The sequence below is a fragment of the Nonomuraea sp. NPDC023979 genome (assembly GCF_040639085.1).
GTDB classification, from domain to species: domain Bacteria; phylum Actinomycetota; class Actinomycetes; order Streptosporangiales; family Streptosporangiaceae; genus Nonomuraea; species Nonomuraea ceibae.
In genome coordinates, this window is the sequence record NZ_JBEZZG010000006.1 from 168,353 (window position 1) to 225,105 (window position 56,753).

46 protein-coding genes and 1 tRNA gene (1 of these 47 cut by a window edge) are annotated in these 56,753 nt (G+C 72.4%); 32 read left to right on the forward strand and 15 right to left on the reverse strand.

Going from position 1 to position 56,753, the window contains the following annotated elements; all coding sequences use genetic code 11:
• The 3 genes from AB0G11_RS14365 to AB0G11_RS14375 form a co-directional block, all read left to right on the forward strand.
• A protein-coding gene (locus AB0G11_RS14365; protein ID WP_219500263.1) for an extracellular solute-binding protein crosses the window boundary here: on the forward strand, positions 1-925 show its 3' portion. 527 nt of this gene lie to the left of the window's left edge; 925 of the gene's 1,452 nt are visible here — the last part of the coding sequence; the start codon falls outside the window, past its left edge; its stop codon occupies positions 923-925.
• Positions 926-936: 11 nt separating this feature from the next.
• A complete protein-coding gene (locus AB0G11_RS14370) occupies positions 937-4,032 on the forward strand; it encodes a DUF5722 domain-containing protein (protein ID WP_357586190.1) in 3,096 nt (1,031 codons plus the stop codon).
• An 80-nt stretch (positions 4,033-4,112) separates the two neighbouring features.
• On the forward strand, positions 4,113-4,601 hold the full coding sequence (locus AB0G11_RS14375; protein ID WP_219500268.1) for a hypothetical protein: 489 nt from the start codon (positions 4,113-4,115) through the stop codon (positions 4,599-4,601).
• Here the strand turns inward: AB0G11_RS14375 and AB0G11_RS14380 are convergent.
• Positions 4,579-5,010 (reverse strand): MarR family transcriptional regulator, encoded by a 432-nt coding sequence (locus AB0G11_RS14380; protein WP_308125606.1) that lies wholly within the window; start codon positions 5,008-5,010, stop codon positions 4,579-4,581. The genes AB0G11_RS14375 and AB0G11_RS14380 overlap by 23 nt on opposite strands.
• A 33-nt stretch (positions 5,011-5,043) precedes the next feature.
• On the opposite strand from AB0G11_RS14380, the gene AB0G11_RS14385 reads away from it, so the two are divergent.
• The 4 genes from AB0G11_RS14385 (at position 5,044) to AB0G11_RS14400 (ending at position 9,012) form a co-directional block, all read left to right on the forward strand.
• Positions 5,044-6,012 (forward strand): hypothetical protein, encoded by a 969-nt coding sequence (locus tag AB0G11_RS14385; RefSeq protein ID WP_357586192.1) that lies wholly within the window; start codon positions 5,044-5,046, stop codon positions 6,010-6,012.
• 9 nt (positions 6,013-6,021) lie between these two features.
• Positions 6,022-6,876: a helix-turn-helix transcriptional regulator gene (locus AB0G11_RS14390; RefSeq protein ID WP_219500274.1), complete on the forward strand. Its 855-nt coding sequence runs from the start codon at positions 6,022-6,024 to the stop codon at positions 6,874-6,876.
• 67 nt (positions 6,877-6,943) lie between these two features.
• Positions 6,944-7,690, forward strand: a complete 747-nt coding sequence (locus tag AB0G11_RS14395) for a glucose 1-dehydrogenase (protein WP_219500276.1) — start codon at positions 6,944-6,946, stop codon at positions 7,688-7,690.
• Positions 7,691-7,701: 11 nt separating this feature from the next.
• A complete protein-coding gene (locus AB0G11_RS14400) occupies positions 7,702-9,012 on the forward strand; it encodes a hypothetical protein (protein ID WP_219500277.1) in 1,311 nt (436 codons plus the stop codon).
• On the opposite strand, the gene AB0G11_RS14405 is transcribed toward AB0G11_RS14400, so the two are convergent.
• Complete coding sequence (locus AB0G11_RS14405) at positions 9,003-9,596, reverse strand: class I SAM-dependent methyltransferase (RefSeq protein ID WP_219500278.1); 594 nt, start codon at positions 9,594-9,596, stop codon at positions 9,003-9,005. The genes AB0G11_RS14400 and AB0G11_RS14405 overlap by 10 nt on opposite strands.
• A gap of 46 nt (positions 9,597-9,642) precedes the next feature.
• Between AB0G11_RS14405 and AB0G11_RS14410 the strand changes: the two genes are divergently transcribed.
• Genes AB0G11_RS14410 through AB0G11_RS14420 form a run of 3 tightly spaced genes read left to right on the forward strand, consistent with a single transcriptional unit; the run spans position 9,643 to position 14,322 of the window.
• On the forward strand, positions 9,643-10,119 hold the full coding sequence (locus AB0G11_RS14410) for a MerR family transcriptional regulator (protein ID WP_357586194.1): 477 nt from the start codon (positions 9,643-9,645) through the stop codon (positions 10,117-10,119).
• 38 nt (positions 10,120-10,157) lie between these two features.
• Positions 10,158-11,951, forward strand: a complete 1,794-nt coding sequence (locus tag AB0G11_RS14415; RefSeq protein ID WP_357586196.1) for a glycoside hydrolase family 15 protein — start codon at positions 10,158-10,160, stop codon at positions 11,949-11,951.
• Positions 11,952-11,961: 10 nt separating this feature from the next.
• A complete protein-coding gene (locus tag AB0G11_RS14420; protein ID WP_357586198.1) occupies positions 11,962-14,322 on the forward strand; it encodes a DUF6493 family protein in 2,361 nt (786 codons plus the stop codon).
• Between the two features lie 242 nt (positions 14,323-14,564).
• Here the strand turns inward: AB0G11_RS14420 and AB0G11_RS14425 are convergent, their stop codons facing one another.
• Both AB0G11_RS14425 and AB0G11_RS14430 read right to left on the reverse strand, forming a co-directional pair.
• Positions 14,565-15,749 carry a hypothetical protein gene (locus AB0G11_RS14425; RefSeq protein ID WP_219500282.1) on the reverse strand — a complete coding sequence of 395 codons (1,185 nt, stop codon included), beginning with the start codon at positions 15,747-15,749 and terminating at the stop codon, positions 14,565-14,567.
• 113 nt (positions 15,750-15,862) lie between these two features.
• Positions 15,863-17,497 carry a phospholipid carrier-dependent glycosyltransferase gene (locus AB0G11_RS14430; protein ID WP_357586200.1) on the reverse strand — a complete coding sequence of 545 codons (1,635 nt, stop codon included), beginning with the start codon at positions 17,495-17,497 and terminating at the stop codon, positions 15,863-15,865.
• Positions 17,498-17,575: 78 nt separating this feature from the next.
• Between AB0G11_RS14430 and rsmI the strand changes: the two genes are divergently transcribed.
• Positions 17,576-18,424 carry a 16S rRNA (cytidine(1402)-2'-O)-methyltransferase gene (rsmI, locus tag AB0G11_RS14435; protein ID WP_219500287.1) on the forward strand — a complete coding sequence of 283 codons (849 nt, stop codon included), beginning with the start codon at positions 17,576-17,578 and terminating at the stop codon, positions 18,422-18,424.
• 10 nt (positions 18,425-18,434) lie between these two features.
• A complete protein-coding gene (locus AB0G11_RS14440) occupies positions 18,435-20,009 on the forward strand; it encodes a phospholipid carrier-dependent glycosyltransferase (RefSeq protein WP_357586202.1) in 1,575 nt (524 codons plus the stop codon).
• Here AB0G11_RS14440 and AB0G11_RS14445 read toward each other — a convergent pair.
• On the reverse strand, positions 19,945-21,402 hold the full coding sequence (locus tag AB0G11_RS14445; protein ID WP_308125608.1) for a hypothetical protein: 1,458 nt from the start codon (positions 21,400-21,402) through the stop codon (positions 19,945-19,947). The genes AB0G11_RS14440 and AB0G11_RS14445 overlap by 65 nt on opposite strands.
• A 186-nt stretch (positions 21,403-21,588) precedes the next feature.
• On the opposite strand from AB0G11_RS14445, the gene AB0G11_RS14450 reads away from it, so the two are divergent.
• The gene (locus AB0G11_RS14450) at positions 21,589-22,818 is read left to right on the forward strand and encodes a glycosyltransferase (RefSeq protein ID WP_219500291.1); all 1,230 of its coding nucleotides are present in this window, start codon (positions 21,589-21,591) and stop codon (positions 22,816-22,818) included.
• A gap of 44 nt (positions 22,819-22,862) precedes the next feature.
• Positions 22,863-24,644, forward strand: a complete 1,782-nt coding sequence (gene metG, locus AB0G11_RS14455; RefSeq protein WP_357586204.1) for a methionine--tRNA ligase — start codon at positions 22,863-22,865, stop codon at positions 24,642-24,644.
• Here the strand turns inward: metG and AB0G11_RS14460 are convergent.
• Complete coding sequence (locus AB0G11_RS14460; RefSeq protein WP_357586206.1) at positions 24,604-25,806, reverse strand: FAD-dependent monooxygenase; 1,203 nt, start codon at positions 25,804-25,806, stop codon at positions 24,604-24,606. The two genes, metG and AB0G11_RS14460, sit on opposite strands and share 41 nt — an antisense overlap.
• Before the next feature lie 55 nt (positions 25,807-25,861).
• On the reverse strand, positions 25,862-28,951 hold the full coding sequence (locus AB0G11_RS14465; RefSeq protein ID WP_357586208.1) for a BTAD domain-containing putative transcriptional regulator: 3,090 nt from the start codon (positions 28,949-28,951) through the stop codon (positions 25,862-25,864).
• Here AB0G11_RS14465 and AB0G11_RS14470 point away from each other — a divergent pair.
• Together AB0G11_RS14470 and AB0G11_RS14475 are read left to right on the forward strand one after the other, a co-directional pair.
• Entirely contained in the window at positions 28,950-29,825 is an 876-nt protein-coding gene (locus AB0G11_RS14470; RefSeq protein ID WP_219500298.1) for a TatD family hydrolase, read from the forward strand. The two genes, AB0G11_RS14465 and AB0G11_RS14470, sit on opposite strands and share 2 nt — an antisense overlap.
• A gap of 80 nt (positions 29,826-29,905) precedes the next feature.
• Complete coding sequence (locus AB0G11_RS14475) at positions 29,906-30,847, forward strand: resuscitation-promoting factor (protein WP_219500301.1); 942 nt, start codon at positions 29,906-29,908, stop codon at positions 30,845-30,847.
• Here the strand turns inward: AB0G11_RS14475 and AB0G11_RS14480 are convergent.
• Together AB0G11_RS14480 and AB0G11_RS14485 are read right to left on the reverse strand one after the other, a co-directional pair.
• Entirely contained in the window at positions 30,833-32,014 is a 1,182-nt protein-coding gene (locus AB0G11_RS14480) for an FG-GAP repeat protein (protein ID WP_219500304.1), read from the reverse strand. The two genes, AB0G11_RS14475 and AB0G11_RS14480, sit on opposite strands and share 15 nt — an antisense overlap.
• Positions 32,011-33,576 carry a serine/threonine-protein kinase gene (locus AB0G11_RS14485; protein WP_219500306.1) on the reverse strand — a complete coding sequence of 522 codons (1,566 nt, stop codon included), beginning with the start codon at positions 33,574-33,576 and terminating at the stop codon, positions 32,011-32,013. Before AB0G11_RS14485 ends, AB0G11_RS14480 begins: the two co-directional genes overlap by 4 nt.
• Positions 33,577-33,666: 90 nt before the next feature.
• Here AB0G11_RS14485 and rsmA point away from each other — a divergent pair, with 90 nt between their 5' ends.
• Positions 33,667-34,506, forward strand: coding sequence for a 16S rRNA (adenine(1518)-N(6)/adenine(1519)-N(6))-dimethyltransferase RsmA (rsmA, locus tag AB0G11_RS14490; RefSeq protein ID WP_219500392.1), 840 nt, complete (start codon positions 33,667-33,669; stop codon positions 34,504-34,506).
• A gap of 122 nt (positions 34,507-34,628) precedes the next feature.
• Positions 34,629-35,204 carry an NlpC/P60 family protein gene (locus AB0G11_RS14495; protein ID WP_357586210.1) on the forward strand — a complete coding sequence of 192 codons (576 nt, stop codon included), beginning with the start codon at positions 34,629-34,631 and terminating at the stop codon, positions 35,202-35,204.
• On the opposite strand, the gene AB0G11_RS14500 is transcribed toward AB0G11_RS14495, so the two are convergent.
• Positions 35,177-36,067 carry an arginase family protein gene (locus tag AB0G11_RS14500; protein ID WP_357586212.1) on the reverse strand — a complete coding sequence of 297 codons (891 nt, stop codon included), beginning with the start codon at positions 36,065-36,067 and terminating at the stop codon, positions 35,177-35,179. The two genes, AB0G11_RS14495 and AB0G11_RS14500, sit on opposite strands and share 28 nt — an antisense overlap.
• 214 nt (positions 36,068-36,281) lie before the next feature.
• Between AB0G11_RS14500 and AB0G11_RS14505 the strand changes: the two genes are divergently transcribed.
• Both AB0G11_RS14505 and AB0G11_RS14510 read left to right on the forward strand, forming a co-directional pair.
• Entirely contained in the window at positions 36,282-37,184 is a 903-nt protein-coding gene (locus AB0G11_RS14505) for a 4-(cytidine 5'-diphospho)-2-C-methyl-D-erythritol kinase (protein WP_219500313.1), read from the forward strand.
• Between the two features lie 619 nt (positions 37,185-37,803).
• Complete coding sequence (locus AB0G11_RS14510; RefSeq protein WP_357586214.1) at positions 37,804-39,630, forward strand: ABC-F family ATP-binding cassette domain-containing protein; 1,827 nt, start codon at positions 37,804-37,806, stop codon at positions 39,628-39,630.
• A 202-nt stretch (positions 39,631-39,832) separates the two neighbouring features.
• Here the strand turns inward: AB0G11_RS14510 and AB0G11_RS14515 are convergent, their stop codons facing one another.
• Positions 39,833-40,333: a MarR family transcriptional regulator gene (locus AB0G11_RS14515; RefSeq protein ID WP_219500316.1), complete on the reverse strand. Its 501-nt coding sequence runs from the start codon at positions 40,331-40,333 to the stop codon at positions 39,833-39,835.
• A gap of 55 nt (positions 40,334-40,388) precedes the next feature.
• Here AB0G11_RS14515 and AB0G11_RS14520 point away from each other — a divergent pair, with 55 nt between their 5' ends.
• Genes AB0G11_RS14520 through AB0G11_RS14530 form a run of 3 tightly spaced genes read left to right on the forward strand, consistent with a single transcriptional unit; the run spans position 40,389 to position 43,063 of the window.
• The gene (locus tag AB0G11_RS14520) at positions 40,389-41,156 is read left to right on the forward strand and encodes a trans-aconitate 2-methyltransferase (RefSeq protein WP_357586216.1); all 768 of its coding nucleotides are present in this window, start codon (positions 40,389-40,391) and stop codon (positions 41,154-41,156) included.
• A complete protein-coding gene (locus AB0G11_RS14525) occupies positions 41,153-41,500 on the forward strand; it encodes a glyoxalase (RefSeq protein WP_219500318.1) in 348 nt (115 codons plus the stop codon). The genes AB0G11_RS14520 and AB0G11_RS14525 overlap by 4 nt, the downstream gene beginning before the upstream one ends.
• 54 nt (positions 41,501-41,554) lie before the next feature.
• Entirely contained in the window at positions 41,555-43,063 is a 1,509-nt protein-coding gene (locus AB0G11_RS14530; protein WP_357586218.1) for a CYTH and CHAD domain-containing protein, read from the forward strand.
• On the opposite strand, the gene AB0G11_RS14535 is transcribed toward AB0G11_RS14530, so the two are convergent.
• The 4 genes from AB0G11_RS14535 to AB0G11_RS14550 all read right to left on the reverse strand — a co-directional run bounded on the left by AB0G11_RS14535 (position 43,038) and on the right by AB0G11_RS14550 (position 47,921).
• Positions 43,038-43,871: an NUDIX hydrolase gene (locus tag AB0G11_RS14535; protein WP_357586220.1), complete on the reverse strand. Its 834-nt coding sequence runs from the start codon at positions 43,869-43,871 to the stop codon at positions 43,038-43,040. The two genes, AB0G11_RS14530 and AB0G11_RS14535, sit on opposite strands and share 26 nt — an antisense overlap.
• Complete coding sequence (locus tag AB0G11_RS14540; protein WP_219500324.1) at positions 43,861-45,921, reverse strand: RNA degradosome polyphosphate kinase; 2,061 nt, start codon at positions 45,919-45,921, stop codon at positions 43,861-43,863. Before AB0G11_RS14540 ends, AB0G11_RS14535 begins: the two co-directional genes overlap by 11 nt.
• 80 nt (positions 45,922-46,001) lie before the next feature.
• Positions 46,002-46,931 carry a TetR/AcrR family transcriptional regulator gene (locus AB0G11_RS14545; RefSeq protein ID WP_219500326.1) on the reverse strand — a complete coding sequence of 310 codons (930 nt, stop codon included), beginning with the start codon at positions 46,929-46,931 and terminating at the stop codon, positions 46,002-46,004.
• A 48-nt stretch (positions 46,932-46,979) separates the two neighbouring features.
• Positions 46,980-47,921, reverse strand: coding sequence for an acyl-CoA desaturase (locus AB0G11_RS14550; protein WP_219500327.1), 942 nt, complete (start codon positions 47,919-47,921; stop codon positions 46,980-46,982).
• Between the two features lie 268 nt (positions 47,922-48,189).
• Between AB0G11_RS14550 and AB0G11_RS14555 the strand changes: the two genes are divergently transcribed.
• The 9 genes from AB0G11_RS14555 (at position 48,190) to cysN (ending at position 56,679) form a co-directional block, all read left to right on the forward strand.
• A tRNA-Gln gene (locus tag AB0G11_RS14555) sits at positions 48,190-48,261 on the forward strand.
• A 120-nt stretch (positions 48,262-48,381) separates the two neighbouring features.
• The gene (gene glmU, locus AB0G11_RS14560; RefSeq protein WP_219500338.1) at positions 48,382-49,842 is read left to right on the forward strand and encodes a bifunctional UDP-N-acetylglucosamine diphosphorylase/glucosamine-1-phosphate N-acetyltransferase GlmU; all 1,461 of its coding nucleotides are present in this window, start codon (positions 48,382-48,384) and stop codon (positions 49,840-49,842) included.
• Positions 49,829-50,806, forward strand: a complete 978-nt coding sequence (locus tag AB0G11_RS14565) for a ribose-phosphate diphosphokinase (RefSeq protein WP_219500340.1) — start codon at positions 49,829-49,831, stop codon at positions 50,804-50,806. Before glmU ends, AB0G11_RS14565 begins: the two co-directional genes overlap by 14 nt.
• A gap of 99 nt (positions 50,807-50,905) precedes the next feature.
• Positions 50,906-51,520 carry a 50S ribosomal protein L25/general stress protein Ctc gene (locus AB0G11_RS14570; protein ID WP_357586222.1) on the forward strand — a complete coding sequence of 205 codons (615 nt, stop codon included), beginning with the start codon at positions 50,906-50,908 and terminating at the stop codon, positions 51,518-51,520.
• 60 nt (positions 51,521-51,580) lie between these two features.
• On the forward strand, positions 51,581-52,165 hold the full coding sequence (gene pth, locus AB0G11_RS14575; protein WP_219500348.1) for an aminoacyl-tRNA hydrolase: 585 nt from the start codon (positions 51,581-51,583) through the stop codon (positions 52,163-52,165).
• 193 nt (positions 52,166-52,358) lie between these two features.
• The gene (locus tag AB0G11_RS14580) at positions 52,359-53,711 is read left to right on the forward strand and encodes a sugar transferase (protein ID WP_357586319.1); all 1,353 of its coding nucleotides are present in this window, start codon (positions 52,359-52,361) and stop codon (positions 53,709-53,711) included.
• On the forward strand, positions 53,711-54,475 hold the full coding sequence (locus AB0G11_RS14585) for a 3'(2'),5'-bisphosphate nucleotidase CysQ (protein ID WP_219500349.1): 765 nt from the start codon (positions 53,711-53,713) through the stop codon (positions 54,473-54,475). Before AB0G11_RS14580 ends, AB0G11_RS14585 begins: the two co-directional genes overlap by 1 nt.
• Positions 54,476-54,497: 22 nt before the next feature.
• Entirely contained in the window at positions 54,498-55,412 is a 915-nt protein-coding gene (gene cysD / locus AB0G11_RS14590) for a sulfate adenylyltransferase subunit CysD (protein WP_219500357.1), read from the forward strand.
• A gap of 4 nt (positions 55,413-55,416) precedes the next feature.
• Complete coding sequence (cysN, locus tag AB0G11_RS14595; RefSeq protein WP_219500360.1) at positions 55,417-56,679, forward strand: sulfate adenylyltransferase subunit CysN; 1,263 nt, start codon at positions 55,417-55,419, stop codon at positions 56,677-56,679.
• The last annotated feature ends 74 nt before the right edge of the window (positions 56,680-56,753 follow it).

Below are 56,753 nucleotides of genomic sequence, written 5' to 3' on the forward strand. Positions count from 1 at the left end.
CGCCAAGGCCGGCCTCGACGGGCCGCCGGCCACCTGGGAGGACTTCAGGAGCGCCTGCAAGAAGCTGAAGGACGCCGGCTACGACCCGGTCGCGCTCGACAAGGGCGGCATGGCCGTGGGCTGGACCTGGGAGTCGATCAGCACCCAGCTCGTCGACAAGTACCACGACGAGTGGAACTTCTTCGACGCCACCGGCAAGCCCGGCAAGGCCACCGTCGCGCCCCTGGTGACGGAGAAGTCGCTCAGCAAGGCGATCAAGGAGGGCACGCTCAGCACGAAGACGCCCGAGGTCGCCGAGGCGCTCAAGCTCTACAAGGAGTTCTTCGACTGCGGCACGCCCAACTGGACGGGCGTGGCCGACGGCGGCGCGACAGTCGGCTACCGCGACTTCGTGGCCGGCAAGGCGGCCATGTCGTGGGGCACCGACTTCGCCGTCGAGGCGCTGAAGGCGGACGCGAAGTTCCCGCTGGCCACGATGCCGTTCCCGACCATCACCAAGGCCACCACGCCGCTGTCGAGCGACGCCCCGGCCCGCTACGGCGCCTCGATCGGCGGCACCAGCTACATGATCCCGTCGACGGTCAAGGGCGAGAAGTACGCGGCGGCGGTCAAGTTCCTGCAGTACATGAGCTCCCCGGCGATCAAGCCGTGGCTGGACGCGACCGGCGGCCTGCCCGCGATCGAGGGCGTCGAGCCGTCGCCCGAGACCGCCGGGCTGCTGGAGGGCGAGTGGGGCAAGACGTTCCGGGTCACCGGGCTGCCCGGCGGGCCCGAGGGGACCTCGTTCCGCGACGTGTTCGACGGCTACCTGCTCGGCGAGCGGTCGCTGGAGGAGGAGCTGGACGACCTGGCGAAGTGGTGGGACCGCGGCGTCGAGGCCGGCATCAAGAAGAACGCCTGGGGCGACGAGGACTGGGCGAAATAGGAGGAGATGGGATGCTGCGCTTATTGACGGCCTTCGCGCTGGCCGTGCCGATGCTGTTCGCCGGCCTGCCCGCGCGGGCGGCGGCTGCCGGGGTGACCGGGGTGACCGGGGTGGAGGTCGGCGAGAGCACGGTCACCGTCACCGGCACCGCCTCCGGGCCCGCCCGGCTGTACGCGCTGGACACCTGGCAGGACGGCCACGAGGGTGAGGAGCCGGTGGCGAGCGTCGAGGCGGGCGAGTTCCGCGTCGAGGTGCCCCGGATGGAGGGGGAGCAGGACCGGCTGCACGACAAGTTCGTCGCGGTGGGGGCGGACGGGCCGCTGGGCGAGGTGCGTTACGCCGACAAGCTGACGTTCCGGCCCACCAGCCAGACCCCTTATCCCGAAATTTCGTCCAAAAAGGGTCTGCAGGTGCAGATGACCGACGACGCCGAGGAGATCGGCGTCCAGCACGCGGGCATCAACCTGGCCCTCGACTCGGTCATGATGTCCGGCCCCGGCGCGCCGGGCAACACCATCGAGTTCGTCTCGCAGGGCAGGTCCTACTACTTCGACCGGGGCGCCGTCGCCGGGGTGGACTCCCAGGTCAAACCGCTGTCGGACAACGGCGTCCTGGTCAACCTGATCGTGCTGGTCTACAACAGCACCGCGCCGAACTCGGCCGCCCGCACGCTCATCCACCCCGACGCCGAGCTCGGCAAGGGCACCGTCTACGCGTTCAACACCAAGACGGCCGAGGGCGAGGCGCACTTCACCGCCGCGATGGAGTTCTTCGCCCAGCGCTACAGCCGGGCCGACGGCCAGTACGGCAGGGCGTGGGGCTGGATCGTCGGCAACGAGATCGACGCCCAGCAGTTCTGGTACAACATGGGCCCGCAGGACCGTGACGTCTTCCTCGACCAGTACACCCGTGCGATGCGGCTGACCTGGCAGGCCGTGCGCAAGTCCGACGCCGCCGCCCGCGTCTACACCTCGCTCACGCACTTCTGGACCGGCGCGGCCAACGACGACCCGAAGTACACCTATAAGGGCCGCGACGTGGTCGACGGGCTCAACGCGCTGACCAAGAGGCAGGGCGACTTCGACTGGCACATCGCCTACCACCCGTATCCGGAGAACCTGTTCAATCCGGCGTTCTGGCAGGACAAGACCGCCACGGACAGCTTCGACACGATGCGGATCACGTTCAAGAACATCGAGCTGCTGCCGCGCTACCTCGCCCAGGAGCACCTCACGTACGGCGGTGAGAGACGGCGGGTGATCCTGTCGGAGCAGGGCCTGAACTCGCAGGACTACACCGCGAAGGAGCTGAGGCTCCAGGCCGCGGCCTATGCCTACGCCTACTACAAGGTCGCCTTCGCCGACGGGATCGACTCGTTCATCCTGCACCGGCACGTCGACCACAAGCAGGAGGGCGGGCTGCGGCTCGGCCTGTGGACGTGGGACGAGGAGCACGCCTCGCCGTCCAACGCGGGCGAGCGCAAGCCGGTGCACGAGGTGTTCGCCGCCATCGACACCGCGCGGTCGCTGGAGGTGGCCGAGTTCGCCAAGGAGATCATCGGGATCTCCGACTGGAAGGACGTCATTCCCGGGTTCGACCTGGCCGAGCTGGCGGTCCGCAAGCCGCCGGTGACGGTCGGCGCGCAGCTCGACGCCAAGCCGGTGGCCGAGCGGGTGATCTCCGGCTTCGAGACCGGCACGGACGGCTGGCGGCCCTCGGACAACGCCGCCGCGGTGGAGCGGGTGGCCGCCGACGGCGGGCACGCGCTGCGCGTCCGCTTCGACCGCGACCTGCCCGGCTGGTCCCAGTACGCGAAGTCGTACAAGGGCGCCGACGTGCTGTTCGGCAAGCCGCTCGACGCCTCGCGCACCGCGCGGCTCTCGGTGTCGATCCGGGTGCCGGACAGCGCCGACGACGGCTTCAAGCCGGGCAACGCGTTCTCCGCCAAGATCCGCGTGTACGGGCGCGACGGCGCCGTGGCAGAAGGCGTGGGCGCGATCGACCCCGCGCGCGGCTGGAACAGGCTCACGCTCGACCTGTCCCGCTGGGCCCCGCGTGACGCGATCTCCCGCGTCAAGGTGTGGGTACGCGGCTCAGTGGGCTCCGACTGGGCCGGCTCGTACGAGATCGACAGGCTCAGCCTGGCCGCCGCCGCGCTGCCCGCCCCGGACCGGCGCAACGTCGAGATCACCGCCGCCACGGCCGAGCGCGGCCTGGTCGGCTCCACGGTCACCTTCACCGTGACCAACCGCGACGTGCTGCCGATGGCCGGCCAGGTCAGGCTCACGGCCTGCGACGGCGTCACCGTCGACCCGGCGGCGCTGCGCGTCACCGGCCTGCGCGCCGGCGCGAGCCGCACGTTCGACACCAAGCTGACCGCGTACGGGCCCGCCGACGGCGAGTATCCGGTCGTGTGCGCGTCCTACCTGCGGCAGGAGCACCGGGTGACGTTCCGGCTGCCGCCGGAGGCCGGCTACGTGCCGCCCGCGCCCGACGCCTTCGCCAACCAGGAGCTGGCCGACGGCTTCGACACGGCCGGCGACTACCAGGTGCACCGGGTGGAGCCGGAGAACAAGGAGCTGCCGCGGGTGAGCTACGCGGACGGCGCGCTGTCGGCGGGCAACGCGACGGCGGGCTGGTTCGGGCTGCTGTCGTCGGGCGTGTCGCCGCGCAACCCGGCGTTCAGCACGGCCATCACCATCCGGAAGTTCCAGGGCGACTCCACCGACATGGACACCGTCTACACGGGCCTCGTCAAGGACGGCAAAACGGACGTGGTGGCCTTCTACGTGAACACGCAGAAGTCCGCCGGCTTCGAGGTGCGCGGGCCGCAGGTGCCCGGCGGACTGGCGGTGTTCGGCATCAAGCAGGGCGTGACGATCCCGGACGGCGGCCGGTTCGCGCTGTCGCTGGTGGGTGACCGGGCCGCCATGTACGCCGACACCGGATCGGGCTGGGAGCTGGTCACCGTGGCGACGCTGGAGCACCTGCCCGAGCTGTCGGACCCGGACGTGCGGGCCGGCTACCGCTACGGCTTCGGCGTCCGCGGCGACGCCGGCGCCTCCCCGCTGCTGCTCGACGCCGTGGAGGGCCGCAGCATCTCCTGATCCCTTGTTCCTCCCTTTTGGATAGTGCTACTATCTAGCCAACAACTGGATAGTGTCACTATCCAAAAGGAGGATCGATCATGTTCATCGTCATCGGCGTCCTGGTCGGGGCGCTCCTGCTGTTCAGGCTGCTGGGTGCGCTCGGCGTCCGCCGCTTCGCCACCTGGAAGGTCAGCGCGGCGCACGGGCTCGCGGTCATGCTCGTCCTCACCGCCAGCGCCCACTTCGTCCCGGCGGGCGTCACGTTCATGCCCAACCACGCGTCGATGGTCGCCATGATGCCGCCGTTCGTCCCGTTCCCGAGCTTCATGGTGTACGCGACGGGCGTGCTGGAGCTGGCGGGCGCGGCCGGGCTCGTCCTCGGCGCCACCCGGCGGGCCGCGGGGCTCTGCCTGGCCCTGTTCTTCCTGCTGGTGCTGCCGGCCAACGTCTACGCCGCCGTCGCCGACGTGCCGGACGCCTCGCCCCTGTGGCTGCGCGTGCCGGAGCAGGTGCTCTACATCGCGGTCGCGCTGTGGGCGGCCGACGCCCATCGGCTCCCGGTGGTCAGCCGGCTGCGATCAGCTTGATCAACTGCTCGCGGAACCAGTCGTAGTCGTCCAGGGCGCCCATCAGGTGCTCGGAGGCGCGTTCCTCGTGGCGGGCGGCGGCCAGTGCGCCGGCGCCCGCTTCGGTGATCCGGACGAGCATGCGGCGGCGGTCGCGGTCGTCGGGGTGGCGCTCGACATGGCCGGCCTGGCGCAGGTGCTCGACGGTGCGGCTCATCGTCTGGTCGGTCACCCGGCACAGCGCCGCGATCTCCCGCTGGGAGAGCGGGCCTGCCGCCAGGTGGTGCAGGGCGATCAGCCCGGCGTGGGTCAGGCCGTGCGCCTCCAGGAACGCGTGGAAGCGCCCCTCCACGACGCGGGCCGCCACCGACAGCAGGCGCCCGGTCGGCCAGGCGGCGATGTCGCCGCGGATCGCCTCTCCCTCGTCCACCGGCACATTGTCCCGTAGTTCATAATGTTCAGCATGCTGAGCAATCGGGTCGTGCTCTGGGGAGTCGTGGCCAGCGCCGTGCTGACGGGCCTGATCTGGGTGGCGGGGCAGCGCCTCCAGGTCGAGCTGCTGCCCGACCAGGGCGCGGCCTGGTACTACTGGAAGCTGCCCGAGCCGACCGTCTGGACCCGCCTGTCGGCCTGGCTCGGCTACGCCGGACACCAGCTCGCGCTCTGGGGCGTCATCTACTACGCGCAGACCCGCGTCCGCCGCTACACCTCCGGCCTCCACCGGGTCAACGTGGTGGCGCTCGCGGTCAACTTCGGCTTCATCGTGCTGCACCAGCTCCAGACCCAGGTGTTCTACGACGGCCTCGCCCAGGACGTGTCGATCTTCAGCTCGCAGGGCTCGGTGGTGCTGCTGCTCGTCGTGGTCCTGCTCATGGAGAACCGCCGCCGCGGCCTGTTCGCCGGCCGGCCCGCGCCCATCTCCGCCGGGGTCGTCGACTTCGCCCGCCGCTACCACGGCTACCTGTTCAGCTGGGCCGCCGTCTACACGTTCTGGTACCACCCGATGGAGACCACCAGCGGGCACCTGATCGGGTTCTTCTACATGTTCCTGCTGCTGCTCCAGGGCAGCCTCTTCCTGACCCGGGCCCACACGAACCGCTGGTGGACGCTCACCCTGGAGCTGCTGGTCGCCGCGCACGGCACGCTGGTCGCCGTCATGAGCACCGGGCCCGGCGGGCTGTGGCCGATGTTCCTGTTCGGCTTCCTCGGCGTGTTCGTCCTCACCCAGATGCACGGGCTCGGCCTCGGCGTCCCGGCCCGCTGGGCGCTCGCCGCCGGCTACGTGGCCGCCGTCGTGGCCGTCTACGCGGTGCGGGGCTGGGGCAGCCTCGACGAGGTGGTGCGCATCCCGGCCATCGAATACCTGCTCGTCGCGTTGCTCGCCGCCCTGCTCTGGGGCGGGATGCGGCTGGTCGCCGCCGTGCGCGGTTAGGGTTGAGAAATGTCCCCTTTGCACTCCGCCGGTGAGCAGCGGCGGCGCGAGGAGCTGCGCGACTTCCTCAGGTCGCGGCGGGCCCGGCTGACCCCCGAGGAGGTCGGAATGCCCGGCGGCGGCCGGCGCCGGACCCCCGGACTGCGACGCGAGGAGGTCGCGGTGCTCGCCGGCGTCGGCGTGTCCTGGTACACGTGGTTGGAACAGGGGCGCGACATCCAGGTGTCCGGGGACGTGCTCGACGCCGTCAGCCGGGCGCTGCGGCTGGGCGCCATGGAACGCGAGCACCTCTACCTGCTGGCCGGGCTCAACCCGCCGCCCCGCGAGGCCGGCGACGACGGTCAGCCGCTGCGCGAGGAGCTGCTGCGGGTGCTGGAGGCGTGGTCGCCCCGGCCCGCGTACGTGCTCGACCGGCACTGGAACTTCGCCGCCGTCAACGACGCCGCGCGGGCCGTGTTCGGTTACGCGGACGAGGACCGCAACTGCCTGATCGCCTTCTTCACCAGCCCCCGCCACCGGGCGGCGTTCCGCGACTGGGCCGCCGGTGCGCCGGGCGTGGTGCGGCAGTTCCGGTGGGACATGGCCCGCTACCCGGACGATCCGGAGTTCGGCCGGCTGGCCGCCCACCTGTCGGAGTCCAGCCCCGAGTTCGCCGCGCTGTGGGCCGAGCACGAGGTCGGCGAGACCGCGCAGGGCGTCAAGGTGATCACCCACCCGGAGGTCGGCGAGCTGGTCTTCGAGTTCACCGGCGTCCCGGTGCCCGGCCGGCCCGACCACCGGCTGCTCCTGCACAACCCGCAGCCCGGCACCGGCACCGAGGAGAAGCTGACCCTGCTCGTCCGCCAGGTGCGGCTGGCCGGTTGACTGGTGGTGCCAGACCTAGGCTGAGCCGCGTCTGGATGGGTCCGCCGGGCCGCCCGACAATCGAGCCATGACACGATTTGACGGCAAGGTCGCGCTGGTCACGGGCGCGACGAGCGGCATGGGACTGGCGACGGCGAAGCGGCTCCTGGACGAGGGGGCGAGCGTGGTCGTCACCGGCCGCGACGACGACAGGCTGGCACAGGCGGTCAAGGAGCTCGACGGCGGCGACCGGGTGCTCGCGGTACGCGGCGACGTGGCGAGCGCGGGAGACCGTGACGAGCTGATGCGCCGGATCGCCGAGCGGTTCGGGCGGCTGGACGTGGTGGTGGCCAACGCGGGCGTCGGCATCTTCGCCCCCAGCGCCGACCTCACCGAGGCGGACTTCGACACCTCCGTGGACGTCAACTTCAAGGGCGTGTTCTTCACCGTGCAGAAGGCGTTGCCGCTGATGGGCGCGGGCGCCTCCGTGGTGATCAACGCTTCCTGGACCCTCCATCGCGGGCTGGCGATCGCGTCCGTCTACTCGGCCACCAAGGCCGCCGTGCACAACCTGGCCCGCACCCTCGCGGCCGACCTCGGCGGGCGCGGCATCCGCGTCAACTCGGTCAGCCCCGGATACATCGACACGCCCATGTTCCGGGGCGCCATGGACGACGACGCCGCCGCGGCGGCCACGGCCCAGGTGGCGCTCGGGCGGCTGGGGCGCTCGGAGGACGTGGCGGCGGCCGTGGCGTTCCTGGCCTCCGACGACGCCTCGTACATCACCGGCCAGGACCTCGTCGTGGACGGCGGGCTTGTCGGGGTCGCGGGGTAAGTTCTGGGGGCATGACTCGAAGATCACGATTATGGTGGTCGGCCGCGCTGACGGCGACGGCGGCGGGGGTCGCCTACCTGCTGTCGCTGACCGGGGAGACCTTGGCGTTCGGGTACTTCTCCAGCGGGTTCTGCCCCGGCGCCGACCTGCGCTGGGAGGTCCCGGACAGGGTGTGGCCGCTGGTGGAACGGGTGCCGCTGCTCTGGTACAACGCGGCGCCGCTGATCGTGGCGGCCTTCGGGGCGCACTGGCTGACGACCCGGCTGGGGCGGCCCCGGATCGGGCGGGTGCTGGCCCGGGTGACCGCGGTGGTGACCCTGCTCCTGTACGGCCACGGCCTGATCGCGTTCGGTGTGGACATGGCGATCGACCGGCAGTGCCTGGAGATGTGGGGCGGCGTCGAGGGAGCGCGCTTCTTCCTCCGGAACGACGTCGCGCCCACGATCGCCGCCCTCTGCGTGCTGGTCGCCGCGCGCGGTCCCAGGCTCCGGACGCGCCGGATGGTGCGTTCGCGGTGGTTCCGGCGGGGTGTGGCGGGAGCGACGGCCCTGGGGGCGCTGGCGTTCCTCCCCGCCGCCGACCTGACCCCGGGGCCCATCACGACCGGCGGCTGCGAGTCCGGCACGGGCGCCTACCTCTGCGAGCTGCGCCAGAACGGCAGGTTCACCAAGGTGGGCGACCACCTCGCCCTCGCCTATGGGCGGCAGCGGTGCGCGGCCTTCCGCGGCGAGCCCACGGAGGCGTACGCCATCGCCCCGATCTGCCCGCCGGCGGCCGACGTGCTGCGGCGTGCCCAGGCCGCCGACCAGGCCGCCTGGGAGGCGGAGGAGGCCGCCGAACAGGCCGTGTGCGACCGCGCCAGGCACCGGCCGAGGATCAGGCCGGTACGCGTGGCCCACGACCGCATGCTGACCGACTACGGCGTGATGGAGGCCGTCGAGACCGAGGACGCGCTGGACGACGACCTGCTGAACAGGGCCCAGGACGACGGGCTCGTGGCCGCCCGGCGCGGCCACCTGCTGATCACCACCCACTCCGACTACACCAACTGCCTGACCGGTGAGGCGTACGACCGCCGGCCGCCGGTCGAGACCAAGGGCTGGGACCGGGTCGTGGAGCTGGGCTATGAGAGCCCGACCGGGGTGCTGGAGCTGGTGGAGGCCATGTCCGGGGAGGGGCTGCCGAACCTGGCCGTCCGGGGCGCGGGCCGCTACCGGGTCCGGGTGCACTACCGCGAGCCCGACTGGGAGGCGTGGACCCCGCAGCACGTCCTCGTCATGGTCTATCCCGGCAGGAGCGAGCGTGTGATCGACTATCGGTGAGCGACGAAGACCGTGAGGCCGGACAGCTCCTCCCGGTCCACCCGGTGGAACACGTCGCCGAGCGCGGCCCGTACCCGCTCCAGGCCGGCGTCGGACATGCGCAGGCCGCGCGCCACCCGGGACGGCGCGGAGCCGCCGTGCCAGGCGATCAGCGCCCGGCCGCCCGGCCGGGTGACGCGGTGCAGCTCGCGCACGGCCGGGGCGAGCTCCGGCCAGATCGCCACGGTGTTGACCGAGACGACCCGGTCGAACGCCCGGTCGGGGAAGCCGGTGTCGGAGGCGGTGCCGAGCCGCAGGTCGGCGGCGGGCGCGCGGCGGGCGGCGAGCAGGCGCATGTCGGGTGACGGGTCGACGCCGCACACCCGCGCGCCCGTCGCGCAGAGCAGGCGGGCCAGGCCGCCCGCGCCGTAGCCGATCTCCAGGACCCGCTGCCCGGGCCCGGCGGCGACCAGGGGCAGGATCTCCTTCTGGTGCCGATTCGTCCAGAGCATGAACCGGCCCGCCATCCGGCCCACCCACCCCACCGGGTGTGTGAAGGGCGAGTCGTAGGAACGGCCGTCGATCCAGGATGTCGTGGTTGGCATGAATTCAGCCAAGCGGTTCAAGCCGGGTTGAAGTCAAATGGGAGACATGGACCTGATCCCGATCGGTGAGGCGGCCCGGCGGCTCGGCCTGAACGCCTCCGCGCTGCGCTACTACGACGAACGCGGGCTGGTGCGGCCGGTGGGCCGCAGGCAGGGCAGGCGCGTCTACGGCGTCGAGGAGCTGCGCCGGCTGGCCTTCCTACGGACGGCGCAGCTTCTCGGCATCCCGCTCGACACGGCGGGCGCGGTGCTGGACGCGCCGGGAGCGCGCTGGCGGGAGGAGGTCACCGGCACGCTGGCCGCGCTGGACGCGCTCGTCTCCCGCGCCCGGACCGCCCAGGAGGTGCTGCGGCACGCCCTCGACTGCCCCACCGAGCATCCGGTGCGTGAGTGCGGCTTCCTGATGGGCGAGCTCGACCGGCTGCTCGACGGCGTGTCCCCGCAGCAGCTCGCCGCCGAGCACGGCCTGCGGGGCGCGGGCGGCCCGCCCGGTTTAGCCGCCGAGCCCTCCGGGCAGCCCTGACCTGCCGACTCGGGAGCCGCGGCGGGGATGAGGGGACGATGAGCGACTGTCCGCCGATCGGCGCGTACGCCTTCCTGTCCGACTGCCACACCGGCGCCCTCGTCGGCCCGGACGGCGCCGTCGAATGGATGTGCGCGCCGCGCTTCGACGCGCCCAGCCTGTTCGCCAGGCTGCTCGACCGGCGCGGCGGCGGCGCGTGGGAGCTGACCGTCGACGGCGCCTCGGTGCGCGAGCGCCGCTACCTGGACGAGACGCTGGTGCTGCGGACCCGCTGGGAGGGCCCCGACGGCGTCGTGGCCGTGCACGACTTCCTCGCCACCACCGGCGACGGCGGCCTCGAACCCGTCCACCGGCTGGTCCGGCTCGCCACCTGCGAGCGCGGCCGGGCGCTCGTCCGCTCCCGCGTGCTGGCCAGGCCCGGCTACGCCACCCGCGACGCCCGCTGGACCCGGCGCGACGACACGCTCGTGGAGGACGACGGGGCGGTCCTCACCGGCCCGCCGGAGGCGTCGCTGCGCGAGGGCGAGTCCGTGGCGTTCACGCTCGCCTACACCGGCGAGCGCGCCCCCGCCGACGCCCACGCGCTCCTCGACGAGACCGTACGGTCGTGGCGGTCCTGGTCGGCCCGGTCCGGCTACTCCGGCGTCGGCGCGGCCGAGGTGCGGCAGAGCGCGGTGGTGCTGCGCGGCCTGCTGTACGACGAGACCGGGGCGCTGCTGGCCGCCCCCACCACGTCGCTGCCCGAATGGCCGGGCGGCCCGCGCAACTGGGACTACCGCTACGCCTGGCAGCGCGACTGCGCGCTCACCGTCCTCGCGCTGCTGCGCCTGGACCACCGCGAGGAGGCGGGCCGCTACCTGCGGTTCGTGCTCGACCGGTGCGCGAGCTGCCACGACCGGCTGCCGCCCATGTTCGCCGTCGACGGGGGCGAGGTCGCCCGGGAGACGACGCTCGGCCACCTCGACGGCTACGCCGGGTCGCGGCCCGTCCGCGTCGGGAACGACGGCTTCCACCAGCACCAGCTCGACGGCTACGGCCACGTGCTCGACGCCGCCCTCGCCTACCACGACGTCACCGGCGACCTCACCGGCGACGAGCTGGACAGCCTGTGGCGGCTCGTCGACCAGTGCGCGGCCCGCTGGCGCGAACCCGGCGACGGCCCCTGGGAGGTGCGCCACAACCCGCGCCACTGGACCTACACCACCCTGTACGCCTGGGTGTGCTTCGACCGCGCCGTCAGGCTGGCCGAGGCCACGGGCTCGACCGGCGCCCCGATCGACGCGTGGCGGCGCGAGCGCGACGCCGCCCGCGACGAGATCCTCACGCGCGGCTTCGACCGGGAGATCGGCGCGTTCACGCAGTCGTACGGCTCGCCCGACGCCGACGCGTCGCTGCTGCGGGTGCCGCTCGTCGGCTTCCTCGACTGCCGCGACCCGCGCGTGCTCGGCACCCTCGACCACATCCAGGCCCGGCTCGGCGAAGGGGGCGCCCTGGTCCACCGCTACGACCCGGACGCCACCGGCGACGGCGTCGACGGGCCGGAGGGGGCGTTCCTGATGTGCTCGTTCGAGATGGTGTCGGCGCTCGTGCTGGCGGGCCGTACCGCCGAGGCGCGCGACCGCTTCGAGACGCTGTGCGCCCGCGCCCGCCCGCTCGGCCTGTTCGCCGAGGAGATGGCCGCCGACGGCGCCATGCTCGGCAACTATCCGCAGGCGTTCACCCACCTGGCCCTCATCGAGGCCGCCCTGAACCTCGACGCCGCCGGCTACACCGACGCCCTGCACGACTGGGCCTCCCAGGCGCGCGACAAGGTTGTCGGTCGCCGCGCCTAGTGTGCCCGGCATGACCGAGGCGTGGGCGGCAGTACGGTCGGCGATCGACGCCGAGGACGCGGCCGCCGTGGCGGCCCTCGTGGCCGGGCTGGGGCGTGACGGGCGGCGCGAGGTGGCGCGTGAGCTGCCCGGCCGCCTGCCGGTGGTCGTGGTCCGGCCGTGGCGGTGGCTCGTGGCCATGCGGGTGGCCGGGTGCGGCGCCATCGGCGGCGCCGCCGCCGTCGCCTCCTGGCTGTGCCGTCGCGAGCTGCGCGTGTGGGGCGGGGAGGAGATCGCGCCGTTCCTGCTGGCGATCTCGTCCCGGCCGCCGGAGTGGCGTGCCGACCTGGCCTTACGCCTGGCGCGCCGCGTCCGCGAACCCGGCGCGAACGCCGAGCTGGCGCTGGGCCTGCTGCGCGCCACCGGGGCGGAGCCGCCCGCGCACGACCCGCTCGTCCACGCCTGGTTCGCATCGGTCCTGGACGCCCCGGCCGGCCGGATGGCCGCAGCGCTGCGGGCCGATCCGCTGCTCGACGCCATGCTGCCGCGCCTGTTCGAGGCAGGGGGCGTGCTGCCCGCCCGTCCCGGCGCTCCGGAGGCGCTGGTCTCGCTCACGCTGGACGGCCGGGTGCCGCGGGCGACGCTGCTGGACGGCTGCCTGAGCCGGTTCCTGCGCCGGGGGAGCGCCGCCGAGCTGCGGTTCTTCGCCGGTCTGCACGAGCTGCTCGCGCCCGCTGCCGACGAGGTGGCCGCGCGGCGCCGCGCCTACCTGGCGCTGCTGCCGTCGGCGCCGGGCCCGGTGGCGGACCTGGCGCTGCGGCACCTGCGCCGCCTCGGCGCCCTGCCGCCCGGCGAAGCGCGCGAGGCGGTCGACGCCCTTCTCCATCGGGCGGAAGGCCGCCTGATCTCGGCCGGGCTGGGCCGGCTCGACCGCCTGGCCGCCCAGGACGCCGACGTGCTGGACGCGTTCGCCACCGGGCTGAGCGTGGCGCTCGGGGCCGGGGCGGGCCAGGCGCGTCGCCGGGCCGCCCGGCTGGTGGTCCGGCATGCCGCCCGCTTCACCCTGGCGGGGGCGGAGCCCGTCCTGGAGGCCGCCCGGCTGATGCCCGGCGACGAGGGCGCGGAGGCCGTCGCCGCCCTCACCGGGACGCCCCTGCCCCAGGCCGGGCCGCCAGAGTCGGAGCTGTCCGTCCCGGAGCTGTCCGTCCCGGAGCCGTTCGTGCCGCTGCCGTTGCGGGGCGCGCCCGCGCCGGAGCGCTGGGCGCCGCCGACGCTCGCGGCCGGGTGGCTGGGGCGGGCCAGGCTGGCGGAGCTCGACTGGCGGGGCGCCGAACGCTGGCTCGACGCGTTCGTACGGCTCGCCGCCACGGACCGCGCCGGCCTGAAGGGTGCGCTGGCCATGCCCGGCCTCGCGCAGGAGCCGGGGGTCCCGCCGCCGGACGGGGCGCTGCCGGAGGCCCGGTTCGCCGAGGTCCACCGGGCGCTGGCCGCCGACGCCCTGCCGCCGTACCTGCTGGCCACCCCGACGCACGCCGACGGGCGGCTGGATCCGGGTGAGCTCGTGTCCCGGCTGGAGGGGTACGAGCGCGGCGGCGTCGAGGCGTTGCCCGTGGACCTGCGGCAGGCCCTTCTCCGGCTGCCCCGCGAGGCGCCGGGGGACGTGGCCGAGCGGGCCGCCCGGCTGGAGGGGCCCGCGGGGCGTGCGGTCGCCGGCCGGCTGGCGGGGACGGATCGGCCCGCCGAGCCGTGCGTCACCGTGCGCTGGGAGGGCCACGCCACGGGGCCCCGCGTGTCGGTCACGGGGCTGCCGTTCGAGCCGGCGGGGCAGGGGTGTGACGCGCTGCTGGGCGTCATGCCCGCGCACCGGGAGGCGGTGGCCGGGCGGCTCGTCGGCGACCTCGCCGCGATGCCGTCACCGGACGACCTGCGGGCGCTGGCGGCGGCCGACGGCCCGGCGGGTGACGCGGTGGCGCTGATCCTGGCCCACCACCTGTGCGCCGGGGCGAGGGGCGGGGCGGTGGCGCCGATGCTGTGGCTGGCGGCGTCGGGGGACCTGCCGGGCGAGGCGGTGGGCAGGCAGCTCGCGGCGCTGTTCCGGCACGGCGCCGGCCACTCGCCGTCCGGGGCGATGGCGGCGCTGCGGAGCGCGGCCAGGCAGGGGGCGCACCTCATGGTGTGGGAGGCGGTGGCGGCGCTGCTCGGCGCCGCGCTGCCGGGGCCGGGGGAGCGGGCCACCGGCACGCACACCCGCCTGGTGGCGTTCGCCGCCGAGGCGGCCGGCTGGGCGGATGCCCGGGGCGCGATACCGGCCGTGGCGCGGCTGGCGGCCGGGCAGCGCGTCACGGGGCTGGTTCGCGAGTGCCGCCGCCTCCACGCCCTGCTCACCGCCTGAGACGGCAAGATCACCCCCGAGGGTGCGTCGAAAAGTCTCCGGCTCCGGGGAATGGGTCAGGGGAGCTTGTGGTTATACACCACGTAGCCGGTGTGTCCAGTGTCCCCGGGCCTCACCTATTGCCTTCGCGGACTACCGTTCGGCTGGAGCCGCGTTGTGCCTTTCGCCGAGAGGCGACCTGCACATCGGTTTACACGTCGGGACGCCCGCCTTCCTCCGGGAAGGCGGGCGTTTCGGCGTTCTCAGGTGGAGTTGACGTACTTGCGGGGCCGCAGCGCGTGGGCGCGCAGGGCGGCCAGGGCGGCGAACTGGCCGGTGCGCGTCAGACGGACGGCCAGGTCGTCGCCGAAGGCCAGGTCGAGGGCGGTGAGCTGGCCGACGAGGGCGTTGATCGGGGCGGACACGTCGTCCAGGCCCGTCGCCGGGTGCCAGCCCTCGCCGCCGACGACCTCGGCGACCCGTTCGCGGAGCTGGGCGGGTGACATGAGGACGCCGTCGGCGAGCAGCATCAGCGCCGCCTCCCGCGCCGACACCTCGAACTCGTGCTCGCCCCGGGCCAGCAGCAGCCGGGTGACGGCCTCCCACATGGCGTCGGGGGAGGCGAGCAGGGCGCGGCCGTGGTCGGTGATGGCCAGGCGGGAGCCGTCGCGGCTGAGCGCGCCCAGGTCGCGTTCGGCGAGTTCGCGCAGGCGCAGCGCCTCGGGCGAGGGCGCCAGGCGGAGCGGCAGGTTTATGTCGGAGGCGGCCAGCGACAGCAGCTTGTGCAGGGCGGGCAGCGGCTGCGGGGTCACGGGCGCGTACAGGCGGACCTCGAAGGGCTGGGCGAGCTCGCGCCGGGCGGGGCCGCGGCCGAGGACCCAGCGGTTGAGGCGTTCGCCGTGGACGCGGTGCAGCCAGCTGTCGCCGCCGAGGTCGGCGCGCGGTTCGGTGAGCCAGCGGCGGGTCAGGGCGACGCGGTCGACGCTCTCGCCGGCGACGATGGCGAGCTCCAGGGCGGCCGAGCAGGCGACGTGGGCGCCGAGCTCCTCCGGCCCCATGATCATGCTCCAGCGCAGTTCGGGCACGTCGGGCGGCAGGACGCCTGTGGCTTCGAGCGCCTCCTGGTAGGCGGCGGTGCCGGCTTCCTCACCCTCGCGGGCGTAGGCGCGCAGGATCTGCGCGGTGGTCGGCGAGACGCACAGCGCGGCGTAGCGTTCGAGCCCGCCGAGTTGCAGCAGCCTGCCCAGCGAGGAGGCCAGGCGCTCGTGGTCGCCGCCCACCTTGAGCGGCAGCGTGTACCAGAGGAATTCGCACACGTCGAGCTGGGTCACCGTTTCCAGCGGCTCGCCGCCGGTCAGCCATTCGACGGCGGTCCTGGCGTCGTCGGCGAGGTCCGGCTGGGACCGCTCCAACTCGGCGAGAAGCGCGGTGACGTCTGGTGCACTCATGCCTCGAAGTTTGCCGTATGGACCCCAGGCCTGACGATGACCGAATCCGGTGCGTATTGGGTCTTGCACAGCGACTACCCTACGAAATCACTATGTAATGGACTGTGACCGGGTTAGATCCATAGCTTGTCGAAGAGCATCCTCGCGTTCCAGTCGCTGTAGGGAATGACTTCGGCCGACAGTACAGGATGAAGCCACCAGAAGTTGATCAAAGCGAGCAGTGCGAAGGCTCCGACGAGAGCGGCGCCGGTGGTGCGTCGCATCGGGAGGCGGCCGTCGTCGGTGCGGACCGTGGGCCCTATCAGCCATCCGGCACACAGGGTGATCGCCAGCACCATGAAAGGCACCATCGGGATCGCGTAGAAAAGGAACATTGTTCGGTTCTCGGCGAAGGCGAAGTAGAACCAGGGCAGCCACCCCATCGCGTAGGCGAGAAGCACGGCCCCGGCCCGCCAGTCGCGGTTGCCCACGTACCAGGCGATGAGCGTCACCAGGGCGGCCAGCGCGCCGAACCAGATCACCGGCGTGCCCACCCCGAGCACCGCCTCCGAGCAGTCGGGGGCCCCGCACACCTGCTGCTTGCCCTCGTAGTGGAAGGCGACGGGCCGCAGCAGCAGCGGCCACGACCACGGCTCCGACATGTAGGGATGGGAGGTGGCCAGGTCGTTGTGGAAGCTGAAGACCTGCCACTGGTACTCCACCCAGGAGCGGGCCGAGTCGATGAGGAAGAAGAACGGGTTGCCCGACGAGGTGGCCTGGTCCCACTTGCGCCCGTAGCCGGTGGCGGTGGCGAACCAGCCCGTCCAGGTCGCCATGTACGTGACGAACGGCACGAGGGCGAAGGCGACGACCCCGTTGGGCACGTCCTTGCCGAACGCCCCCTGGTAGGGGTGGCGCAGACCGACCGCCCGGCGCGCCCCGAAGTCCCACAGCAGCGACAGGATCGCGAAGGCCACCGCGAACGCCAGCCCGGACCACTTGACCCCCATCGCCGCGCCCAGGCACACCCCGGCGGCGATGCGCCAGGGCCGCCAGCCGAGCGAGGGGCCCTGCGGGGTCAGCGGCGAGCTCTCGTACCAGTCGACGAGCTTCTCCCTGGCCCGGTCGCGGTCGACCACCAGGCAGGCGAAGGCGGCGAGCACCCAGAACATCAGGAAGATGTCGAGCAGCGCGGTGCGGGACAGGACGAAGTGCAGCCCGTCCAGGGCCAGCAGCAGGCCGGCGAAGCAGCCCAGCAGCGTCGAGCGGGTCATCCGCCGCGCCACCCGCGCCAGGATCAGGATCGACAGCGTGCCGATGACCGCGGCGGCGAACCGCCAGCCGAACGGGGTGAGCCCGAACAGCCACTCGCCCGCGCCGATCATCCACTTGCCGAGCGGCGGATGCACGACGTAGGAGGCGCACGGCCCCAGGTCGTCGGTGCATTTCTGCCAGATGTCGGTGTTGCCGGCCAGGATCGCCTTGTCGGCGTCCTTGATCGTGACGCGCTCGACCAGCCAGGTGATCAGCGAGTAGCCGTCCTTGGCGTAATAGGTCTCGTCGAAGACGACGGCGTTCGGGTGTCCCAGCCCGGTGAAGCGCAGCACGCCGCCGAAGACGGTGACGAGCAGCGGTCCGATCCAGCCCCACAGCGCCTTGCCGGGCATCGGGGGGATCATGCGCGCGCGCACGGACGAACCAGGGGGACTGCTCGCGCCAGGCTTCGGCTCGCCGCCGGAGGTCTGGTACGGGAAATCGGTCACCGCCATTCGGCCATCGTACGGTGCGGAAGCCGGTGCTTACCCAAGAAACACGGGGCAATCCGGGTGCCCTGTCACAATGGTCGGGTGACACGACAGGGCAGGTTGGTGCTGGCAGGGGCCCCGATAGGTCAGGCGGGCGACGTCTCGCCGCGGCTGCGCGAGGTGCTGGAGAGCGCCGACGTGGTGGCCGCGGAGGACACCCGCAGGCTGCGCAGGCTGGCCGGTGAGCTGGGGGTGGAGATCGGCGGCCGGGTCGTGTCCTACTACGACGCCAACGAGGCGGGCCGCGCGCAGGAGCTCGTCGAGACGCTCAAGGACGGCCGCACCGTCGTGGTGATCACCGACGCGGGCATGCCGGGCGTCTCCGATCCCGGCTACCGGCTGACCAGGTTGGCGGTCGACGCGGGCGTCACGGTGACCGCGCTGCCGGGGCCGAGCGCCGTCACGACGGCGCTGGCCGTCTCGGGGCTGCCGAGTGACCGGTTCTGCTTCGAGGGCTTCCCGCCGCGCAAGGCCGGCGACCGGGCCCGCCGCCTGGCCGCGCTGGCGCGCGAGGAGCGCACGATGGTGTTCTTCGAGGCGCCGCACCGGCTGGACGACTCGCTGGCGGCGATGGCCGCCGCGTTCGGCGACGACCGGCAGGCGGCGGTCTGCCGCGAGCTGACGAAGACCTACGAGGAGGTCCGCCGCGGCGGCCTGGGCGAGCTGGCGGCCTGGGCGGCGGACGGCGTGAAGGGCGAGATCACGGTCGTGGTCGCCGGGTTCACGCCCGACGACGGGCCGCCGGACATCGACGCGCTCGTGGCCGAGGTGGACCGCCGGGTGGCCGCCGGGGAGCCGGCCAAGACCGCCGTCGCGGACGTGGCCAAGGGCGCGGGCGTGCCCAAACGCGAGCTTTATGACGCGGTTCACAGAAGATCCACGACGCCATAGTGTGCGGATCGTGAAGAACTGGGGGGTTTCGCGGCAGCGCCTGGTCCCGCCGATGCAGGAGGGCCCGCTGTGGGGCTGGCTGGGCCCGGTCCTCGTGGCGGTCTTCGGCGGGATCCTCCGCTTCTTCCGGCTCGGCGAGCCGCACGCGGTCGTCTTCGACGAGACGTACTACATCAAGGACGCGTACGCGCTGCTCAAGTACGGGGCGGAGCGTGCGATGCTGGGCACAGCCAAGGACCCCGTCGCCGACGAGCGGCTGATCACCGGCAACCTGGACATCTTCAAGCAGTGCGCCGACGCCCACGAGTGCGCCCTCTACGTGGCCCACCCGCCGCTCGGCAAGTGGATGATCGCGGTGGGCGAATGGCTGTTCGGCATGACGCCGTTCGGCTGGCGGTTCGCGGCGGCGCTGGTGGGGACGCTGTCGATCCTGATCCTGGCGCGGGTGGCGCGGCGGATGACCCGCTCGACGCTGCTGGGCTGCTTCGCCGGCCTGCTGCTCGCCCTGGACGGCCTGCACTTCGTGCTCTCCCGCACCGCGCTGCTCGACATCTTCCTGATGTTCTGGGTGCTCGCCGCCTTCGCCTGCCTGGTGGTCGACCGCGACCGGGCCAGAGAGAGGCTCGTCGGCTGGTACGAGGGCGGTCCGGGGCCGTCGCTCGGCTGGCGGCCCTGGCGCGTCGCCGCCGGGGTGTGCCTGGGCGCGGCGTGCGCGGTGAAGTGGTCGGGGATCTTCTTCCTGATCGCCTTCGCCGTCATGTCCCTCCTGTGGGACCTGGGCGCCCGCCGCGCCGTCGGCATGCGGCAGCCGTACCGGGAGACCCTCGCGCTCGACGGGCCCCGCTGGCTGGCCGCGCTCGCCGCCGTGCCCGCGATCACGTACGTGCTGTCGTGGACGACCTGGTTCGTCACCGACAACGGCTGGGGGCGCAACTGGGAGCAGGCCACGTCGTCCGGGCCGCTGTTCTTCGTCGTCGACTCGGCCCGGTCGTGGCTGGAGTACCAGTTCCAGGTGCTCGGCTACCACACCGGGCTGACCGACTATCACCCGTACATGTCCGAGCCGTGGACGTGGCCGCTGCTGTTCAGGCCGGTGTCGTTCCACTACCCGACCGGCATCCCGCCGTCCGCGTGCGGCTCCGACGCCTGCTCGCAGGCCGTGCTCGGCGTCGGCACCCCCGCCCTCTGGTACGGCTCCGCGCTGGCGCTGCTCGGCCTCATCGCCTGGTACGTCTCCAGCCGCGACTGGCGGGCCGGGGCCGTGCTGCTGGCCTACGCGGCGGGCTGGCTGCCCTGGTTCTACTACGCGCTGGCGCAGAACCGGACGATGTACCTGTTCTACATGATCCCGCTGGTGCCGTTCATGGTCCTGGCGGTCACCCTCGTCGCCGGGCTCGCGCTCGGCAGGGCGGACGCCGCCCCGGCGCGGCGGGCGGCCGGGGCCGCGGCCGTGGGGGCGTTCGCGCTCATCGTCCTGATCAACTTCGGCTGGCTCTATCCGGTGCTGTCGGCCGAGACGATCACGCAGGCGGAGTGGTGGTCGCGGATGCTCGTCGACTCCTGGGTGAAGACGGCGCCCAAGTGACGCCCCGCCGCAGCGTGATCGCCGCCGCGATGCAGGCCAGCGGCACGGCGGGCAGGACGTAGCGGTAGTCGAACTCGGCCGTCGCCGCCGGAGCCAGCAGCAGCCCGAACGCGCCCAGCCACGGCAGCACCACCGGCCCGCCCAGCGTCCGCCAGCGCACCGCGATGCCGTAGAGGCCGATCAGCATGATCCCGGCGAGCATGATGCCGCGCAGGTAGAACACCTTCTGGTAGCCGCTCATGATGTCGGCCCAGGGCGAGACGATCTTGGTCTCGGGCGGCCCCTGCTCGTAGGCGAACGCGTCGGTGTGGGTCCAGCCCTGGTAGGACGGCCAGTTGGGCAGCCGCTTGGGATTGCCGGTGCTGTCGAGCTCGTAGTAGGGCTTGAACTCGTACATGTTGTAGGTCGCGGCGTCGGGGAAGACCGGCCGGCCCCAGTGGAAGGAGCGCAGGAAGTCGCGCGCCACCACGCCCAGGTAGTCGCCGGGCTGCGACATGATCGCCCGCATGGCGAACGCGCTGGCCGCCTCGTTGGTGACGTCGGTGAACTTCTTGCCGGTGCCCCAGCGGTGCAGCACCTCGCCGGTGCCCTCGCCGTCGCCGCTGCCCTGGCCCCACAGATACCACTGCGCGTAGTCCTTGCGTTCGTGCACCGGGTCGTTGATGCACAGCAGGACGAGCTCGACCTCCTTGTAGGGGTCGATGTTCATCTTGTCGCAGTCGGCGAAGATCGCGGTGCGCATGTAGAGGATGAGGCCGTCGCTGTTGGTCATCGCGAATTTGCCGAAACTTGCCGCGAACCACCCCATGTAGGCGGCGACCGGCACCGCGCAGGCCGTCACCACGGCCGCGACCGGCTTCCACCCGGTCCGCTTGACCAGCAGGTAGAGCACGACGAGCGCGAGGATCGGCAGCCCGATCGAGCGCGTCAGCCAGGTCAGCGCCAGCAGCAGCCCGACGACCGCGCCGACCTTCCACGACATGCGCCGGTTCCACAGGACGAGCGTGATCACGCCCACGACCAGCAGCGTGAACATGGAGTCCGACATGATCAGCTGTTCGAGCTGGATCTGGTAGGCGTCGAACAGCACCGGCGCGGCGGCCAGCGTCGCCCCCCACTTCGGCAGCGCGAACTTGCGCCGCAGCAGCGCGTAGATCAGCGCCGCCGTGGCCAGGCCCATCAGATGCTGGGTCAGCGTCACCAGCGTGAAGCTGTGGAACGGCTTGAGCAGCAGCAGCCAGAACCCGTAGCCGTCGGGCCGGATCGGGTGCGGCCGGGGGTGCAGCGCCACCGACACGTACTCGTAGGAGTCGTTGAACCACATCGCCGGGCCGTAGCCGAGCATGGTGATCAGCCGCAGCACCGCACCCGCGGCGAACGCTGCGGCGAACACCCGATGACGGCCCAGGAAAGCCCGCGCACGAGCCGTCCGGCCTGGGGCGGAGTGGTCCACAGGGGTAATCTCCGCGACGCTCACCATGCTGTAAAGAATGCCAGTCGTTTCGGTGACTTGCCCCGACCATGGACGGGCACACGGCATGATGGTGTGCTGGAAGAGCCTTAACTGAAGGGTTGAGACGTGGAACTGACGGTGGTCATGCCCTGCCTCAACGAGGCGGAGACCGTGGAAGTCTGTGTGCGCAAGGCACTGGCGTGCATGGAGGAGCACGGCATCGAGGGCGAGGTCCTGATCGCCGACAACGGCAGCACGGACGGCTCGCAGCAGCTCGCCCGTGACGCCGGCGCCCGCGTCGTCCACGTGGACGAGAAGGGCTACGGCAACGCCCTGATGGGTGGCATCCGCGCCGCGCGCGGCCGCTACGTGATCATGGGCGACGCCGACGACTCCTACGACTTCACCTCGTTGCTCCCGTTCGTCGAGCAGTTGCGCGACGGCGCCGACCTCGTGATGGGCAACCGGTTCAAGGGAGGCATCGCCCCGGGCGCGATGCCGCCGCTGCATCGCTACCTGGGCAACCCGGTGCTCTCGTTCATCGGCCGGCTGTTCTTCCCGTCGGCGATCGGCGACTTCCACTGCGGGCTGCGCGGCTTCCGCCGCGACTCCATCCTCAAGCTGCACCTGCAGACCGGGGGCATGGAGTTCGCCAGCGAGATGGTGGTGCGCTCGACGCTGTCGGGGCTCGACGTGCGCGAGGTGCCGACCACGCTCTCGCCCGACGGCCGCTCCCGCCCGCCCCACCTGCGCTCCTGGCGCGACGGCTGGCGTCACCTGCGCTTCCTGCTGCTCTACAGCCCCAAGTGGCTGTTCTTCTACCCGGGCATCCTGCTCATGGTGCTGGGGCTGGTCGCGGGCACCGCGCTGACGTTCGGGCCGGTCGAGATCGGCGAGCTGGCCTTCGACGTCGACACGCTGGTCGGCGCGTCGGCCGCGGTGGTGATCGGCTTCCAGGCGGCCCTGTTCGCGCTGTTCACCAAGGTCTACGCGGCCGAGGAGGGCTTCCTGCCTGAGTCGTCCCGGGTGCGCAGGCTCATCGACATCGTCAGCCTGGAGAAGGGCCTGATCGTCGGCGGCCTGCTGGCCCTGGCCGGTCTGGTCGGCCTGGTGGCCTCGCTGGTCCACTGGCAGGTGCGCGACTTCGGCGAGCTCGACCCGCGCGAGTCGCTGCGCCTGGTCGTGCCGTCGGCGACGGCGCTCATCATGAGCTTCCAGACGATCTTCGCCTCGCTGTTCATCAGCATCCTCGGCATCCGCCGCACCCGCGAGTCGTCCATCGACGTCGCCGCGAAGGCCGCCGAAGAGGCCGCCGAGGCCGTCACACGTGAGGAAACTTCGGCAACCTCGCGCTAGCAATTCGTTCGAGGCGCGCGGCGTCGGCCCGTAGGCTTGGACCCATGTCCCAGCACATTCTGACCGCCGTCGCGTGGCCGTACGCTAACGGCCCCCGCCACATCGGGCACGTCTCCGGGTTCGGCGTGCCGTCCGACATCTTCAGCCGCTACCAGCGGATGGCGGGCAACAAGGTGCTGATGGTCTCCGGCACCGACGAGCACGGCACCCCGATCCAGGTGCAGGCCGACAAGGAAGGCGTCACGGCCAGGGAGCTGGCCGACCGCTACAACCGCGTCATCGCCGAGGACCTGACCGGGCTGGGGCTGTCCTACGACCTGTTCACCCGCACGACGACGAAGAACCACTACGCCGTCACGCAGCAGATCTTCAAGGGTCTCTACGACAACGGCTACATCTTCCCCAAGACCACGATGGGCGCCATCTCCCCGTCGACCGGGCGCACCCTGCCCGACCGCTACATCGAGGGCACCTGCCCCATCTGCGGCTACGACGGCGCGCGCGGCGACCAGTGCGACAACTGCGGCAACCAGCTCGACCCGATCGACCTGATCAACCCGGTCAGCCGCATCAACGGCGAGACCCCGGTCTTCGCCGAGACCGAGCACTTCATGCTCGACCTGCCCGCCTTCGCCGAGGTGCTCGGCACCTACCTGCAGTCCAAGCAGGGCGAGTGGCGGCCCAACGTGCTCAAGTTCGCCCTCAACCTGCTCGGCGACCTGCAGCCGCGGGCGATCAGCCGCGACCTCGACTGGGGCGTGCCCATCCCGCTCGACGGCTGGCGCGACCAGCCCAACAAGCGGCTGTACGTGTGGTTCGACGCGGTCATCGGCTACCTGTCGGCCTCCATCGAGTGGGCCAGGCGCTCCGGCGACCCCGACGCCTGGCGCCAGTGGTGGCAGAACCCCGACGCGCGCGGCTACTACTTCATGGGCAAGGACAACATCGTCTTCCACGCCGAGATCTGGCCGGCGATGCTGTTCGGCTACAGCGGCATCGGCGCCCGCGACGGCCGCCCGGGCGAGCTCGGCAAGCTCGACGTGCCGTCCGAGGTGGTCTCCAGCGAGTTCCTGACGATGGAGGGCAGGAAGTTCTCCTCCTCCCGCCAGGTCGTCATCTACGTGCGCGACTTCCTGGCCCGCTACGACGCCGACGCGCTGCGCTACTACATCGCCGTGGCCGGGCCCGAGAACCAGGACACCGACTTCACCTGGCAGGAGTTCGTCAACCGCAACAACGGCGAGCTGGTCGCCGCGTGGGGCAACCTGGTCAACCGGTCGATCTCCATGGCGTCGAAGAACTTCGGCGTGGTGCCCGAGGCCGGCGACCTGACCGACGCCGACCGGGCGCTGCTGGAGCGCTCGCGCGGCGCGTTCGCCCCGGTGGGCGCCGAGCTGGGCCGCTCCCGGTTCAAGAACGCCATCACCGAGGCGCTCGACGTGGTCCGCGAGGCCAACAAATACCTGGCCGAGCAGGAGCCGTGGAAGCTCAAGGACGACCCGGAGCGGCAGAAGTCGATCCTGCACGTCGCCCTCCAGGTGGTCGACGACGCCAAGACGATGCTGACGCCGTTCCTGCCGAGCTCGTCCAACAAGGTCCACGCCATGCTGGGCGGCCAGGGCGTCTGGTCCGGCATGCCGGAGATCCGCGAGGTCGACGAGGACGGCGGCCAGTCCTACCCGATCATCACCGGCGACTACGACGGCGCCGCCCGCTGGGAGCACCGGCCGATCAAGCCGGGCACCCCGCTCGCGCCGCCGGTGCCGCTGTTCAAGAAGCTCGACCCTAAGGTCGTGGACGAGGAGCTCGCGCGGCTGGGCGAGTGACGCCGTAGTCGGGCAGGGAGACGGCCTCGGCCGTCTTCCGCACCGACCTGGCGATCGCCTTCTTCCACGGCATGTAGGGCAGCAGCTTGTAGTTCTGGTTGACCAGCCAGGCCATGAGCTTGCTGTCGGGCACCATGAACTTGCTGACGCCCTCGCCGGACTTCTGGCAGGCGGTGGCGTAGCCGCGCATGACCTGCTCATAGCGGGCGAACGCGGCCCGGTGGTCGGCCCCGGCCGCGGCGATCTCGCCCGCCAGCACGTACGCGCCGACGACGGCCAGCCCGGTGCCCATGCCCGACAGCGGCGACGGGCACCAGGCGGCGTCGCCGAGCAGCGCCACCCGACCCCGTGACCAGCGGTCCAGCTTGACCTGGCTCGCGGAGTCGAAGTAGAAGTCGGGCGCCCCGTCCATCGCGGCCAGCAGCCGGGGCGTCTCCCAGCCGACGCCGGCGTAGGAGTCGGCCAGCAGCCGCCGTTGCGCGGCCACGTCCCGCCGGTCATGCTCCAGCGGCTGCGAGGCGAACCAGAACATGGCCTTGGCCTCGGCGTTGTGCCTGGCGCTGTAGACGCCGACCGTCCGGCCGGGCACGTTGTAGGCCAGGCCGCTGTGGTCGAGCCCCAGGTAGTTGTCCAGGGTGAACACCGCGCAGTAGAGGCCCAGGTGGTGGACGAGGCTCCGCTCCGGGCCGAACGTCAGCGCCCGCACGTTGGAGTGCAGGCCGTCGGCTCCGATCACCAGGTCGAACCGCCGCGCCGCGCCGCTCTCGAACGTCACCTCCCCGGCCTTGGAGATCGAGGTGATGGAGTCGCCGAACACGTACTCGGTGTCGTCCCTGGTCGCCTCGTGCAGGATCGCGGCCAGGTCGCCGCGCAGGATCTCCACGTCCCCGGCGAACAGGTCCTCGGGCATGCGGGTCAGCTTCCTGCCCGCCTCGTTGATGTTCCAGGTGGCGCCCATCCGGGTCCGTTCGCGTTCGACGGCGTCGAGCAGGCCCATCCGGCGCAGCACCGTCAGGTGCGCCTCGCCCCGGAAGTCGACGGCGTAGCCGCCCGCGCGCAGGGCGGGCGCGCGTTCGACGATCGTGGCGCGGTGGCCGTGGCGGGTGAGCCAGAAGGCGAGGGCGGGGCCGGCGACGCTCGCGCCGGAGATCAGGATGTCCATGCGGCCGAGCCTGCCCGGCGGCGCTCACCGGCCGCTCACCGGTGAGTCACCGGCCTCAGCGGCTGGTCGAGCGCAGGGGTGAGGCCGCCACGGCCTCCGGGGCGACCCCGGCGAGCAGGCACGCCTCGGCGATGCCCAGGCCCGCGCCCTCGCCCCTGACGCGCGCGTACTCAGGCTCGCCGAGCAGGTCGCGCACGGCCGCGGCGGCGCGCGTCACCTCGGGGTCGGCGGACTCGGCGCCGCGGACCCCGGCCGCGACCCCCAGCAGTCTCGCGGCCCGCCCGGCGTCCGGGACGGTGGCGTACGTCTCCAGCACGGCCAGCGCCTCGATCGGCCGGGCGCACTCGGGGATCGCCCCCACCGTCAGCGACACCTCCACGGCCTGCACGAACGCGGCCCTGGCCGCCGCGAGGTCGCCCTCGGCCCGCGCGAGCCTGCCCATGCCCACCAGCAGCCGCGCCCTGCTGCCCGAGCTCTTGAGCCACTGCGGGTCGGCCAGCCGCACCGCCTGCTCGTAGAGGCCGCGCGCCCCGGCCAGGTCGCCCTCCTGGTAGGCGGCGTCGCCGAGCCCGCGCAGCGCCGTGCCGACGTACGTGGGCAGCCCGACCCGCCGCGCCACCTCGGCGGCCCGCTCGTAGTCGGCCCTGGCGCCGGCCAGGTCGTGGCGGATGCGGTAGTCGCCCCGGTTGCACAGCAGGTCGGCCAGGTCCTCGGCGGCCCCCAGCCGTTCGGCCAGCGCCACCGCCTCCTCGACGCGGGCCAGCGCCGTGGCGTCGTCGCCGCGCACGCTCGCCATCCAGGCGAGCGCGTCGAGCACCAGCGCCGCCCCCCACCGGTCGCCCAGCGCCCGGAAGCCGGCCAGCGCCGCGTCCAGCCCGCGCTCGGCCGCGCCGAAGTCGGCCTCCGCCATCTGCGGGTAGGCCCACACCAGCCCGGAGACGGCCCGCTCCCACGGGTCGGGGCTGGCGGCGGCCTGCCGGATCACCTGGATCGTGACCTGCGGGTGGTCGCCCCCGGCGGTGACCATCGGCCACAGGAACGCCAGCAACGGCCGGCGCCGCCCCCGCTCGCCGCGGGCCACCAGCGTCTCGGCCGCCCGGGTCCACGGCTCGCGGACGGCCGAGGTGAGGCCGCCGCTCACCGCCGTCAGCAGGCACAGCACGTAGTCGTCGCCCAGCTCGGGGTCGGGCACGTCACCGGCGGCCTCCAGCAGCGCGAGCGCCGGCCCGGCGGCGGCGCTCCGCATGCCGCGCATCCACAGATAGGACGACATCGCCCCCAGCAGATGCATCCCGGTCGCCACCTCGCCCGCCTCGACGGCCCAGCCCAGGGCCGCCATCAGGTTGTCGTGCTCGGCGGCCAGCCGCTCCAGCCGGTCGAGCTGCCCCTCGCGCCGCAGGTGGGCGTCGGACTCCTCGGCCAGGGCCAGGAAGTGCTCCGCGTGCGCGCGGCGTACGGCAGGCTCCTCGGCGGCGAGGTGTTCGGCGCAGAAGGCGCGGATGGTCTCCAGCATCCGGTAGCGGCCGCCGGAGACCTCCACGAACGACTTGTCCGCCAGCGAGTCGAGCAGCTCCTCCGCCCCCGGCAGCGCGCACACCCGGGTCGCCGCCGAGGCCGTCGCCCCGCCGGGGAAGACCGTCAGCCGGCGGGCCATCGCCTGCTCGCCGGCGGTGAGCAGGTCCCAGCTCCAGGCGACCACGGCACGCAGCGTCCGGTGGCGGGCGTCGGCGGTGCGGCTGCCCCGCGACAGCAGGCGGAACCGGTCGTCGTGGGCGAGCCGCCCGGCGAGCTCCGCGGGCTCGTGCGTACGGGTGCGGGCCGCGGCCAGCTCGATCGCCAGCGGCAGCCCGTCCAGCGTGGCGCAGATCCGCGCCACCGCCTCACCGGCCGCGAACCCCGGCCGGACCGCCGACGCCCGATCGGCGAACAGCCTGACGGCGTCGTCCGGGGCGAGGGGGCGCACCGGCCACAGGTGCTCGCCCGTGACGTTCAGCGGCTCGCGGCTGGTGGCCAGCACCCGCAGGCCGGGACAGGCCGCCAGCAGCCGCTCGGCCAGCGCGGCGGCCTCGCCGACCAGGTGCTCGCAGTTGTCGAGCACGAGCAGTAACGCCCGCTCGCCGATCACCTGGACCAGGCGGGTCTCGTCGGCGGCGCCGCCCGGCCGCACCGGGCCGAGCAGCCCGTTCTCGCGGACGCCGAGCGCGGCGAGCACCGTGCGCGGGATCGCGCCGCCGCCCGCCACCGGGGCCAGCGCCGCCAGGCACACGTCCCCGTACGGCCGGGCGACCTCCACCGCCAGCCGGGTCTTGCCCGCGCCTCCCGGGCCGAGCAGCGTCACCAGCCTCGCCCCGCCGAGCAGCGACCGCACCGCCGCGACGTCACGCTCGCGCCCGACGAAGCTGGTCAGCGGGGCGGGCAGGGCAGGCCCGGCGGGCGCGGGCTCGCCGTGGAGCAGCGACCGGTGCAGGCCGGTCAGGGCGGGCGACGGGTCGGCGCCGAGCTCGTCGGCCAGCACCCGCCGGGCCCGCTCGAACGCCACCAGCGCCTCGGCCTGCCTGCCCTCGGCCTGGAGGGCGCGCATGAGCTGCCCGCGCAGCCGCTCGCGCAGCGGGTGGCGGTCGATCAGCTCGCCCAGCTCCGGGATCACCTCACGCGCGCGGCCCCGCAGCAGGTCGGCCTCGATCCGGTCCTCCAGCGCCTCCAGACGGCGCTCCTCCAGCGCCGCGCCGAACGCGGGATCGAGGTCGGCCACGGCCGGCCCGCGCCAGAGCGCCAGCGCCTCCCGCAGCAGCCTCGCCGACAGCCCTGGATCGCCCGGCAGGGCGTCACGCCCCTCGGCGGCCAGGCGCAGGAAGCGGTGGGCGTCCACGTCGTCGGGGGCGACGGCCAGCAGGTAGCCGGCGGCCGACAGCTCCACCGCCACGCCGTCGCGCCGCAGCCTCGACACCTGCGACTGCAGCGCGTGCCGCACGTCGCCCGGCGGGCGGTCCCCGTACAGGACGTCGATCAGCCGCTCGCGCGGCACGACCTGGCCCGGGGTGAGCAGCAGGCAGGCCAGCAGCGCGCGCCGGGCCGGGCCGCCGAGCGCCACCTCGGAGCCGTCCGCGCGCCACGCGCGGGTGCTGCCGAGGATGCCGAAACGCATGGAAGCTACCTTAGGAGGCGTGAGCAAGATTCCCGCCGCCCCGGAGCCGCTGTCCGCGCAGGTGTTCGACAGTCACTGCCACCTCGACATCATGGTGGGCGACCGGCAGGCGTCGTCCGGCGACCCCGTGGCGCTGGCCGCGCAGGCCGCCGAGGCGAGCGTGCGGAGCATCCTCGACGACGCCCGCGCCGTGGGCGTCACCCGGCTGGTGACGATCGGCTACGACCTGCCGTCGTCGCGGTGGAACGCCGAGGTGGCCGCCGCGCACGAGGGCGTCTACGCCGGGGTCGCGGTGCACCCGAACGAGGCCCACGACGCGACTCCCGAGGTGCTGGCCGAGATCGAGGCGCTGGCCGGGCGGCCCGAGGTGCGGGCCGTGGGGGAGACCGGGCTCGACTACTACCGCGACTGGGCGTCCAAGGAGGATCAGCACGCGAGCTTCCGCGCGCACGTCGAGATCGCCAGGCGCACCGGCAAGGCGCTGGTCATCCACGACCGCGAGGCGCACGACGACGTGCTGAAGGTGCTCGCGGAGGCAGGGCCGCCGCCGGTGGTGGTGTTCCACAGCTTCTCCGGCGATGCCGACATGGCCAAGAAATGCGCCGACGCCGGATATTTCATGTCCTTCTCCGGGCCGGTCACGTACAAGAACGCCGGCTACCTGCGCGAGGCCGCGCAGGTAGCGCCCGCCGAGCTGATGCTCGTCGAGACCGACGCCCCCTACCTGCCGCCGGTCCCGCACCGGGGCAAGCCCAACGCGCCCTACCTCATCCCGATCACGCTGCGCTGCCTCGCCGAGGTCAAGGGCGTCCATCCTGACGCGCTGTGCGAGACCATCAGCGCCAACGGAATCACGGTCTTCGGCGAGTGGTAGCCATGATTCGGTGAAGCCGCGGCGGCGGAGGTTCCGCCGTCACTACCGTCGGGCGCCGGAAGCTCAACCGGAGGTCGCCCGTGCGAGGAAAGCGGCGTGCCCCGCGTCCCAAGATCCCCTGGCGCTCGCCGTGGACGCCTGTGGTGTGCCTGGCGGGCGTGGTGACCGTGACCGCCATCGCGGTCATCGGCAGCCTGGCCAAGGACGTGGTGCTGGTGGTCGACGGCGAGCCGAGGGCCGTGCGGAGCTTCGCCTCCTCGGTCCTCGAACTGCTCGGCGACCAGGGAGTCAAGCTCGGCAGGGACGACGTCGTACGTCCCGCCGCCCATGCGCAGGTCATCGACGGCGCCCGCATCGAGATCCGGCGCGCCAGGCCGATCACGCTGACGGTCGACGGCCGCACCACGCGGCGGGTCGTCACCGCCACCACCGTGCGCGGCGCGCTGGCCGAACTCGACATCCCGGCCGGCCGCCTGTCGGCGCCGCGCCACCGCCACGTGCCGCTGACCGGCATGTCGCTGACCGTCTACACCAAGCGCACCGTGTACGTGTTCGCCAACGGCAGCACCCGCCAGACCCGCACCACCGCCAGGACCGTGCGCGAAGCGCTCCGGCAGAGCGGGATCCCGCTCCAGCCAGGCCAGCAGGTGCGGCCCGCCGCGCACACGTTCCCGGCGGAGGGCACCGTGATCACCGTGCTGCCGCCGCGCACCGTGCCCGTCGGGCTGGAGGTCATGCGGCTCAACTGGGCGGCGCTGGCCCACTGCGAGTCACGCGGCAACCCCAAGGCCGTCAACCTGCACGGGCCCTACTACGGGCTCTACCAGTTCAGCCTGCCGATGTGGCAGCTCGTCGGCGGCACCGGCATGCCGCACGCCTGGCCCGCCGAGGAGCAGACGTACCGGGCGCAACTGCTCTACCAGAAGGTCGCCGGCAAGTGGGAGGGCCAGTGGCCGAACTGCGGGGCGCACCTGTTCGGCACGCCTGCCGTCTCGTCGGCCAGCGCCTCAACCGGCCAGTGAGACGCCGAAGTCGGCCCCCTTCCGAGGCTGGACCGCGCGCAGGCCGTCGGCGTTGCGCGCGGCGACCGACACCGAGCCGTACGGGGCCGCGTCCGGCCGGCCCGCGTACAGCTTGTTGCCGCTGAAGGCCAGCGCCCAGCCGGTCAGCCCGCCGGCCGGCGCGAACCGCCGGTCGTCGGCGCCGTCGGCGGCGTCGACCACGCGCACCTCGCCGCCGTACGGGGCGCCGATCGCCAGCCTGCCGTCGTCCGAGGCGGCCAGCGCGAACCCGAACGCCTCCCCGCCGCCCTGCCGCACCTGGACCTTCGGGGCCAGCTTCTCGTCGTAGAGCTGCACGTACCCCGCCCCCGGAGCCCCCACGGCCGGCCCGGCGCCCGCCACCCACGCCACCGCGTAGCCGTAGCGGTCACCCGAGGCGTCGGTGGGGGAGTCGAGCTTGACCGTGGACAGCCGCGCCGCCAGCGCGTCCGCGACGACCACCACCGAGCCCGAGTCGACCTTGCCCTCGGCCACCTGCCGGCCCGCGCCGTCGTCGTTCTCGTACGGCACGCCGACCACCAGGCCGTTGCCCGGCCCCATCGCCAGCGACCAGCCGAACTGATCACCCACCTCGCTGTTGCCCCGCACGTCCACCGACTGCTGGCTGATCCGGCGCAGCGCTCCGGCGCCCTTGCGGACGTAGACGGCGCCCGCGTCGGCGAGCGTCCCGTCGTCCTCGTACGGCGCGCCGATCGCCACCAGGTCGTCCCGGGCCGCCAGCGACCAGCCGAGCCGCGCGCCGCGCTGCGGCCCTTGCGCCACCAGCCGCTGTGGCGCCGCCGCCCCGCCGCCGCGAATCACGTACGCGGCGCCCGCGTCGGCACTGCCCGCCACATCCGTGTAAGGGGCGCCCACGACCAGGTCGGCGCAGGCGTCGCCGTCGACCTTGGCCAGCGCCACCGACCAGCCGAACCCGTCGCCCTCCGCCAGCCCCGGCACCTCGACCGGGACGACCTTGTCGCCCGAGATCACGTACGCGGCGCCGCGCCGGTCGTCCGCGAACGGGTCGCCCACCGCCACGTCGTCCACCCCGTCGCCGTCGAAGTCGGCGGCCCCGCCGCACGCCGACCCGGTCGCCTGGACGGACAGCGGGCTCAGCGCCAGCAAGAGAACCAGCAGGATCTTCACAGCCTGACCTCGATCTGGTCGCCGTCCTTGAGCATCGTCGCCGACAGCGCCACCGGCTTGCGGTAGAGCGGCAGGTCGAACACGAACACGCCGTCGATCCGGTCACCCGGCCCGAGCGCCGCCACCGGCGGCCCGCCCTCCAGCGGGCCGTGGCTGCCGCCCTGGTCGTCGCGGAGCGTCACGGCCGGGTCGCCGAGCTCGCGTGACGTGCCGCCGGGGTTCAGCACGGTCCAGCGCAGCACGCAGAGCTGGCCCTGCGTCTGCGTCCGGCCGTCGTACTCCTTGAGGCCGCACTCGGGCGCGCTCGGCACGATCAGCATCGGGTCGTCGAACCCCGCGCCCAGCGTGAACCGGCGGCCCACGTCCCCGGCGGGCTGCCCGGCGGCCACCGGCGACGCGCTCGCCCCCGGGACGCCCCCGTCGCGGCCGGAGGTCGCGATCAGCACCGCGCCGGTGACGGCGATGGCCAGCAGGGCCGCCGCGCCGGCGATCAGCCACCGCGTGCCGCGAGGCCGCTGGTGCCCGGGGTCGGTGGCGCTGTCGGGAGGCGGCAGCGTGTGGTGGGCGGCTTCCTTCTTCGGAGGGTCGGGCGCGGCGGGCCGTACGGCGGTCGTGTCGCCGGGCGGGGGCGTCGTGAAGGTGGCCGTGATGTCCGGTTCGTCCACCACGTTCTGCGGCGCCCGCCAGTCGCTCAGCACCTCGGTCGCGACCAGTGTGGGCGGGTTCGCCGACGTCGGCGCGGCCCCTCCGACCAGGGCGAGCACCAGCTCCTGCGCCGTGGGACGCTGCGTGGGCTCCATGTCGGTCGCGCGCCGTACCAGCTCGTCCAGCGGCGCGGGCAGCACCCCCAGGTCCGGCTGCAGGTGCAGGACCCGGGTGGCGAGCGTGATCGGGTCGCCCCGCCCGAACGGATGCCGCCCGTTGCCCGCGTACGCGACCAGGCACCCCCACGCGAAGATGTCCGCCGCCGGGGTCACGCTCTGCCCGCGCACCTGCTCCGGCGCCCACCACCCCGGGCTGCCCAGCAGCTCACCGGAGAGCGTGAACCCGGTCTCCCGGTCGAGCGCCCGCGCGATCCCGAAGTCGATCACCCGGGGCCCCGACAGCGACAGGATGACGTTCGCCGGCTTGAGGTCGCGGTGCACCAGCTCGGCGACGTGGATCGCGGCCAGCGCCGCCGCCACGCCCAGCGCCACGCCGTGCAGCGGCCCGGGGTCCAGGGCCCCGTACGTGGCGATCTGGTCGGAGAGCGGGGTGCCGGCGATGTACTCGGTCACCATGTACGGCCTGCCGTCGCCGGTGTCGCCGTTGTCCAGCACCTGGGCCGTGCAGAACGACGCGACGCGACGCGCGTTGTCGACCTCCGCGTGGAACCGGGCCGCGAACCCCTCCTGGTTGGCGAACTCGGCCTTGACCACCTTGACGGCCACGAACCGCCCCGTCGGCGCCCGGGCGAGGAACACGGTCCCCATGCCGCCTTCGCCGAGCCGCCCGAGCAGCCGGTACGGTCCGATCTCCCGCAGATCCGTGGGGCGAAGCGGGGCGGCGCCCGTTGGCTCCATGAGGGACGTCCCTTCCTGTTCCACCCATCCTCCCCTCACCGGCCCCCGTTCGCCATCGCAGGTTCTTCGATGCGGGAGACTGTATGGATGATGAGGCTGCTGGGCCCCGCAGAAATACGTATTTTGGCGAACAAGCTAGATCTGCGGCCCACCAAAAAGCTAGGCCAGAACTTCGTGATCGACGCGGGGACCGTCCGGCGGATCGTCCGCGTGGCCGAGGTGACGGCCGACGACGTGGTCATCGAGGTGGGTCCCGGCCTCGGCTCCCTCACACTCGCGCTGCTGCCCGAGGCCCGTCACGTGGTGGCCGTCGAGATCGACCCGGTCCTGGCCGGGCAGCTTCCGCTCACCGTCGCCGAACGCGACCTCTCGGACAAGCTCACCGTCGTGGGCGCCGACGCCATGAAGATCACCGAAGCCGACCTCGCCGGACACGCCCCGACCGCGCTGGTCGCCAACCTGCCCTACAACGTGGCCGTCCCGGTGGTGCTCCACCTGCTGGAGGTGCTGCCCTCGCTGCGCAAGGGGCTGGTCATGGTGCAACTGGAGGTCGCCGACCGGCTCGCCGCCGCGCCGGGCTCCAAGGTGTACGGGGTGCCGTCGGTCAAGGCGGCCTGGTACGCCGACGTGCGGCGGGCCGGGCCGGTGGGGCGCTCGGTGTTCTGGCCGGTGCCGAACGTGGATTCCGGCCTGGTCTCCCTCACGCGCCGCGAACCGCCGTCCACCACGGCGTCGCGGGAAGAGGTGTTCGCGGTGATCGACGCGGCCTTCGCCCAGCGCCGCAAGACGCTCCGCGCGGCCCTGGCCGGCTGGGCGGGCAGCCCGCCGCAGGCGGAGGCGGCGCTGCGCGCGGCAGGCGTGGACCCTTCGGCCCGGGGCGAACAGCTCGACGTCGAGGCGTTCGCCCGGATCGCCGAGCACCGTCCTTAGCCTCCGTCCACAGCCTCCAGGCGTCGTGCGCCGAGTTGTCCACAGAACCTGGTTCGGGTCGATGACGCCCGGGTTCACCGGACGATCCTGGGGCCTCCCGTTTCAACGACAGGAGGCCGACCATGACCGTCCACCAGACCATCCCCGCCGCTGTGTCCGGAGCTGCCCTCACCGCCGCGCTCGCCCTCCCCATGTCTCCGGCAGCGGCGTCCGCGCCGGGAGACCCGTGCCCCGCGTCCGCCGCCGTCGCCTGCGCGGTCATCCGCCTGAAACCCGGCGCCCCCACCACCAAGGGCGCCGTCGCCGCGGCCGCCGCCCTGGCCCGGCTCGGCACCCCCTTCTCCTGGGGCGGCGGCTCCCCGTCCGGCCCCACCCGGGGCATCGGCAGAGGCGCGTCCACGGTCGGCTTCGACTGCAGCGGCCTGACTCTGTATTCCTGGGCCCGCGCGGGCGTCCGGCTCGGCCACTACACGGGCGCCCAGTTCCGCCAGGGCCGCCGCGTCCCGCTGACGGCCCTGCGCCAGGGTGACCTGGTCTTCTTCGGCGGCGGCTCCGGCGACCCCACCCACGTGGGCCTCTACGTACGCGGCGGCGTCATGGTGCACGCCCCGAAGACCGGCGACGTGGTCAGGACGACCCGCTTCCTCGACAACCCCTACTTCCGCGCCACCTACCGGGGCGCCGTCCGCCCGGGCTGACCCGCCCCCCGCCCGGCGCAGGTCTCGACCAGCGCCTTCACCAGGGGCGCCAGCAGCTCCCGGTCCTCCTCCCGCGCGGGCTCGTACTCGGTGATCCCCAGCCCGGCCACCGGGTGCCGCTCCGCGAGCGCCCGCACCATGCCCAGCAGCTCCTCGGGCAGCAACCCGCCGGGCACCGGCGCCCCGACGCTCCCGAACACCCCCGGTTCCAGCACATCGAGGTCCACATGCACGTACACCACCTTGCCCGCCGCCCCGTCCCCTCCGCTGCCCGCCCCGACGCCTTCCCCGCCGTCCTGCCCGCCGTCCGCCCGGCCGGCTGCCTCGACGGCGTCGAGCAGCGCACCCACGTCGGCCCCCCGCACGTGCCCCACGCCTGCCGCCCGGACGAACTCCGCCTCCCCGGCGTCCAGATCCCGCACCCCCGCGAGCACGATCCGCCCCGGGTCCAGCGGTGGCGCCGCCACGAGCCCCACCGGCCCCTCCCCGGTGAGCGCCCGCAGCACCATCCCGTGATACGCCCCCGACGGCGACGAATCAGGAGTGTTCAGGTCACCGTGCGCGTCGAACCACACCACCACCAGCCGCTCGCCGTACTCCCGCAGCGCCGCCTCGACCGGCGCCAGCTCCACCCCGCAATCACCCCCCACGACCACCACCAGCCCGGACCCCTCCGCCGAGGCGAGGGCCGTCCGCACCCGCCCGGCGGTCACGGCCAGATCGTCGTCCACCACGTCCACCCGCACCCGCGTGCCGGCCGGGACCATCCCGGCCAGCAACCGCGCCCCCTCACGCAGCCGTTCCGCCGTCGGCGCCCCGGACCCCCGCCACTGCGGCACCTCGACAACGGTCACTTCACCCATGACCCCCACCCCTCCCACAAACATCGCGAACCGCCCCATCATCCCGCCCAGCGCCAGCCGCCACACCCCCGCCCGCGCGGGCGAGGCCGCACCCTCGACCTGCGAGGACGCCCTTCCACAGCCCCCGAATCCCGGACGACGCCTTCCCACGCTCCCGGTCCCGCTACCATCGAGTGTCCTCGCCCCGTCGGCAGTGAAAGTGGCGGCAGAATCCATGAGTTCCGTGACCGTACGGGTGCCCGCCAAGGTCAACGTGCAGCTTTCCGTCGGCCCGCTCCGGGATGACGGCTACCACGACCTCGTCAACGTCTTCCACGCCGTCTCGATCTTCGACGAGGTGGTGGCCAGCGAGTCGGAGACCATCGGCGTCTCGGTGACCGGCGAATGGGCCGACCGGGTCCCGGTCGACGACAGCAACCTCGCCGTCCGCGCCGCCCGCGCCCTCGCCAAGCACGCGGGCCGCACCTACGGCGTCGACCTCGTCATCCGCAAGGCCATCCCGGTGGCGGGCGGCATGGCGGGCGGCAGCGCCGACGCGGCCGGGGCGCTGCTGGCCTGCAACGAGCTGTGGGGCCTCGGCCTGCCGCGCGAAGACCTCATGGAGATCGGCGCCGACCTGGGCAGCGACGTGCCGTTCGCCCTCATGGGCGGCACCGCCGTCGGCACCGGCCGGGGCGAACGCCTCGCCCCGCTCACCACCCGCGGCGCCTTCCACTGGGCCTTCGCGATCGCCGACGGCGGCCTGTCGACCCCCACGGTCTACGCCGAGTGCGACCGCCTCCGCGCCGCCACGTCGTCGAAGATCCCCTGGCCGGAGGTCGACCCCGACCTCATGGAGGCCCTGCGCACCGGCGACCCGCACGGCCTCGCCCTCCACCTCGCCAACGACCTCCAGCCCGCCGCCCTGGCGCTGCGCCCCTCCCTGGCCGCCACCCTGGCCGCGGGCCGCGCCGCCGGCGCCCTGGCCGCCCTGGTCTCCGGCTCCGGCCCCACCTGCGCCTTCCTCGCCGCCGACGCCGCCCACGCAACCCGCCTGGCCCAAGCCCTCGCCCAGACCGAAGGCACCTACACCGCCATCCCCACCTCCGGCCCCGCCCCCGGCGCCACCCTCCTCTAACCCCCAGCCCGCTCGGGTCGCCCGCCGGCTCAGCCCGCACGTTCGGGCCGCAGTTGGGGCCGCACGGCCCGCGCCTTGAGGCCGCGCGCTCGGGCCGCGCGCTCGGGCCGCGCGCTCGGGCCGCGCGCTCGGGCCGCGCGCTCGGGCCGCGCGCTCGGGCCGCGCGTTGGGGCCGCGCGGCTGGCCCGCCCACTCGGCCTGCCCGTTCCGGTCGCACGTTGGGGCCCGCCCGCTCGGGCCCCCCGCTCGGCCCGCCCGTTCTGGCTGCACGTGGGGACCGGCGGGGCGATCACCCGGGAGCGTACGGGCGTGCGAGTGTGCGTGCGTACGACTGCACGGGCGTGTGGGCGCACGGGCGTACGGGTGCATGGGTGTGCGGGCGCACGGGTGCATGGGTGTGCGGGCGTTGGGTGCGCTCGCGCGGGCCTTCGGGCGCACGGGCGTATGGGTGCACTCGCACGGGTGCACGGGCCGTCTGGTCGTTGCGGTTCGGCGGGCCCGGGGGCGGGGGCGTTCACGTCGGGGCAGGCGTATGGGCGGGGCTGAAGGTGGATGCGGCGGGTCGTCGGCCCACTGGGGGAGTTTCGTGCTCTCCGTGAGCCGATACGCTTGGAGAACGATGAACCTGGTCAATCTCGAGTCAGTCTCCCACGCCTACGGGCCCAAGCCGCTGCTCAGCGACGTCTCCCTCGGGGTCGAGATGGGTGAGCGCATCGGTGTCGTGGGCCGCAACGGCGGTGGCAAGACCACGCTGCTGAGCGTGATCGCCGGAGACGTCCGGCCCGACAGCGGGCGCGTGACGCACACGCGGGGCCTGCGTGTCGGCTTCCTGTCGCAGCAGGACCTGCTCGACCCGTCACACAGCGTGCGCGAGACCGTGCTGGGCGAGCTGGCCGAGCACGAGTGGGCGGGTGACCAGCGGGTCCGCGAGATCCTCGGCAACCTGATCGGCGACCTCGACCTCGACGCCAAGGCGGGCGACCTGTCGGGCGGCGAGCGCAGGCGTACGGCGCTGGCCCGGCTGCTGATCGGCGAGCACGACCTGATCATGCTGGACGAGCCGACCAACCACCTCGACATCGAGGCGATCGCCTGGCTGGCCGCCCATCTGGCGGGCCGGAAGGGCGCGCTGGTGGTGGTCACGCACGACCGCTGGTTCCTCGACGCGGTGTCCACCCGTACGTGGGAGGTCGTCGACGGCCGCGTCGAGCGCTACGAGGGCGGATACGCCGCGTACGTGCTGGCCAAGGCCGAGCGGGCGCGCATCGCCCAGGCCGCCGAGGAGCGCCGCCAGAACCTCATGCGCAAGGAGATCGCCTGGCTGCGTCGTGGCCCGCCCGCGCGTACGTCCAAGCCGAAGTTCCGGATCGAGGCGGCGCAGGCGCTGATCGCGAACGAGCCGCCGCCGCGCGAGACCGTCGAGCTGATGCGCTTCGCCGCCGCGCGCCTGGGCAAGACCGTGTACGACCTCGAGGACGTCACGCTGCACGCCGGCGGTCCCGGCGCGGGCCCGCTGGTGCTCGATGACTGCACCTGGCAGTTCGGCCCCGGCGACCGCATCGGCCTGATCGGCGTCAACGGGTCCGGCAAGTCGTCGGTGCTGCGCCTGCTCGCCGACACGATCAAGCCCGACTCGGGCCGGGTGGTGCGCGGCAAGACCGTACGCCTCGCGCACCTGTCGCAGGAGCTCGCCGAGCTCGACCCCACGCGGCGGGTCCTGGAGACGGTCGAGTCGGTGCGCAAGTACATCCAGGTCGGCAAGAAGGAGTGGACGGCCTCCCAGCTGCTCGAACGCCTCGGGTTCAAGGGCGAGGCGCAGTGGAAGGTCGTCGGCGACCTGTCCGGTGGAGAGCGCAGGCGGCTGCAGTTGCTGCGCCTGCTCATGGACGACCCGAACGTGCTGCTGCTCGACGAGCCGACCAACGACCTCGACATCGAGACGCTGAACGAGCTGGAGGACCTGCTCGACGCCTGGCCCGGCACGCTGATCCTGGTCACGCACGACCGCTACTTCCTGGAGCGGGTCACCGACCGGTGCGTGGCGCTGCTCGGCGACGGCCGGCTGTCGTTCCTGCCGGGCGGGGTGGACGAATACCTCGAACGCCGCGCCGCCGGCACCGCCGTGACGGCTCGCGTCGCCGGCACCCCCGCCGGGCAGCCCGCCGCCCAGTCGGCCAACTCGGCGGCCCAGCCCGCGCCTCCGTCCGGCGAGGTCTCCGGCCTCTCGGCCAAGGAGGAGCGCGAGCTGCGCAAGGAGCTCAACCGCCTCGAACGGCAGCTCGACAAGCTCAGCGGCCAGGAGGCCAAGCTGCATGCCGCGATGGCCGACGCGGCCAGCGACTACGCCAAGCTCGGCTCCCTCGACGCCCAGCTCCGTGACCTGCACGCCCAGAAGGAGAGCGTCGAGGCGGAGTGGCTCGAACTCGCCGACCGCCTGGGCGACTGACGCCGCCGACCCCGCCTCGGGTGAACGCCGTACGGGCCCTCGGGCCTCAAGGTGACCGGGGGTGCGATGGGGCCTTCCGGGCGCGCGGGTGGTGGCTGTCCCCTGGGGCATTTCCGTGCCCGACCCTGCTGGGAGCCCCGTGCCGGGTGGCCTGTGCGGGCCGCCCCCGTGTGAGGGAAGGGGCGTGGAGCTCAGCCGGGGGTCAGCTGTCGAAGGGCGCGAGGAGGGTGCGGAGGAGGGCGGCGAGGGTTCGCTGGTCGTCCGGGGCGAGGGAGGACAGGAGCTCGTGCTCGCGCCGCAGCAGGTCGGAGAAGGCGGCGTCGACGCGGGCGAGCCCGGTGTCGGTGAGGGAGACGAGGACGCCGCGCCGGTCCTCGGGGTCGGGGCGGCGGCGGACGAGGCCGGCCTGGGCGAGGCGGTCGATGCGGTTGGTCATGGTGCCGGAGGTGACGAGGGTGGCGCGCAGGAGGGCGCCGGGGCTGAGCTCGTACGGCTTGCCGGCGCGCCGGAGGGCGGTGAGCACGTCGAACTCCCAGGGTTCGAGGTCGTGTTCGCCGAAGGCGGCCCGCCGGGCCCGGTCGAGGTGCTTGGCCAGCCTGGACACCCGCGAGAGCACCTGGAGCGGTTCGACGTCGAGGTCGGGGCGTTCGGCCCGCCACGCCGCGACGAGCCTGTCGACCTCGTCCTGCGCATCGTGCGTCATGGCATGAGTGTACTGTCTTGACATCGAGATACATATCTCGATACCAATTATCTTCATGTCAAGAGATATGTGGGACCCGGCCACGTACGACAGGTACGCCGACGAGCGGTCGCGGCCGTTCTTCGAGCTCCTCGCCCGGGTACGGGCCGACAGCCCCGATTATGTCGTGGACGCGGGCTGCGGCACCGGCGAACTGACCACGGAGCTGGCCCGCCGCTGGCCGGAGGCGACGGTGGACGGCTTCGACTCCTCCCCGAACATGATCACCAGAGCTCGCTCGATCGACGGCGCCACGCCGAGCTTCGCCGTCGCCGATGTGACCACCTGGCACCCCGACCGCCCCGTGGACGTGCTGGTCAGCAACGCGGTCCTCCAGTGGGTCCCCGAGCACCGCGACCTGATCGAACGCTGGGTCGAGGCGCTGAGCCCCGGCGGCTGGCTGGCCTTCCAGGTCCCCGGCAACCATCGCGCCCCCAGCCACGCGGCCATCCGCGAGCTGTGCGCGTCGCGGGAATGGTCGGACCGGCTCGGCGACCTCGACAGGGGCGACCCGGTCGGCACGCCGGTGGACTACGCGGACCTGCTGAGCGGCTGCCGGGTGGACGCCTGGGAGACCACGTACGTGCACATCCTCCAGGGCGAGAGGCCGGTGCTCGACTGGGTGTCCGGCACCGCGCTGCGCCCGGTTCTCGACCGGCTGCGCCCGGACGAGGCCGAGCGGTTCACCGCCGAGCTGGCCGGGCTGCTCGCCGACGCCTATCCCGCGAGGGAGTACGGCACCCCGTTCCCGTTCCGCCGGATCTTCGTGGTGGCTCAGAAATGATCACAGCGCTGCACCATGTCCAGCTCGCCGCGCCGGCGGGCAGCGAGCCCGAGCTGCGGGCGTTCTACGCGGGCGTGCTCGGGCTCACGGAGGTGCCCAAGCCGCCGGAGCTGGCCAGGCGGGGCGGCGCCTGGTTCCGGGGCGACGGCGTGGAGGTGCACCTCGGCATCGAGGAGGACTTCAGGCCGGCCCGCAAGGCGCATCCGGCGTTCCTGGTGTCGGACCTGGACGCGCTGGTGGCCAGGCTGCCCGACGCGGTGCCGGACGAGCTGTTCCCCGGCTACCGGCGCGTGTACGTGTCGGACCCGGTGGGCAACAGGATCGAGCTGCTTCAGCCCGTGTGATGTTCGTCCCGGGGTGACATCATTGTCCGGAGAACCGGACTCTTGCGAGGTGTCGTGGGCATCGAGATCGAGGACAAGTTCGACGTTCCCCCCGGCTTCGAGGTGCCGGACCTGACCGGTCTGGCGGAGGTCGTCGGCCCCAAATCCTTCCGGCTCGTCGCCCTTTATTACGACACACCCGATCTGCGGCTGGCGTCCAGGGGCGTCACGCTCCGGCGCAGGCGGGGCGGCGCCGATCCCGGCTGGCATCTGAAGCTGCCCAAGGCCAAGGGCGTGCGCCAGGAGATCACCCACCCGCTCACCCGCAGCACCAGGATCGTCCCCGCTGAGCTGGCCGAGCTGGTCCGCGCCTACACGCGGGGAGCCGAGCTCCAGGTGGTCGCCGAGCTCGACACGCGCCGCAGCATCACGGTCCTGCGCGACGGCGACACGAAACTCGTGGAGATCGCCGACGACCGTGTCAAAGGCACGGTGTTCGGCAAGAACGGCGAAACCGGCGGCGATACCGTCACCCGCTGGCGCGAGGTCGAGGCCGAGCTGCTGGAGGGCGACGCCAAGCTGCTGGCCAAGGTGGGCAAGCGGCTGACGAAGGCGGGCGCCTCGCCGTCGGCGGCGGCCAGCAAGCTGGCCAAGCTCCTCGGCCCGCCACCGGTCCCGCGCGCCGAGCTGGAGCCGGGCACCGCGGGTCACGCCGTCGCCGGCTACCTGGCGGGCCACGTGGCCGCCCTCCTCTCCCAGGATCCCCGGGTACGGAGGGCCGAGCAGGACGCGGTGCACCAGATGCGCGTGGCCGCCCGCAGGCTGCGCAGCGCGCTCAAGGCGTTCAAGCCGATCGTCCGGGGCACGGCCGAGCTGCAGGAGGAGTTGCGATGGCTCGGCGAGGTGCTGGGCGAGGCCCGTGACCTGGAGGTGACCAGGGCCAGGTTCGCCGCCGAGCTGGACCGGCTGGCGCCCGAGCTCGTCACCGGCCCCATCCGCGTCCGCCTCGGTGACGACCTGCTCAAACGCGAGCAGGAGGCCTACGGGCGCATCCGCGAGGAGCTCAGCGGCGAGCGCTACTACCGGCTGCTGGACGCGCTCGACGGGCTGGTGGCCGCGCCCCGGCTGACGAAGGCCGCGGCCGAGCCCGCCGCGAGCACCCTTCAGGACGTGGCGGAGGCGGGCTGGGCCCGGGTGACCGGGGCGTACGAGACCGCGCGGGCGATCGCCGACCCGCAGGCGCGCGAGCTGGCCATGCACGACGTGCGCAAGGCCGCCAAGCGCGCCCGCTACACCGCCGAGGCGCTCCAGGGGCCGCTGGGCAAGCCCATGGCCAGGCTCGCCGAGCTGGCGGAGGACGTACAGGAAGTGCTGGGGGCGCACCAGGACGGGGTGGTCGCGCAGGAGACGCTGGCCCGTGAGGCGCAGGCGGCCAGGGAGGCCGGCGAGGACACGTTCACGTACGGGCTGCTGGTCGGGCTCGAACGGGCGGCGGCCGAGCGGGCGCACGCGGAGTTCCCCCGGGTGTGGGCGGAGACGACGCGGGCGGTGGCGAAGCTCACGTCTCGTGGTGCTCCACGCTGACGACCCGCTCGCCCACCCGGTGCAGCACGGCGAACGCGCCCTTGCGCAGGTGCCGGTCAGTTCCGCCGAGCGCGGCGATCAGCCCGGGCAGCACCTTGCCGTGGCTGCACACGACGGCGGGCCCGGTCAGCTCGCCGACCAGCGCCGGGGTCTTGCGCGGGTCCTGGCTCTCCTCGGCCAGCAGCGCGTCGCGGGTGATGTCGCGGGTGTACGGCTCCAGCGTCTGGACGCAGCGCAGGCTGGGTGAGCTCAGCACGGTCCTGGGCCGGTAGGCGGGCAGGACCGTGGCCAGCGTCGCGGCCTGGGCCCTCCCTTCGGCGTCGAGCGGGCGCAGGGCGTCGTCGCCGTGCCACGCCTGGCGGGAGCCCGCCGAGCCGTGCCGCACCAGGACGAGCGGGACCGTGTCCAGCGGCGCGGCGGGCAGCGCGCGCAGCAGGCCCGCGTCCCACTCGTAGGTCAGCAGGTCGCGCGCCCGTTCCGGGGACAGCCAGCGCAGCTCGTCGACCTCGTCACCGGGCGTGAACGGGTCCTCGGCCGCCACCCGCCCGGCCCAGTAGTCGACCCGCTTGAGCCGCGTGCCGAGCAGGTAGTGGACCGGGGGCAGAGCGCGGCCGAGCGTCACGGTCAGGCCGGTCTCCTCGCACACCTCGCGCAGCGCGGCGGCGATCACGTGCTCGCCGGGCTCCAGCTTGCCCTTGGGGAAGGTCCAGTCGTCGTAGCGCGGCCGGTGGACGACGGCCACCTCGGGGGAGCTCTCCTCGCCGCGCCACACGACGGCGCCGGCGGCCAGGATCGGGTCAGTCGTCAATGGTCCTCCAGCGGCGCGTGCCGATCAGGTGGCTCTGCAGGTCCTCGCCCTGGTGGCGCACCCACGCGCCGTCGGAGCCGAGCCACCACGTGCTCGTGGTCTCGGCCATCGCCTGGTCCATCAGTTCGATCAGGTACGCCTTGTGCTGCGGCGAGGTGACCTTGACCAGGGCTTCCACCCGGCGGTCGAGGTTGCGCCGCATCAGGTCCGCGCTGCCGATCCACACCTCGGGCCGCCTGCCGAGGCCGAACTCGTACACCCGGGAGTGCTCCAGGAAGCGTCCCAGCACCGAGCGGACGCGGATCGTCTCCGACAGACCGGGGATGCCGGGCCGCAGCGTGCACACGCCGCGCACCCACAGGTCCACCGGCACGCCGGCCCGTGACGCGCGGTAGAGGGCGTCGATGATCGGCTCGTCGACCAGCGAGTTCGTCTTGATCCTGATCCGCGCCGGGCGGCCCGCCTGCTGGTGGGCGATCTCCCGCTCGATCCTGGCCAGCAGCCCGCCGCGCAGCGAGTGCGGCGCGACCAGCAGCCGGCGGTAGGCCGAGTGGTTGGAGTAGCCGGTCAGGTGGATGAACAGGTCGGTGACGTCCTCGCCGACCAGCGGGTCGGCGGTGAGCAGGCCGAAGTCCTCGTACTGCCGGGCGGTCTTGGGGTTGTAGTTGCCGGTGCCGATGTGGCAGTAGCGGCGCAGCTCGCCGGAGGCCTCCTGGCGGACGACCAGCGCGAGCTTGCAGTGCGTCTTGAGCCCGACGACGCCGTAGACGACGTGGCAGCCGGCCCGTTCCAGCTTGCGGGCCCAGGAGATGTTGGCGTGCTCGTCGAACCTCGCCTTGATCTCCACCACGACCACGACCTGCTTGCCCGCCTCGGCGGCGTCGATGAGCGCGTCGACGATGGGGGAGTCGCCGCTGGTCCGGTAGAGGGTCTGCTTGATCGCCAGCACCCTCGGGTCGGCCGAGGCCACCTCGATGAAGCGCTGCACGCTGGTGGCGAACGAGTCGTACGGGTGGTGCAGCAGCACGTCGCGCTCGCGCAGCACCGCGAACAGGTCGTCGGCCGAGCTGATCGCCTCGGCGGGCACGAACGGCCGGTAGCCGAGCTCGCCCCGGTCCAGGTCGGCGATCGCGTGCAGCCCGGTCAGGTCGAGCGGCCCGGCGATCCGGTAGATCTCGTGCGGAGCCAGCTCCAGCTCCTCCACGAGCAGGTCGAGCACCTCCTGGGTGATGGTGTCCTCGACCTCCAGCCGCACCGGCGGCCCGAACCTGCGCCGCCGCAGCTCCTTCTCCAGGGCCTGCATGAGGTTCTCGGTGACGTCCTCGTCGACCTCCAGGTCCTCGTTCCTGGTGACCCGGAAGACGTGGTGCTGGACGATCTCCATGCCCTTGAAGAGCTGGCCCAGGTGTGCGGCGATGACGTCTTCCAGCGGTACGAACCGGTCCTTGGACGCGGTCACGAACCGGGGCAGCTGCGAGGGCACCTTGACCCGGGCGAACACGGTGTGGTCGGTGGCCGGGTTGCGCACCACGACAGCCAGATTCAGGCTCAACCCTGAAATGTACGGAAACGGGTGGGCAGGGTCGACGGCCAGCGGCGTCAGGACCGGCCGGATTCGCTCACGGAAGAGCTTGCGCAGCTCGGTGCGTTCCTCGCGGCCCAGGTCGTCCCAGCGGACGATCTCGATGCCCTCGGTCGCGAGCTGCGGGCGGATCCGCTGGTGGAAGGCCGCCGCGTGCCGCCGGGCCAGATCGTCGGCGACGGTCGCGATCCTGGCCAGCTCCTCGCTCGGCTTGAGCCCGCTCTTGGTGCGCAGCAGCAGGCCGGTCGCCATGCGCCGCTTGAGCCCGGCCACCCGGACGCGGAAGAACTCGTCGAGGTTGCTGGCGAAGATCGCCAGGAAACGGACCCGTTCCAGCAGCGGCAGTGACGCGTCCTCGGCCAGCTCCAGCACGCGTTCGTTGAACTGCAGCCAGCTCTCCTCGCGGTTGAGGAACCTCTCCTGTGGCAGGGGTAGATCGTTACCGGAATGCAGCAGTTCAGCGGACATACGTGGAATATGCCCGGTCCGGTTGAACAGAACGTTAACTTCCCCGCAACGACTTATTCGCCTGGCAGGACGCCTGGCTCTCAGTCGCCCGGCTCGCCCTGTCCGAGGCGGGCGGCCCGCTCGGCCAGCCGGGCCTCACGCTGGCGCAGCTTGTCCTCGCGCTCGCGGACCTTCTCGGCTTCCTTCATGAGCCGCTCGCGCTCCTTCTCGGCCTCTTTGAGCAGGCGCTCGCGCTCTTTCAGCTCGCGCACCCTGGCCTTCTCGGCCTCCTTCAGCTCGCGCTGGCGGATCTTCTCCGCCTCCTTCTGCTCCCGCTCGCGGGCCTTCTCCAGCTCGCGCAGCTCCTTGTCGCTGGTGCGCGGCGCGACGGCGGGCTGCGGGACGGCGGGCTGCGGCACGGCGACGGGCTGCGGCCGGGTGGCCAGGGTGATCGTGGGCTGCGGGTTGAGCCCGGTCAGGCCGTTCCAGGCCAGGTTGACCAGGTGGGCCGCGACCTCCTCGCGGCCGGGCTTGCGCACGTCCAGCCACCACTGGCCGGTCAGTGCCACCATGCCGACCAGCATCTGGGCGTACATGGGGGCGAGCTTGGGGTCGTAGCCCCGGCCGACGAACTCGTCGGCCAGGACGTCCTCCACCTGGCTCGCGATCTCACTGATCAAGCTGGCGAACGTGCCGGTGCCCGACGCGGCGTGCGAGTCGCGGACCAGGATGCGAAACCCCTCGCTGCTCTCCTCGATGTAGCGGAGCAGGGCCAGCGCGGCCCGCTCCAGCTTGACCAGCGAGTGGGTGGCCGACAGCGCCTCGGTGATCATGGCGAGAAGTTTCTGCATCTCGCGGTCGACGACCACCGCGTAGACGCCCTCCTTGCCGCCGAAGTGCTCGTAGACCACCGGCTTGGAGACCTGGGCGGTCGCGGCGATCTCCTCGATGGAGGTCCCGTCGAACCCCTTCTCAGCGAACAGGGTGCGACTGATCAGTATCAGTTGCTCTCTTCGTTCTCTTCCGGTCATACGCCTGCGAGATCGGGATTCGGTCACGGTTCCCATAATGGCGTGCTGTCAGGAGATTCTCTTGGCCGCCAGGCGTTCCGGAGTGGGCCAGCGCACGTCGTGCGCCCAGCCGAGCCGCTCGAAAATCCGGATGACGCCGGCGCTCAGGTCGATCTGCCCCTTGAGGACGCCGTGCCGGGCGCAGGTGGGGTCGGAGTGGTGCAGGTTGTGCCACGACTCGCCGAACGACGGGATGGCCAGCCACCACACGTTGCGCGACTTGTCGCGGACCTGGAAGTCCTCCTCGCCGAACACGTGGCAGATGGAGTTGATCGACCAGGTGACGTGGTGCAGCAGGCCGATGCGCACGAGCGAGCCCCAGAACAGCGCGGTCAGCGCGCCCTGCCAGGACCAGGTGACGAGGCCGCCGATGACGCCCGGCAGCAGGATCGAGGTGAGCGCGAGGGCGCCGAACCAGCGGTGGAGCTTCATCACGTCCGGGTCCCTGACCAGGTCCGGGGCGTACTTCTCACGGTTGACCCGGTCGGCGTCGAACAGCCAGCCCATGTGCGCGTACAGCAGGCCCTTGGTCATGGACCTGAACCCGGGGCCGAAGCGCCACGGCGAGTGCGGGTCGCCCTCCTTGTCGGAGAACTTGTGGTGCTTGCGGTGGGTGGCGACCCAGTCGAGCACCGACATCTCCAGGGAGAGGCTGCCCGCGATCCCCAGAGCGATCTTGAGCGGGCGCTTGGCCTTGAACGAGCCGTGGGTGAAGTAGCGGTGCAGGCCGACCGTGACGCCGAGACCGGAGATGACGTAGAAGACCGCCGCGATCACCACGTCGCTCCAGCCGATGAGCCCCCATCCCCACGCGATCGGCACGGCGGCGCCGATAGCGATCAGCGGGAGCCCGACGACCAGCGCGAACGTGATCAGTTCGGCCTTGGTGCGCGGTTCGGGTTCGAAGTCGGGCTTCGGTCCTGGGGTCGAGCGTTCGGCGAGTACGGTCATCGGCTGCCTCTCACGAGCTGTTTGCGGTGATTGTCCTGGCTACGCAAACGTAACCTACGCCATCGTAAGTTAGGAAGCCCTAAGCGGCGATGTGTGTTTCGCAACGGGCTTGTCAACGACATGCGTGGGTTTCATGGCTTGCGGCTTTTGGGACGGTCTGTTATGCCGTCTCCCTGCCCAGAGAACGCCCTGACACTCAGATGGGGGCGAAGGTGGGCGCGGAATCGGTATCGTAGGGGGTGTGTCGGACGCCACGGTGTCCGATTAATCCCGGATCGTCTAATCGGCAGGACAAGTGGTTTTGGTCCACTTTGTAGGGGTTCGAGTCCTCTTCCGGGAGCCTTTCGGGCGTCCCCCCTCGCGAGAGAGCCCAGGACGGGCAGGTATCCTCACGATGTCGGGAGGGTAGCGGTGCGGTAGCCACTGCCCTGAACCGTCCAGCCACAGGGAGCCTCAGTCCGTGAGTGTGCCGCGCCCGGCAGCCGTCGTCGTCCTCGCCGCCGGCGAGGGGACCCGGATGAAGAGCCAGACCCCGAAAGTCCTGCACGAGCTGTGCGGCCGAGCCTTGGTCGACCACATGCTCTCCGCCGCCCGTGACCTCGGTCCCGAGCGGCTCATCGTCGTCATCGGCCACGCGCTCGAACGCGTCGGCGCCCACCTGGCCGAGACCAGCCCCGACGCCCGCGCCGTCGTCCAGCGCGAGCAGCGCGGCACCGGCCACGCGGTCCGCACCGTGCTGGAGGAGGTCGGCGCCATCACCGGCACCGTCCTGGTCACCTACGGCGACGTGCCGCTCCTGCGCGCCGAGACCATGGCCGAGCTGCTGCGCAAGCACGAGGCCGACGGCAACGCGGTCACCGTGCTCACCGCCGAGGTGCCCGACCCCACCGGCTACGGCCGCATCGTCCGCGACCCGGACGGCGCCGTGCTGGAGATCGTCGAGGAGAAGGACGCCACCCCCGAGCAGCGCGCCATCAAGGAGATGAACTCCGGCATCTACGCCTTCGACGGCGCGCTCCTGGCCGACGCCGTCAAGCGGGTGTCCACCGACAACGCCCAGGGCGAGGAGTACCTCACCGACGTGCTGTCGATCCTGCGCGGCGACGGCCACCGGGTCGGCGCGCACGTCGCCGCCGACCACGCCGAGGTCGAGGGCGTCAACGACCGCGTCCAGCTCGCCCACGCCCGCAAGGTGCTCAACCAGCGCCTGCTGGAGCGCCACATGCGCGCCGGCGCCACCATCGTGGACCCGGCCAGCACCTGGATCGACGTCGGCGTCACCATTGAGCCCGACGCCGTCATCCACCCCGGCACCCAGCTCCACGGCAGCACGGTCATCGAGGCCGGCGCCGAGGTCGGGCCCGCCACCACGCTCACCGACACCCGGGTCGGCGCCGGCGCGGTCGTCCGCAACGCCGTCGCCGACAGCGCCGAGATCGGCCCCGAGGCCAGCGTCGGCCCCTACTGCTACCTGCGCCCCGGCACCGTCCTGGGCCGCAGGTCCAAGGCCGGCACCTTCGTCGAGATGAAGAACTCCCAGGTCGGCGAACGCTCCAAGGTCCCACACCTGACCTACGCGGGCGACGCCACGATCGGCGACGACGTCAACGTCGGCGCGGCCGTGGTCTTCGTCAACTACGACGGCGTCAACAAGAGCCGCACCACCGTGGGCGACGGCGCGTTCGTCGGCTGCGACACCATGCTCATCGCCCCGGTGACGATCGGCGACGGCGCCTACACGGCCGCCGGCTCCGTCATCGACGGCGATGTGCCGCCCGGCGCGATCGGGGTGGCGAGAGCGCGTCAGCGCAACATCGAGAAATGGGTCTTGCGCAGGCGCGCGGGCACGAAGTCGGCAGCCGCGGCCGAGCGGGCGCTGGCCGAGCAGCAACAGCAGGAGAGCAGCAGTGACCAGCATTAAACAGCCGGGCGAGAAGAACCTCATGCTCTTCTCCGGCCGCGCGTATCCGGAGCTGGCCGAGGAGGTCGCCGAGCACGTGGGCGTCTCCCTTACCCCCACCAAGTTGATCGACTTCGCCAACGGCGAGATCTACGCCCGCTACCTGGAATCCGTCCGGGGCTGCGACGCCTTCGTGATCCAGAGCCACACCGGCCCGATCAACCAGTGGATCATGGAACAGCTCATCATGGTCGACGCGCTCAAGCGGGCCTCCGCCAAGCGCATCACCGTGGTCATGCCGTTCTTCGGCTACGCCAGGCAGGACAAGAAGGGCCGCGGCCGCGAGCCCATCACCGCCCGGCTGATCGCCGACATCTTCAAGACCGCGGGCGCCGACCGGCTCATGTCGATCGACCTGCACACCTCCCAGATCCAGGGCTTCTTCGACGGCCCGGTGGACCACCTGTTCGCCATGCCGGTGCTGGAGAGCTACCTGAAGAACAAGCTCGACCTGGCCAACACCACGATCGTCTCGCCCGACACCGGCCGGGTGCGGCTGTCGGAGCGCTGGGCCGACACGCTCGGCACCCCGCTGGCCTTCATCCACAAGCGGCGTGACCTCGACGTCGCCAACTCGGTGAAGGTCAACGAGGTCGTCGGCAAGGTACGCGGCCGGACCTGCGTGCTCATCGACGACATGATCGACACCGCCGGCACGATCTGCAAGGCCGCCGACGCCCTCTACGAGCAGGGCGCCACCAACGTGATCACCGCCGCCACGCACGCGGTGTTCTCCGACCCGGCGGTCGACCGGCTGAAGAACTCGCGCATCTCCGAGGTCATCGTCACCAACACGCTGCCGCTGTCGCAGGAGAGCCGCTTCGACAAGCTGACCGTGCTGTCCATCGCCCCGCTGATCGCCCGCGCCATCACCGAGGTGTTCACCGACGGCTCCGTCACCAGTCTGTTCGAGGGAGACACCTGAGCCCGGTAGGCTGTGAGGGTTGCGCTCGTAACGCCTTCCGCTAGGGCGGGTGAGGGGGAGCGCAAAACCCCGTCGAACTCTGCATCCCTAGGAGATGTCGTGTCTGAAGTCCGTATCGCCGCCGAGCAGCGCACCACGTTCGGCAAGGGCGCCGCCCGCAAGATCCGCCGCGCCGACAAGGTGCCCGCCGTCCTCTACGGGCACGGCATCGACCCCAAGCACCTGACCCTGCCGGGCCACGAGGTGCTCCTCGCGCTCCGCACGCCCAACGTGCTGATCCGCCTCCACGGCGAGGGCGTCGACGAGCTCGCGCTGCCCAAGGGCGTCCAGCGTGACCCGATCAAGGGCTTCGTCGAGCACGTCGACCTGCTCCTGGTCAAGCGCGGCGAGAAGGTCACCGTCGAGATCCCCGTCACCGCCGTCGGTGACGTCAACTCCGAGGGCCTGTTCGACCAGCAGCTCATGAGCATCGCGGTCGAGGCCGAGGCCACGCACATCCCGACCGGCGTCGAGGTCAGCGTCGAGGGCCTGGAGGTCGGCGCCTCGATCACCGCCGGCCAGCTCGACCTGCCCAAGGGCACCACGCTGATCGCCGACCCGGAGACCGTGGTCATCCAGGTCAACGCCAAGCCGACCGAGGCTCCCGCCGAGGAGGAGGGCGCCGAGGGCGAGGCTGCCGAGGGCGAGGCCGCCGAGGCCGCTGCCGCCGAGTAACCATCCCGGTCACGGGGCAGTCGGCATGCCGGCTGCCCCTTTCCGCTTGAGGGGAAGCACATGGACCGCTGGCTGATCGTCGGGCTCGGCAACCCCGGCCCCGAATACGCGGGCAACAGGCACAACGCGGGCTTCATGACGCTCGACGAGTTGGCCGCCAGGGCCGGCGGGCGGTTCAAGGCGCACCGCAGCCGGGCCGAGGTGCTGGAGACGCGGGCCGCCGTGCTCGCCAAGCCGCTCACGTACATGAACCTTTCCGGCGGGCCGACCAAGGCGCTCGCCGACTTCTACAAGATCGGCCCCGACCGGCTCATCGTGGTCCACGACGAGCTCGACGTCCCGTACGGGGCGCTGCGCGCCAAGCTGGGCGGCGGCGACAACGGGCACAACGGGCTCAAGTCGATCACCAAGGTCCTCGGCACCCGCGACTACCTGCGCGTACGGTTCGGCATCGGCAGGCCGCCCGGCCGGATGGACCCCGCCTCGTTCGTGCTGAAGGACTTCGCCACGGCCGAGCGCAAGGACCTGCCGTTCCTGGTCGACCGGGCGGCCGACGTGGTGGAGTCGCTCATGGAGCGCGGCCTCGACGTCACGCAGAACGAGTTTCACCGCGCCGATCTGAACATTTCCGGCCCTCCACGCTGATCCGCTCATAACGCCGTTCCCGCCTGGGCAGCCTGCACGCAGGGCTACGATCTAGTGACATTCCGTTGACGAACGTCACCTGGAGGCGTGCGTGCAGGACGGGTTGCTGACCGTCGCCGGAGCCGAGCCCAGCGTCGCCTGGCGCGCCGGGCCGCGCGTGCCCGGCTGGGTGCGCGCCTACCAGCTCCGGGCGATGGGCGCCGACCTGCTCGCCGCCGGCGCCGGGTCGGCCGCCGCGTTCTGCTTCCGGTTCGGCCACGTCAGCGCCCACGCGCTCCCCTATCTGCTGGTCAGCGTCGCGCTGCCCGCCGTGTGGCTGGGCGCCGTCGCGCTCAACCGGGCCTACGAGCCGCGCCTCATCGGCGAGGGCTCGGAGGAGTTCCGCCGCATCGTGCGCTGCGGGGCCGCGCTCACCGCCCTGCTCGCCATCGGCTCCTACCTGACCAAGGCCGACGTCGCCCGCGGTTACGTGGTGCTCGCGCTGCCGCTGGTCACGTTGCTGACGCTGGCGCTGCGCCACGCCCTGCGGCGCGCCCTGCACCGCCGCCGGGCGCGCGGGGAGTGCCTGCGCCGCGTGGTGGCCGTCGGCCACGCCGCCTCCGTGGACGAGCTCGTACGCCTGTTCCGCAAGGAGCGCTACCACGGCATGGACGTCGTGGCCGCCTGCCTGCCCGACGACGCCGCCCTCGACAGCGTGGCCGAGGTGCCCGTCGCCGGCCACTTCAGCGACGTGCCGCTGGTCGTCGAGCAGGTAGGCGCCGACACGGTCGCCGTGCTCGCCTGTCCCGAGATGGACGGCCTGGCGCTGCGCCGCCTCGCCTGGCGGCTGGAGGCCACCCAGACCGAGCTCGTCGTGGCCCCCGCGCTCATGGAGGTCGCCGGGCCGCGCACCATGATCAGGCCGGCCGCCGGGCTGCCGCTGCTGCACGTCGAGCACCCCGAGCTGACCGGCGCCAGGCAGCTCGTCAAGAACGTCTTCGACCGGCTGGTGGCCGCCGTCCTGCTCGTGCTGCTGGCCCCGCTGCTGGCCGGGCTCGCGGTCGCCGTACGCGCCACCAGCCCCGGGCCCGCGCTGTTCCGCCAGGTCAGGATCGGCAGGGACGGCAGGCCGTTCACGATCGTGAAGTTCCGCACGATGCGGCGCGGCTCCGAATATCAGAAGATCACCCTGGTCAGCGACGGCGACGGCCCGCTGTTCAAGATCCGCAACGATCCCCGGGTGACGCCGCTCGGCATGTTCCTGCGCCGCCACTCGCTCGACGAGCTGCCCCAGCTCCTCAACGTGCTGCTCGGCCACATGTCGCTGGTCGGCCCGCGCCCGCCGCTGCCGGAGGAGGTCGCCGGCTACGGCGACGACGTGCGCAGACGGCTGCTCGTCCGGCCGGGGCTGACCGGGCTGTGGCAGGTGAGCGGCCGGTCCGATCTGTCATGGGAGGAATCGGTCCGGCTCGACCTGCGTTACGTGGAGAACTGGTCCCTCATGTTGGACCTGCAGATCCTGTGGAAGACTTGGTCGGCCGTCGCACGCGGGCAAGGAGCTTACTGATGACGATTCGCGACGACCACGCCCTCGCCGCCGACCTGGCGACCGAGGCGGGCGAGCACCTGCTGGCGGTCCGGGACCGCGTCGGGTTCGCCGACCAGGCCGCGCTCAAGGCCGCCGGTGACCGGGCTTCCCACGAGTTCCTGATGGAGGCGCTGGCCAGGCTGCGGCCCAGCGACAGCGTGCTGTCGGAGGAGGCCACCCGCGAGGAGCGGCTCGACCCGCGCAGGCTGTCGGCCGACCGGGTGTGGATCGTCGACCCGCTCGACGGCACCCGCGAGTTCTCCGAGGAGGGCCGCGCCGACTGGGCCGTCCACGTCGCGCTGTGGGAGCGCGGCACGCTGAGCGCCGGGGCCGTGGCGCTGCCCGCCCAGGGCCGCACGCTCGGCACCGCCGAGCCGCCCAAGCTGCCCGCCCACGAAGGCGGCCGCTTCCGCATCGCGGTGAGCCGCACCAGGCCGCCGGAGTTCGTGCAGAAGCTCGCCTACCTCGCCGGGGCCGACCTGGTGCCGATCGGCTCGGCCGGGGCCAAGATCTGCGCGGTGCTCACCGGAGAGGTCGAGGCGTACGTCCACGCCGGCGGCCAGTACGAGTGGGACTCGGCCGCGCCGGTCGCCGTCGCGCTGGCCGCGGGAGCCCACGCCAGCCGCGTCGACGGCTCAACCCTGACCTACAACCAAGCCGACCCCTCCCTACCGGATATTCTGGTTTCCCTACCGGACTTGGCGTCTACCCTGCTCGCCGGGATTCGGGACCTGCACCGCTAAAAACGCCCCGAGGAGAGCGCTTATGCTCCAGCGCGACTACACGACGTCGCAGCTCGACGTACTCGAAGCCGAGGCCATCCACATCATGCGCGAGGTGGCTGCCGAGTTCGAGCGCCCCTGTCTGCTCTTCTCCGGCGGCAAAGACTCCATCGTCATGCTCCGCATCGCGGAGAAGGCGTTCTGGCCCGCGCCGATCCCGTTCCCGCTCATGCACGTCGACACCGGCCACAACTTCGACGAGGTCATCGAGTTCCGCGACCGCCGCGTCGAGGAGCTGGGCGCCAAGCTGATCGTGGCCTCCGTGCAGGAGTCCATCGACCAGGGCCGCGTCGCCGAGCAGACCGGCCGCCGCGCCTCCCGCAACCGCCTGCAGACCACGACGCTGCTCGACGCCATCGAGGCCAACCGCAACGACGCCGTCTTCGGCGGCGCCCGGCGCGACGAGGAGAAGGCCAGGGCCAAGGAGCGCGTCTTCTCCTTCCGCGACGAGTTCGGCCAGTGGGACCCGAAGAACCAGCGCCCCGAGCTGTGGAACCTCTACAACGGCCGCATCGCCCAGGGCGAGCACATCCGCGTCTTCCCGCTGTCCAACTGGACCGAGCTCGACGTGTGGGACTACATCCGGCGCGAGGGCATCGAGATCCCGTCGATCTACTTCGCCCACACCCGCAAGGTGTTCGAGCGTGACGGCATGCTGCTGCCCGACGCCGACGTGGTCCAGCGGGGCGACGACGAGCCGCTGTTCGAGGCCGTCGTCCGCTACCGGACCGTGGGCGACATGACCTGCACCGGCGCCGTGCAGTCCACGGCCGCCACGGTCGAGGAGATCATCGAGGAGATCGCGGCCACCCGGATCACCGAGCGCGGGGCCACCAGGGCCGACGACCGCGCCTCGGAGGCCGCCATGGAGGACCGCAAGCGGGAAGGCTACTTCTAGACCGATGGACATTCTGCGTTTCGCCACGGCGGGAAGCGTCGACGACGGCAAGTCCACCCTCATCGGGCGGCTCCTGTTCGACTCCAAGGCGATCTTCGAAGACCAGCTCGAGGCCGTCGAGCGCACCTCGCGCGACCGCGGCACCGAATACACCGACCTGTCGCTGCTGACCGACGGCCTGCGCGCCGAGCGGGAGCAGGGCATCACGATCGACGTCGCCTACCGCTACTTCGCCACGCCCCGGCGCAAGTTCATCATCGCCGACACGCCGGGCCACATCCAGTACACCCGCAACATGGTCACCGGCGCCTCCACCGCCGACCTGGCCATCATCCTCATCGACGCGCGCAAGGGCGTGCTGGAGCAGTCGCGCAGGCACGCCTTCCTGACCTCGCTGCTGCGCGTCCCGCACCTGGTGCTCGCGGTCAACAAGATGGACCTGGTCGACTACTCGCAGGAGCGCTTCGAGGAGATCCGCGAGGAGTTCACCGCGTTCGCCTCCAAGCTCAACGTGGCCGACCTGACGTTCATCCCGATCTCCGCGCTCAACGGCGACAACGTGGTGTCCCGCTCCGAGAACATGCCCTGGTACCAGGGCACCTCGCTGCTCCACCACCTGGAGAACGTGCACATCGCCTCCGACCGCAACCTGACCGACGTGCGCTTCCCGGTCCAGTACGTGATCCGCCCGCAGCGGGCCACCGACCACGCCTTCCACGACTACCGCGGCTACGCCGGCCAGGTGGCGGGCGGCGTGCTCAAGCCCGGCGACGAGGTCGTCCACCTGCCGTCCGGGCTCACCACCCGGATCGCCTCCATCGACACCTTCGACGGGCCGGTGGAGGAGGCGTTCCCGCCCATGTCGGTGACGCTGCGCTTCGAGGACGACCTCGACATCTCGCGCGGCGACATGATCGCCAGGCCCAACAACCAGCCGCAGGCCGCCCAGGACCTGGAGGCGATGGTCTGCTGGATGGCCGACACCTCCAAGCTGACGCCGCGCTCCAAGCTGACGATCAAGCACACCACCCGCACCGCGCGGGCGCTGGTGCGCGACCTGCAATACCGGCTCGACGTCAACACCCTCCACCGTGACGAGGAGGCCACCGCGCTGGGCCTCAACGAGATCGGCCGGGTGACGCTGCGGGTGACGCAGCCGCTGTTCGTCGACGACTACGGGCGCAACCGGCTCACCGGCGGTTTCATCCTGATCGACGAGACCAGCAACAGCACCGTGGCGGCGGGCATGGTCATCGACTCCCGCTGAGCTTCGCTCCCGAAACGGCCGGTCGCGCTTCCCGCGGCCGGCCGTTCCGCGTTAGGTAGATCATTGCCGGTTCC

Excerpts from the sequence above, each read along its gene's own strand:
- AB0G11_RS14370 (WP_357586190.1), top strand. The coding sequence starts at position 937 with ATGCTGCGCTTATTGACGGCCTTCGCGCTGGCCGTGCCGATGCTGTTC.
- AB0G11_RS14375 (WP_219500268.1), top strand. The coding sequence starts at position 4,113 with ATGTTCATCGTCATCGGCGTCCTGGTCGGGGCGCTCCTGCTGTTCAGG.
- AB0G11_RS14385 (WP_357586192.1), top strand. The coding sequence starts at position 5,044 with ATGCTGAGCAATCGGGTCGTGCTCTGGGGAGTCGTGGCCAGCGCCGTG.
- AB0G11_RS14390 (WP_219500274.1), top strand. The coding sequence starts at position 6,022 with ATGTCCCCTTTGCACTCCGCCGGTGAGCAGCGGCGGCGCGAGGAGCTG.
- AB0G11_RS14395 (WP_219500276.1), top strand. The coding sequence starts at position 6,944 with ATGACACGATTTGACGGCAAGGTCGCGCTGGTCACGGGCGCGACGAGC.
- AB0G11_RS14400 (WP_219500277.1), top strand. The coding sequence starts at position 7,702 with ATGACTCGAAGATCACGATTATGGTGGTCGGCCGCGCTGACGGCGACG.
- AB0G11_RS14405 (WP_219500278.1), bottom strand. The coding sequence starts at position 9,596 with ATGCCAACCACGACATCCTGGATCGACGGCCGTTCCTACGACTCGCCC.
- AB0G11_RS14410 (WP_357586194.1), top strand. The coding sequence starts at position 9,643 with ATGGACCTGATCCCGATCGGTGAGGCGGCCCGGCGGCTCGGCCTGAAC.
- AB0G11_RS14415 (WP_357586196.1), top strand. The coding sequence starts at position 10,158 with ATGAGCGACTGTCCGCCGATCGGCGCGTACGCCTTCCTGTCCGACTGC.
- AB0G11_RS14420 (WP_357586198.1), top strand. The coding sequence starts at position 11,962 with ATGACCGAGGCGTGGGCGGCAGTACGGTCGGCGATCGACGCCGAGGAC.
- AB0G11_RS14425 (WP_219500282.1), bottom strand. The coding sequence starts at position 15,749 with ATGAGTGCACCAGACGTCACCGCGCTTCTCGCCGAGTTGGAGCGGTCC.
- AB0G11_RS14430 (WP_357586200.1), bottom strand. The coding sequence starts at position 17,497 with ATGGCGGTGACCGATTTCCCGTACCAGACCTCCGGCGGCGAGCCGAAG.
- metG (WP_357586204.1), top strand. The coding sequence starts at position 22,863 with ATGTCCCAGCACATTCTGACCGCCGTCGCGTGGCCGTACGCTAACGGC.
- AB0G11_RS14460 (WP_357586206.1), bottom strand. The coding sequence starts at position 25,806 with ATGGACATCCTGATCTCCGGCGCGAGCGTCGCCGGCCCCGCCCTCGCC.
- AB0G11_RS14470 (WP_219500298.1), top strand. The coding sequence starts at position 28,950 with ATGGAAGCTACCTTAGGAGGCGTGAGCAAGATTCCCGCCGCCCCGGAG.
- AB0G11_RS14465 (WP_357586208.1), bottom strand. The coding sequence starts at position 28,951 with ATGCGTTTCGGCATCCTCGGCAGCACCCGCGCGTGGCGCGCGGACGGC.
- AB0G11_RS14485 (WP_219500306.1), bottom strand. The coding sequence starts at position 33,576 with ATGGAGCCAACGGGCGCCGCCCCGCTTCGCCCCACGGATCTGCGGGAG.
- rsmA (WP_219500392.1), top strand. The coding sequence starts at position 33,667 with ATGAGGCTGCTGGGCCCCGCAGAAATACGTATTTTGGCGAACAAGCTA.
- AB0G11_RS14495 (WP_357586210.1), top strand. The coding sequence starts at position 34,629 with ATGACCGTCCACCAGACCATCCCCGCCGCTGTGTCCGGAGCTGCCCTC.
- AB0G11_RS14500 (WP_357586212.1), bottom strand. The coding sequence starts at position 36,067 with ATGGGTGAAGTGACCGTTGTCGAGGTGCCGCAGTGGCGGGGGTCCGGG.
- AB0G11_RS14505 (WP_219500313.1), top strand. The coding sequence starts at position 36,282 with ATGAGTTCCGTGACCGTACGGGTGCCCGCCAAGGTCAACGTGCAGCTT.
- AB0G11_RS14510 (WP_357586214.1), top strand. The coding sequence starts at position 37,804 with ATGAACCTGGTCAATCTCGAGTCAGTCTCCCACGCCTACGGGCCCAAG.
- AB0G11_RS14515 (WP_219500316.1), bottom strand. The coding sequence starts at position 40,333 with ATGACGCACGATGCGCAGGACGAGGTCGACAGGCTCGTCGCGGCGTGG.
- AB0G11_RS14520 (WP_357586216.1), top strand. The coding sequence starts at position 40,389 with ATGTCAAGAGATATGTGGGACCCGGCCACGTACGACAGGTACGCCGAC.
- AB0G11_RS14525 (WP_219500318.1), top strand. The coding sequence starts at position 41,153 with ATGATCACAGCGCTGCACCATGTCCAGCTCGCCGCGCCGGCGGGCAGC.
- AB0G11_RS14540 (WP_219500324.1), bottom strand. The coding sequence starts at position 45,921 with ATGTCCGCTGAACTGCTGCATTCCGGTAACGATCTACCCCTGCCACAG.
- AB0G11_RS14545 (WP_219500326.1), bottom strand. The coding sequence starts at position 46,931 with ATGACCGGAAGAGAACGAAGAGAGCAACTGATACTGATCAGTCGCACC.
- AB0G11_RS14550 (WP_219500327.1), bottom strand. The coding sequence starts at position 47,921 with ATGACCGTACTCGCCGAACGCTCGACCCCAGGACCGAAGCCCGACTTC.
- pth (WP_219500348.1), top strand. The coding sequence starts at position 51,581 with ATGGACCGCTGGCTGATCGTCGGGCTCGGCAACCCCGGCCCCGAATAC.
- AB0G11_RS14580 (WP_357586319.1), top strand. The coding sequence starts at position 52,359 with ATGGGCGCCGACCTGCTCGCCGCCGGCGCCGGGTCGGCCGCCGCGTTC.
- AB0G11_RS14585 (WP_219500349.1), top strand. The coding sequence starts at position 53,711 with ATGACGATTCGCGACGACCACGCCCTCGCCGCCGACCTGGCGACCGAG.
- cysD (WP_219500357.1), top strand. The coding sequence starts at position 54,498 with ATGCTCCAGCGCGACTACACGACGTCGCAGCTCGACGTACTCGAAGCC.
- cysN (WP_219500360.1), top strand. The coding sequence starts at position 55,417 with ATGGACATTCTGCGTTTCGCCACGGCGGGAAGCGTCGACGACGGCAAG.